The sequence below is a fragment of the Caulobacter hibisci genome, assembly GCF_016135805.1.
Lineage (GTDB): Bacteria > Pseudomonadota > Alphaproteobacteria > Caulobacterales > Caulobacteraceae > Caulobacter > Caulobacter hibisci.
In genome coordinates, this window is the sequence record NZ_JADWOX010000002.1 from 504,622 (window position 1) to 560,531 (window position 55,910).

57 protein-coding genes (2 of these 57 only partly in view) are annotated in these 55,910 nt (G+C 68.2%); 50 read left to right on the forward strand and 7 right to left on the reverse strand.

Going from position 1 to position 55,910, the window contains the following annotated elements; translation table 11 throughout:
• The 19 genes from nuoF to I4Q42_RS05560 all read left to right on the forward strand — a co-directional run.
• Positions 1-789, forward strand: the 3' portion of a protein-coding gene (gene nuoF, locus I4Q42_RS05470; RefSeq protein WP_198575043.1) for an NADH-quinone oxidoreductase subunit NuoF. It extends 531 nt beyond the left edge of the window; only the last 789 of its 1,320 coding nucleotides appear in the window; the start codon falls outside the window, past its left edge; it ends in the stop codon at positions 787-789.
• A gap of 5 nt (positions 790-794) precedes the next feature.
• Entirely contained in the window at positions 795-2,855 is a 2,061-nt protein-coding gene (gene nuoG / locus I4Q42_RS05475; RefSeq protein WP_198575044.1) for an NADH-quinone oxidoreductase subunit NuoG, read from the forward strand.
• Positions 2,856-2,858: 3 nt separating this feature from the next.
• Positions 2,859-3,923, forward strand: a complete 1,065-nt coding sequence (gene nuoH, locus I4Q42_RS05480) for an NADH-quinone oxidoreductase subunit NuoH (protein ID WP_198575045.1) — start codon at positions 2,859-2,861, stop codon at positions 3,921-3,923.
• The gene (locus I4Q42_RS05485) at positions 3,920-4,165 is read left to right on the forward strand and encodes a hypothetical protein (protein ID WP_198575046.1); all 246 of its coding nucleotides are present in this window, start codon (positions 3,920-3,922) and stop codon (positions 4,163-4,165) included. Before nuoH ends, I4Q42_RS05485 begins: the two co-directional genes overlap by 4 nt.
• Complete coding sequence (gene nuoI, locus I4Q42_RS05490; RefSeq protein WP_058346359.1) at positions 4,162-4,653, forward strand: NADH-quinone oxidoreductase subunit NuoI; 492 nt, start codon at positions 4,162-4,164, stop codon at positions 4,651-4,653. Before I4Q42_RS05485 ends, nuoI begins: the two co-directional genes overlap by 4 nt.
• Before the next feature lie 81 nt (positions 4,654-4,734).
• Positions 4,735-5,352, forward strand: coding sequence for an NADH-quinone oxidoreductase subunit J (locus I4Q42_RS05495; protein WP_198575047.1), 618 nt, complete (start codon positions 4,735-4,737; stop codon positions 5,350-5,352).
• Positions 5,349-5,654 (forward strand): NADH-quinone oxidoreductase subunit NuoK, encoded by a 306-nt coding sequence (gene nuoK / locus I4Q42_RS05500; RefSeq protein ID WP_198575048.1) that lies wholly within the window; start codon positions 5,349-5,351, stop codon positions 5,652-5,654. The genes I4Q42_RS05495 and nuoK overlap by 4 nt, the downstream gene beginning before the upstream one ends.
• A gap of 4 nt (positions 5,655-5,658) precedes the next feature.
• Positions 5,659-7,773, forward strand: a complete 2,115-nt coding sequence (nuoL, locus tag I4Q42_RS05505) for an NADH-quinone oxidoreductase subunit L (RefSeq protein ID WP_198575049.1) — start codon at positions 5,659-5,661, stop codon at positions 7,771-7,773.
• 10 nt (positions 7,774-7,783) lie between these two features.
• Positions 7,784-9,268, forward strand: coding sequence for an NADH-quinone oxidoreductase subunit M (locus tag I4Q42_RS05510; RefSeq protein ID WP_198575050.1), 1,485 nt, complete (start codon positions 7,784-7,786; stop codon positions 9,266-9,268).
• Positions 9,269-9,276: 8 nt separating this feature from the next.
• The gene (gene nuoN / locus I4Q42_RS05515; protein ID WP_198575051.1) at positions 9,277-10,716 is read left to right on the forward strand and encodes an NADH-quinone oxidoreductase subunit NuoN; all 1,440 of its coding nucleotides are present in this window, start codon (positions 9,277-9,279) and stop codon (positions 10,714-10,716) included.
• Between the two features lies 1 nt (position 10,717).
• Complete coding sequence (locus tag I4Q42_RS05520) at positions 10,718-11,470, forward strand: biotin--[acetyl-CoA-carboxylase] ligase (RefSeq protein WP_198575052.1); 753 nt, start codon at positions 10,718-10,720, stop codon at positions 11,468-11,470.
• The gene (locus I4Q42_RS05525) at positions 11,467-12,255 is read left to right on the forward strand and encodes a type III pantothenate kinase (protein WP_198575053.1); all 789 of its coding nucleotides are present in this window, start codon (positions 11,467-11,469) and stop codon (positions 12,253-12,255) included. Before I4Q42_RS05520 ends, I4Q42_RS05525 begins: the two co-directional genes overlap by 4 nt.
• On the forward strand, positions 12,252-13,931 hold the full coding sequence (locus I4Q42_RS05530) for a ribonuclease J (protein WP_198575054.1): 1,680 nt from the start codon (positions 12,252-12,254) through the stop codon (positions 13,929-13,931). The genes I4Q42_RS05525 and I4Q42_RS05530 overlap by 4 nt, the downstream gene beginning before the upstream one ends.
• A 1-nt stretch (position 13,932) precedes the next feature.
• A complete protein-coding gene (locus tag I4Q42_RS05535) occupies positions 13,933-14,670 on the forward strand; it encodes a rhomboid family intramembrane serine protease (protein WP_198575055.1) in 738 nt (245 codons plus the stop codon).
• A 73-nt stretch (positions 14,671-14,743) separates the two neighbouring features.
• Entirely contained in the window at positions 14,744-15,163 is a 420-nt protein-coding gene (mce, locus tag I4Q42_RS05540) for a methylmalonyl-CoA epimerase (protein ID WP_198575056.1), read from the forward strand.
• The gene (locus tag I4Q42_RS05545; RefSeq protein ID WP_198575057.1) at positions 15,163-15,423 is read left to right on the forward strand and encodes a DUF1467 family protein; all 261 of its coding nucleotides are present in this window, start codon (positions 15,163-15,165) and stop codon (positions 15,421-15,423) included. The genes mce and I4Q42_RS05545 overlap by 1 nt, the downstream gene beginning before the upstream one ends.
• Before the next feature lie 399 nt (positions 15,424-15,822).
• The gene (gene proS, locus I4Q42_RS05550) at positions 15,823-17,151 is read left to right on the forward strand and encodes a proline--tRNA ligase (protein ID WP_198575058.1); all 1,329 of its coding nucleotides are present in this window, start codon (positions 15,823-15,825) and stop codon (positions 17,149-17,151) included.
• Entirely contained in the window at positions 17,151-18,425 is a 1,275-nt protein-coding gene (locus I4Q42_RS05555) for a lipoprotein-releasing ABC transporter permease subunit (RefSeq protein ID WP_198575059.1), read from the forward strand. The genes proS and I4Q42_RS05555 overlap by 1 nt, the downstream gene beginning before the upstream one ends.
• On the forward strand, positions 18,418-19,104 hold the full coding sequence (locus I4Q42_RS05560; RefSeq protein WP_198575060.1) for an ABC transporter ATP-binding protein: 687 nt from the start codon (positions 18,418-18,420) through the stop codon (positions 19,102-19,104). The genes I4Q42_RS05555 and I4Q42_RS05560 overlap by 8 nt, the downstream gene beginning before the upstream one ends.
• A gap of 3 nt (positions 19,105-19,107) precedes the next feature.
• Here I4Q42_RS05560 and I4Q42_RS05565 read toward each other — a convergent pair whose 3' ends face one another.
• On the reverse strand, positions 19,108-20,064 hold the full coding sequence (locus I4Q42_RS05565; protein WP_198575061.1) for a nucleoside hydrolase: 957 nt from the start codon (positions 20,062-20,064) through the stop codon (positions 19,108-19,110).
• A 173-nt stretch (positions 20,065-20,237) separates the two neighbouring features.
• On the opposite strand from I4Q42_RS05565, the gene sidA reads away from it, so the two are divergent.
• From sidA to I4Q42_RS05580, 3 genes are all read left to right on the forward strand, one after another.
• Entirely contained in the window at positions 20,238-20,327 is a 90-nt protein-coding gene (gene sidA / locus I4Q42_RS05570; protein WP_058346375.1) for a cell division inhibitor SidA, read from the forward strand.
• 26 nt (positions 20,328-20,353) lie between these two features.
• The gene (dnaE, locus tag I4Q42_RS05575) at positions 20,354-23,785 is read left to right on the forward strand and encodes a DNA polymerase III subunit alpha (RefSeq protein WP_198575179.1); all 3,432 of its coding nucleotides are present in this window, start codon (positions 20,354-20,356) and stop codon (positions 23,783-23,785) included.
• Positions 23,786-24,177: 392 nt separating this feature from the next.
• On the forward strand, positions 24,178-24,528 hold the full coding sequence (locus tag I4Q42_RS05580) for a GFA family protein (RefSeq protein WP_198575062.1): 351 nt from the start codon (positions 24,178-24,180) through the stop codon (positions 24,526-24,528).
• A gap of 179 nt (positions 24,529-24,707) precedes the next feature.
• Here I4Q42_RS05580 and I4Q42_RS05585 read toward each other — a convergent pair whose 3' ends face one another.
• Entirely contained in the window at positions 24,708-25,457 is a 750-nt protein-coding gene (locus I4Q42_RS05585) for a LuxR C-terminal-related transcriptional regulator (protein WP_198575063.1), read from the reverse strand.
• 333 nt (positions 25,458-25,790) lie between these two features.
• Between I4Q42_RS05585 and rpsB the strand changes: the two genes are divergently transcribed.
• The 19 genes from rpsB to I4Q42_RS05680 all read left to right on the forward strand — a co-directional run bounded on the left by rpsB (position 25,791) and on the right by I4Q42_RS05680 (position 44,242).
• The gene (gene rpsB, locus I4Q42_RS05590) at positions 25,791-26,645 is read left to right on the forward strand and encodes a 30S ribosomal protein S2 (RefSeq protein WP_198575064.1); all 855 of its coding nucleotides are present in this window, start codon (positions 25,791-25,793) and stop codon (positions 26,643-26,645) included.
• Between the two features lie 104 nt (positions 26,646-26,749).
• On the forward strand, positions 26,750-27,688 hold the full coding sequence (gene tsf, locus I4Q42_RS05595) for a translation elongation factor Ts (protein WP_198575065.1): 939 nt from the start codon (positions 26,750-26,752) through the stop codon (positions 27,686-27,688).
• A gap of 186 nt (positions 27,689-27,874) precedes the next feature.
• Complete coding sequence (pyrH, locus tag I4Q42_RS05600; RefSeq protein ID WP_198575066.1) at positions 27,875-28,606, forward strand: UMP kinase; 732 nt, start codon at positions 27,875-27,877, stop codon at positions 28,604-28,606.
• Between the two features lie 26 nt (positions 28,607-28,632).
• Positions 28,633-29,199 carry a ribosome recycling factor gene (gene frr, locus I4Q42_RS05605; protein WP_198575067.1) on the forward strand — a complete coding sequence of 189 codons (567 nt, stop codon included), beginning with the start codon at positions 28,633-28,635 and terminating at the stop codon, positions 29,197-29,199.
• Positions 29,200-29,250: 51 nt separating this feature from the next.
• Positions 29,251-30,027: a polyprenyl diphosphate synthase gene (gene uppS, locus I4Q42_RS05610; RefSeq protein WP_198575068.1), complete on the forward strand. Its 777-nt coding sequence runs from the start codon at positions 29,251-29,253 to the stop codon at positions 30,025-30,027.
• Positions 29,987-30,832: a phosphatidate cytidylyltransferase gene (locus I4Q42_RS05615; RefSeq protein WP_198575180.1), complete on the forward strand. Its 846-nt coding sequence runs from the start codon at positions 29,987-29,989 to the stop codon at positions 30,830-30,832. The genes uppS and I4Q42_RS05615 overlap by 41 nt, the downstream gene beginning before the upstream one ends.
• The gene (dxr, locus tag I4Q42_RS05620; RefSeq protein ID WP_198575069.1) at positions 30,820-32,019 is read left to right on the forward strand and encodes a 1-deoxy-D-xylulose-5-phosphate reductoisomerase; all 1,200 of its coding nucleotides are present in this window, start codon (positions 30,820-30,822) and stop codon (positions 32,017-32,019) included. The genes I4Q42_RS05615 and dxr overlap by 13 nt, the downstream gene beginning before the upstream one ends.
• 25 nt (positions 32,020-32,044) lie before the next feature.
• A complete protein-coding gene (locus I4Q42_RS05625; RefSeq protein WP_198575070.1) occupies positions 32,045-33,241 on the forward strand; it encodes a M50 family metallopeptidase in 1,197 nt (398 codons plus the stop codon).
• Positions 33,242-33,258: 17 nt separating this feature from the next.
• Positions 33,259-35,616, forward strand: coding sequence for an outer membrane protein assembly factor BamA (gene bamA, locus I4Q42_RS05630; protein ID WP_198575071.1), 2,358 nt, complete (start codon positions 33,259-33,261; stop codon positions 35,614-35,616).
• Positions 35,617-35,638: 22 nt separating this feature from the next.
• Complete coding sequence (locus I4Q42_RS05635; protein ID WP_198575072.1) at positions 35,639-36,313, forward strand: OmpH family outer membrane protein; 675 nt, start codon at positions 35,639-35,641, stop codon at positions 36,311-36,313.
• A gap of 132 nt (positions 36,314-36,445) precedes the next feature.
• A complete protein-coding gene (lpxD, locus tag I4Q42_RS05640; RefSeq protein ID WP_198575073.1) occupies positions 36,446-37,471 on the forward strand; it encodes a UDP-3-O-(3-hydroxymyristoyl)glucosamine N-acyltransferase in 1,026 nt (341 codons plus the stop codon).
• A complete protein-coding gene (gene fabZ, locus I4Q42_RS05645) occupies positions 37,468-37,944 on the forward strand; it encodes a 3-hydroxyacyl-ACP dehydratase FabZ (protein WP_198575074.1) in 477 nt (158 codons plus the stop codon). Before lpxD ends, fabZ begins: the two co-directional genes overlap by 4 nt.
• The gene (gene lpxA / locus I4Q42_RS05650; protein WP_198575075.1) at positions 37,941-38,735 is read left to right on the forward strand and encodes an acyl-ACP--UDP-N-acetylglucosamine O-acyltransferase; all 795 of its coding nucleotides are present in this window, start codon (positions 37,941-37,943) and stop codon (positions 38,733-38,735) included. The genes fabZ and lpxA overlap by 4 nt, the downstream gene beginning before the upstream one ends.
• Positions 38,736-38,738: 3 nt before the next feature.
• On the forward strand, positions 38,739-39,572 hold the full coding sequence (gene lpxI, locus I4Q42_RS05655; RefSeq protein WP_198575076.1) for a UDP-2,3-diacylglucosamine diphosphatase: 834 nt from the start codon (positions 38,739-38,741) through the stop codon (positions 39,570-39,572).
• Positions 39,572-40,771, forward strand: a complete 1,200-nt coding sequence (gene lpxB / locus I4Q42_RS05660; protein ID WP_198575077.1) for a lipid-A-disaccharide synthase — start codon at positions 39,572-39,574, stop codon at positions 40,769-40,771. Before lpxI ends, lpxB begins: the two co-directional genes overlap by 1 nt.
• Before the next feature lie 69 nt (positions 40,772-40,840).
• On the forward strand, positions 40,841-42,529 hold the full coding sequence (fliK, locus tag I4Q42_RS26480) for a flagellar hook-length control protein FliK (protein ID WP_198575078.1): 1,689 nt from the start codon (positions 40,841-40,843) through the stop codon (positions 42,527-42,529).
• Positions 42,526-42,789: an EscU/YscU/HrcU family type III secretion system export apparatus switch protein gene (locus I4Q42_RS05670; protein ID WP_198575079.1), complete on the forward strand. Its 264-nt coding sequence runs from the start codon at positions 42,526-42,528 to the stop codon at positions 42,787-42,789. Before fliK ends, I4Q42_RS05670 begins: the two co-directional genes overlap by 4 nt.
• 93 nt (positions 42,790-42,882) lie before the next feature.
• Entirely contained in the window at positions 42,883-43,587 is a 705-nt protein-coding gene (locus tag I4Q42_RS05675) for a glutathione S-transferase N-terminal domain-containing protein (RefSeq protein ID WP_198575080.1), read from the forward strand.
• 82 nt (positions 43,588-43,669) lie between these two features.
• Positions 43,670-44,242 (forward strand): 2'-5' RNA ligase family protein, encoded by a 573-nt coding sequence (locus I4Q42_RS05680; protein ID WP_198575081.1) that lies wholly within the window; start codon positions 43,670-43,672, stop codon positions 44,240-44,242.
• A gap of 11 nt (positions 44,243-44,253) precedes the next feature.
• Here the strand turns inward: I4Q42_RS05680 and I4Q42_RS05685 are convergent, their stop codons facing one another.
• From I4Q42_RS05685 to I4Q42_RS05695, 3 genes are all read right to left on the reverse strand, one after another.
• A complete protein-coding gene (locus I4Q42_RS05685; protein WP_198575082.1) occupies positions 44,254-44,448 on the reverse strand; it encodes a hypothetical protein in 195 nt (64 codons plus the stop codon).
• Between the two features lie 81 nt (positions 44,449-44,529).
• Positions 44,530-44,970 (reverse strand): YbaN family protein, encoded by a 441-nt coding sequence (locus I4Q42_RS05690; protein WP_198575083.1) that lies wholly within the window; start codon positions 44,968-44,970, stop codon positions 44,530-44,532.
• Positions 44,948-45,547, reverse strand: a complete 600-nt coding sequence (locus I4Q42_RS05695) for a biliverdin-producing heme oxygenase (protein WP_198575084.1) — start codon at positions 45,545-45,547, stop codon at positions 44,948-44,950. Before I4Q42_RS05695 ends, I4Q42_RS05690 begins: the two co-directional genes overlap by 23 nt.
• Positions 45,548-45,676: 129 nt before the next feature.
• On the opposite strand from I4Q42_RS05695, the gene I4Q42_RS05700 reads away from it, so the two are divergent.
• From I4Q42_RS05700 to der, 9 genes are all read left to right on the forward strand, one after another.
• Positions 45,677-46,024, forward strand: coding sequence for an ArsC family reductase (locus I4Q42_RS05700; RefSeq protein WP_198575085.1), 348 nt, complete (start codon positions 45,677-45,679; stop codon positions 46,022-46,024).
• A 137-nt stretch (positions 46,025-46,161) separates the two neighbouring features.
• Positions 46,162-46,836 (forward strand): HAD hydrolase-like protein, encoded by a 675-nt coding sequence (locus I4Q42_RS05705; protein ID WP_332873024.1) that lies wholly within the window; start codon positions 46,162-46,164, stop codon positions 46,834-46,836.
• Between the two features lie 127 nt (positions 46,837-46,963).
• The gene (locus I4Q42_RS05710; protein ID WP_198575086.1) at positions 46,964-47,365 is read left to right on the forward strand and encodes a DUF6249 domain-containing protein; all 402 of its coding nucleotides are present in this window, start codon (positions 46,964-46,966) and stop codon (positions 47,363-47,365) included.
• A gap of 35 nt (positions 47,366-47,400) precedes the next feature.
• A complete protein-coding gene (locus tag I4Q42_RS05715) occupies positions 47,401-47,973 on the forward strand; it encodes an RNA polymerase sigma factor (protein ID WP_198575087.1) in 573 nt (190 codons plus the stop codon).
• Complete coding sequence (locus tag I4Q42_RS05720) at positions 47,966-48,346, forward strand: hypothetical protein (RefSeq protein ID WP_198575088.1); 381 nt, start codon at positions 47,966-47,968, stop codon at positions 48,344-48,346. Before I4Q42_RS05715 ends, I4Q42_RS05720 begins: the two co-directional genes overlap by 8 nt.
• A gap of 55 nt (positions 48,347-48,401) precedes the next feature.
• Positions 48,402-49,229 carry a 3-methyl-2-oxobutanoate hydroxymethyltransferase gene (gene panB / locus I4Q42_RS05725; protein WP_198575089.1) on the forward strand — a complete coding sequence of 276 codons (828 nt, stop codon included), beginning with the start codon at positions 48,402-48,404 and terminating at the stop codon, positions 49,227-49,229.
• Positions 49,230-49,554: 325 nt separating this feature from the next.
• Positions 49,555-50,304 (forward strand): tetratricopeptide repeat protein, encoded by a 750-nt coding sequence (locus I4Q42_RS05730; protein ID WP_198575090.1) that lies wholly within the window; start codon positions 49,555-49,557, stop codon positions 50,302-50,304.
• Positions 50,305-50,315: 11 nt separating this feature from the next.
• A complete protein-coding gene (locus I4Q42_RS05735; protein ID WP_408611053.1) occupies positions 50,316-51,728 on the forward strand; it encodes a PQQ-like beta-propeller repeat protein in 1,413 nt (470 codons plus the stop codon).
• 121 nt (positions 51,729-51,849) lie between these two features.
• Positions 51,850-53,664: a ribosome biogenesis GTPase Der gene (gene der, locus I4Q42_RS05740; RefSeq protein WP_198575092.1), complete on the forward strand. Its 1,815-nt coding sequence runs from the start codon at positions 51,850-51,852 to the stop codon at positions 53,662-53,664.
• An 18-nt stretch (positions 53,665-53,682) separates the two neighbouring features.
• On the opposite strand, the gene I4Q42_RS05745 is transcribed toward der, so the two are convergent.
• On the reverse strand, positions 53,683-55,191 hold the full coding sequence (locus tag I4Q42_RS05745) for a methyl-accepting chemotaxis protein (RefSeq protein ID WP_198575093.1): 1,509 nt from the start codon (positions 55,189-55,191) through the stop codon (positions 53,683-53,685).
• 267 nt (positions 55,192-55,458) lie between these two features.
• Positions 55,459-55,910 carry the 3' portion of an SDR family NAD(P)-dependent oxidoreductase gene (locus tag I4Q42_RS05750; protein WP_198575094.1) on the reverse strand. It continues 301 nt past the right edge of the window, so the window shows 452 of its 753 coding nt (coding positions 302-753); its start codon lies off the right edge, out of view; it ends in the stop codon at positions 55,459-55,461.

Below are 55,910 nucleotides of genomic sequence, written 5' to 3' on the forward strand. Positions count from 1 at the left end.
GAAGAGACGGCCCTGCTGGAAAGCCTGGAAGGCAAGAAGGGCCAGCCGCGCCTGAAGCCGCCGTTCCCGGCCGGCGCTGGTCTCTACGGCATGCCGACCACGGTCAACAACGTCGAGAGCATCGCCGTCGCCGGCACGATCCTGCGCCGCGGCGCCTCCTGGTTCGCCGGCTTCGGCCGTCCCAACAACGCCGGCACCAAGCTGTTCTGCGTCTCGGGCCACGTGAACCTACCCTGCAACGTCGAAGAAGCCATGAGCATCCCCTTCCGTCAGCTGATGGAAGACCACTGCGGCGGCATTCGCGGCGGCTGGGGCAACCTCAAGGCCGTCATCCCGGGCGGTTCGTCCGTGCCGATGATCCCGGCCGAGCAGTGCGAAGACCTGCCGATGGACTTCGACGCCCTGCGCAACCTGCGCTCTGGCCTCGGCACCGCGGCCGTCATCGTCATGGACAAGTCCACCGACCTGGTCCGGGCCATCGCCCGCCTGTCGTACTTCTACAAGCACGAGAGCTGCGGCCAGTGCACGCCGTGCCGCGAAGGCACCGGCTGGATGTGGCGGGTCATGGAACGCATGGCCACCGGCGAGGCCGATCCGAAAGAGATCGACACCCTGCTGGACGTCACGACCCAGGTCGAGGGTCACACCATCTGCGCCCTGGGCGACGCGGCCGCCTGGCCGATCCAGGGCCTGTTCCGTCACTTCCGCCACGAGGTGGAGGAGCGGATCGCATCCTATCGTAGCGGTCGCCTGCACGTGCAGGGCGCCAAGCTGATCGCGGCGGAGTAACAAGCATGGCTATCGCCAAGGTCAACGGCGTCGAGGTCGAGTTCGAACCCGGCATGACGGTTCTGCAGGTCGCGGAACTGGCTGGGGAAGAGATCCCGCGCTTCTGCTATCACGAGCGTCTGAGCATCGCCGGCAACTGCCGCATGTGCCTGGTTGAGGTGAAACCCGGTCCGCCGAAGCCGCAGGCGTCCTGCGCCCTGCCGGCCGCCGAGGGCCAGGAGATCTTCACCAAGACCCCGATGGTCAAGAAGGCCCGCGAAGGGGTGATGGAGTTCCTCCTCATCAACCACCCGCTGGACTGCCCGATCTGCGACCAGGGCGGCGAGTGCGACCTGCAGGACCAGGCCGTCGGCTACGGCCGCGACGAAAGCCGCTACGACGAGAACAAGCGCGCGGTCGAAGAGAAGGCCATGGGCCCGCTCATCAAGACCGTGATGACGCGCTGCATCCAGTGCACCCGCTGCGTGCGCTTCATCACCGAAGTCGCCGGCTCGCCGGAGATCGGCCTGATCTCGCGCGGTGAAGACGTCGAGATCACCACCTATCTCGGCGCCGCGGTGACCTCGGAGCTGTCGGCCAACGTCATCGACCTGTGCCCGGTCGGCGCCCTGACCTCCAAGCCCTACGCCTTCGAAGCCCGTCCGTGGGAGCTGAAGAAGACCGAGAGCATCGACGTCATGGACGCCCTGGGCTCGTCGATCCGCGTCGACGCCCGCGCCAACGCCGTGCTGCGCGTGCTGCCGCGCATCAACGAGGACGTCAACGAAGAGTGGATCAGCGACAAGACGCGCTACGCCGTCGACGGCCTGCAGCGCCAGCGCCTCGACCGCCCGTACGTCCGTGTCGATGGCAAGCTGAAGCCGGCCACCTGGAATGAGGCCTTCGCCGCCGTCGCCGCCAAGATCAAGGCGACCGCTCCGGAGCGCATCGGCGTCATCGCTGGCGACCTGCAGGACGCTGAAAGCCTGAAGGCCACCAAGGACCTCTTCACCGCCCTGGGCGTGAAGAACCTCGACGCCCGCCAGGACGGTTCGGCCCTGGGCGCTGGCCCGCGCGAAAGCTGGCTGTTCAACTCGACCATCGCCGGCATCGAAGACGCCGACGTGGTGCTGTTCGTCGGCGCCAATCCGCGCCTCGAGGCCCCGGTGCTCAACGCCCGCTTCCGCAAGCAGTGGATCGCCGGCAAGACCCGCTTCGGCGTCATCGGCGAGCAGGCCGACCTGACCTTCGGCTACGACTATCTCGGCGCCGGCGCCAAGACCCTGTCGGGCCTGGCCAAGGCCAAGGCCGACTTCGTCGCCGCCCTGAAGGCTGCCGAGCGGCCCGCCATCATCGTCGGCCAGGGCGCGCTGAGCCGCGCCGATGGCGCGGCGATCCTCAAGGCCGCTGCGGGCCTTGCCAAGACCTTCAACGTCGTGCGCGAAGGCTGGAACGGCTGGAACGTGCTGCACACCGCCGCCGCCCGCGTGGCCGGCCTCGACCTCGGCTTCGTGCCGGGCGAGGGCGCCCTGGCCGCCGGCGACATGCTGAAGCCGGGCGCGGTCGACGTGCTGTTCCTGCTCGGCGCCGACGAGTGCGAAACCGCCGCCAGCGACGCCTTCAAGATCTACCTTGGCACCCACGGCGACGCCGGCGCCCACAAGGCCGACGTCATCCTGCCGGGCGCGGCCTACACCGAGAAGAACGGCCTCTACGTCAACACCGAGGGCCGTGTTCAGATCGGCAAGCGCGCCGTGTTCCCGAAGGGCGAGGCCAAGGAAGACTGGTCGATCCTGCGGGCGCTCTCGGAAGTGCTCGGTCACAAGCTGCCCTATGACAGCCTGGACCAGCTGCGCGCCAAGCTGTTCGCCGACCACCCCACCTTCGGTCAGATCGACTTCGCGCCGGGCTCGGTCCCGACCGTGTTCGATCTCGCCACCGTCGGCGGGGAAGGGGAGGTCTCCGACGCTCCGTTCGAGAGCGCGGTTAAGGCCTTCCACCTGACCAATCCCATCGCGCGCGCCAGCGTGACCATGGCCGAGTGCGCGGCCAACGTCTCGGCCGCCTCCAAGATCGCCGCGGAGTAAGCCGTGACTGAGATCAATCCGCTTCTCTGGTTCGGCCTCACGCTCGGCGGCATCCTGCTGGTCGTGATCTGGGTTCTGCTGAGCCTGGCCTTCCTGCTGCTCGCCGACCGCAAGATCTGGGCCGGCGTCCAGATGCGCAAGGGCCCCAACGTCGTCGGGCCCTTCGGCCTGCTGCAGTCCTTCGCCGACTTCGGCAAGTTCGTGCTGAAGGAAATCATCATCCCGGCCGGCGCCGACAAGGTGATCTTCCTGCTGGCGCCGCTGATCAGCCTGGTCCTGGGCTTCATCGGCTGGGCCGTGGTGCCCTTCGCGCCGGGCTGGGTCGTCTCCAACCTGAACGTCGGCATCCTCTACCTGCTGGCGATGAGCTCGCTGGGCGTCTACGGCATCATCATGGGCGGCTGGGCTTCGAACTCGAAGTACCCGTTCCTGGGCGCGCTGCGTTCGGCGGCGCAGATGGTGTCGTACGAAGTCTCGATCGGCCTGATCATCATCACGGTGATCCTGCTGGCCGGTTCGATGAACCTTTCGACCATCGTCGAGCACCAGGCCGGCTGGATCTGGAACTGGAACGTCTTCGGCGGCGGCCTCAAGAACATCGTCCTGCTGCCGGTCATGGTGATCGCCATGGGCATGTTCTACATCTCGGCCCTGGCCGAGACGAACCGCCCGCCCTTCGACCTTCCGGAAGCTGAATCCGAACTCGTCGCCGGTTACCAGGTCGAGTATTCCTCGACCCCATACCTGCTGTTCATGGTCGCCGAGTATTCGAACATCGTTCTGATGTGCGCCATGATCAGCGTGCTGTTCTTCGGCGGCTGGAACCCCGGCTTCCCGATCGACTTCACGGCCGGCTGGCCGCCGTTCCTGGTCAACTTCCTGCTGGCCCTGGTGTTCTACGCGAAGATCGTCTTCTGGTTCTTCATGTTCGCCATGGCCAAGGCCATCGTGCCTCGCTACCGCTACGACCAACTGATGCGCCTGGGCTGGAAGGTCTTCCTGCCGATGTCGCTGGTGCTGGTCGCCCTTGTCGCCGGCTGGCGCGTCTTCTCGCCGGTGGCGGGATGAGGCGCGCCGCCGCCCTGGCCCTGACGGGGCTGGTCCTGGCATCGCTCGGCGCCTGCGCCTCGAGCGAGGTCTCGGACCGCTCCTATTCGCTGGGGCGAGGGATCGTGAACTACGACGAACTGCGCCGGGCCGGCGACAAGTGCAAGGCCGAGGGCGGGACGTTGCAAGCCAAGATGGACGGGGGAGATCCCGCCCAGCTTTCGAACTACACCTGCGTCATTCCGAAGGTTAAGCGGCCATGATGAGTCGTATCACCCAAGCCGTCAAAGGCGTCGCCCTGCTGGACTTCGCAGGCGCCTTCGGTCTGGCCATGAAGTATCTGGTCGCGCCGAAGAAGACCGTGATCTATCCGAACGAGCGCGGCCCCCAGTCGCCCCGTTTCCGCGGCGAGCACGCCCTGCGTCGCTATCCCAACGGGGAAGAGCGCTGCATCGCCTGCAAGCTGTGCGAGGCCATCTGCCCCGCCCAGGCGATCACCATCGAGGCCGAACCGCGCGAGGACGGCAGCCGCCGCACGACCCGGTACGACATCGACATGGTCAAGTGCATCTACTGCGGCCTGTGCCAGGAGGCCTGCCCGGTCGACGCCATCGTCGAAGGCCCGAACATCGAGTTCGCGGTCGAGACGCGCGAAGAGCTCTACTACGACAAGGAAAAGCTGCTCGACAACGGCGACCGTTGGGAGCGGCTGATCGCGAAGAATCTGGAGTTGGACGCTCCGTACCGCTAAACGGTCGGCGCGATTCTCAAGCTGGCGGTTCGCAATTCGCGGGTCGTCGTTATTTGAACTTTCAGGGGAGCACCCTGGCCAATGGCCTTGCAGGCGATAGCTTTCTATTTGCTGGCGTTCGTAACCGTAGCGGCGGGTCTCCTCGTCGTGTCGGCCAAGAACCCCGTGCACTCGGTGCTCTTCCTGATCACCGCCTTCTTCTCGGCCGCCGGCCTCTTCGTCCTCCTGGGCGCTGAGTTCCTGGCGATGCTGCTGATCGTCGTCTATGTGGGCGCGGTCGCGGTGCTGTTCCTCTTCGTGGTCATGATGCTCGACATCGACTTCGAGGCGCTTCGGGACGGTTTCGCCCAGTACCTGCCGATCGGCGGTCTGGTGGCCGGGGTGCTGACCATCGAGATGATCATGGTCGCCGTCAGCGTGGCCACGAACGGCAAGGCCAGCGCCAACGCGCTGCCCAACGCCTCGCCGGGCGGTTTCAGCAACACCGAGGCCATCGGCCGGGTGCTCTACACCGACTATGTCTTCTTCTTCCAGGCGGCGGGCCTGGTGCTGCTGGTCGCCATGATCGGCGCCATCGTCCTGACCTTGCGCCACAAGCCGGGCGTCAAGCGCCAGGACATCGGCAAGCAGGTCGCCCGTACGCCCAAGACCGGAATGGAACTCGTGCAGATCAAGCCGGGCGAAGGGATCAGCGAATGATCGGCCTTCCGCATTACCTCATCGTCGCCGCCATGCTGCTCACGATCGGTGTCTTCGGCATCTTCGTGAACCGCAAGAACATCATCGTCATCCTGATGTCGATCGAGCTCATCCTGCTGGCGGTGAACATCAACCTGGTGGCCTTCTCGGCCTACCTCCACGACGTGGCGGGCCAGATCTTCGCGATGTTCGTGCTGACCGTGGCCGCCGCCGAGGCGGCCGTGGGCCTGGCCATCCTGGTGACCTTCTTCCGTAACCGCGGCGACATCGCGGTCGACGACGCCAGCATGATGAAGGGCTGACCCAGTGCAATCGCTCGTCACCATCCTCGTCTTCGCCCCGCTGCTGGGCGCGATCATCGCCGGCCTGTTCGGCCGCCGGATCGGCAACGTCGCTTCGCAGTCGGTGACCACCGGCCTGCTGCTGCTGGCCTGCGGCCTGTCGTGGTTCACGTTCAGCCAGTGGACCTGGGGCCACATGGAGGCCTTCACGGTCACCCTGTTGCCGTTCATCCATATCGGCGACTTCATTGCCAACTGGTCGATCCGCATCGACGCCCTGTCGGCGACCATGCTGATCGTGGTCACGACCGTCTCGGCGCTCGTGCACGTCTATTCCTGGGGCTACATGGCCGAGGACGACAGCAAGCCGCGCTTCTTCGCGTACCTGTCGCTGTTCACCTTCGCCATGCTGTCGCTGGTCACCGCGGCCGACTTCATGCAGCTGTTCTTCGGCTGGGAAGGCGTGGGCCTGGCCTCGTACCTGCTGATCGGCTTCTGGTTCAAGAAGCCGACCGCCAGCGCCGCGGCCATCAAGGCCTTCGTGGTCAACCGCGTGGGCGACTTCGGCTTCGCCCTCGGCATCATGACCACCTACTGGGCCTTCGGCACCATCCAGTTCCACGAGCTGTTCCCGCAGATCGCGGCCGACGCCGGCCGCGCCTGGGAATTTGCCGGCCATAGCTGGCCGCTGGCCGACATCGCCTGCTTCCTGCTGTTCATCGGCGCCATGGGCAAGTCGGCGCAGTTCTTCCTGCACACCTGGCTGCCGGACGCCATGGAAGGCCCGACCCCGGTCTCGGCCCTGATCCACGCGGCCACCATGGTGACCGCCGGCGTCTACATGCTGTGCCTGCTGTCGCCGATGTTCGAATACGCCCCGGTGACCAAGAACATCGTCACGGTGATCGGCGCCATCACGGCCCTGTTCGCCGCCACGGTCGGCCTGACCCAGAACGACATCAAGCGCGTCATCGCCTACTCGACCTGTTCGCAGCTGGGCTACATGTTCTTCGCGGCCGGCGTCGGCGCCTATCAGGCGGCGATGTTCCACCTGTTCACCCACGCCTTCTTCAAGGCTCTGCTGTTCCTGGGCGCCGGTTCGGTGATCCACGGCATGCACCACGAGCAGGACATGCGGAAGTACGGCAATCTGGCCAAGCTGCTGCCGGTGACCTTCATCGCCATGACCATCGGCACGATCGCCATCACGGGTCTGGGCTTCCCGCCGCTGCACCTGGGCTTCGCCGGCTTCTACTCGAAGGACACCATCATCGAGGCGGCGTTCGCCGCGGGCGGTCACAACGGCTTCGCGCTGTTCGCCTGGGCGATCGGCGTCCTGGTGGCCGGCCTGACCTCGTTCTACTCCTGGCGCCTGGCCTTCTTCACCTTCAACGGCAAGGCTCGCTGGGGTCATGACGACCACGCCCATGATGCGCACGCTCACGACGCTCATGGTCATGCTGCTCATGGCCACGACGATCACGCGCACGCCGCCCACGGTCACGACGACCATGCCCACGGCGCGCACGACGATCACGGCCATGACGACCATGGTCACGGCCACGACCACAAGCCGCACGAAAGCCCCTGGGTGATGCTGCTGCCGCTGGTCGTGCTGTCGATCGGCGCGGTCGCCGCCGGCTTCGTGTTCACCGGCTACTTCGTGGGTCACCACCAGGAAGAGTTCTGGCGCGGCGCGATCTTCAACGCCCCCACCAACCACGTGCTGCACGAGGCCCACGAAGTGGCCGAGTGGGTGAAATGGAGCCCGCTGATCGCCTCGATCATCGGTCTGCTGATCGCGGTCTACGTCTACCTGATCAAGGGCAACGAGCGCCTCGGCCTCAAGCTCGCCGAGCGTAACGGCCCGCTGTACGTGTTCTTCTACAACAAGTGGTTCTTCGACGAACTGTACCAGGCCACCTTCGTGCGGGCCGCCAAGTTCCTCGGCGACCTGTTCTGGAAGGGCGGGGACCAGAAGATCATCGATCGCCTGGGTCCGGACGGCGTCAGCGCCGTCTCCTACGCCGTCGGCCGCAAGACGGGCAAAGCCCAGACCGGCTACGTCTACCACTATGCTTTCGTCATGCTGCTCGGCGTCGCCGGCCTGCTGACGTTCGCCCTTTACGCATTCCGTTGAGGACGGATCGATGACCGGCCTGCTCAGCCTTACGACCTTCGCTCCGCTCGTCGGCGTGGCCCTGATCCTGGGGGCGCGCGCCATCCAGGGCCCGGGTCCCAAGACCGACACCCTGTCCAAGTGGCTCGCCCTGGCGACCACCCTGGTCACCTTCGCCCTGGCGCTGGTGCTGACGCTCCAGTTCGACGCCAAGAATCCGGGCTTCCAGTTCGTGGAAGACATCGCCTGGTTCGGCGGCCTGCATTACCGCATGGGCATCGACGGCATCTCGGTGCTGCTGGTGCTGCTGACCGCCTTCCTGCTGCCGATCTGTATCGTGGCCAGCTGGAAGTCGGTGGAAAAGCGCGTCGTCGAATATCTGATCGCCTTCCTGGTCCTCGAGACCCTGGTGATCGGCGTGTTCTGCGCCCTGGACCTGGTGCTGTTCTACCTCTTCTTCGAAGGGGGCCTGGTGCCGATGTTCCTGATCATCGGCATCTGGGGCGGCAAGCGCCGGATCTACGCGGCCTACAAGTTCTTCCTCTACACGCTGCTCGGCTCGGTGCTGATGCTGGCGGCCATCCTGGCCATGATCTCGATCGCCGGCACCTCGTCGATCCCCGAGCTCATGACCTACAAGTTCGCGCCGTGGCTCCAGACCTGGCTGTGGCTGGCCTTCTTCGCCTCGTTCGCGGTGAAGATGCCGATGTGGCCGGTGCACACCTGGCTGCCTGACGCCCACGTGGAAGCCCCGACGGCGGGTTCGGTCATTCTGGCCGGCATCCTGCTGAAGATGGGCGGCTACGGCTTCATGCGCTTCAGCATCCCGATGTTCCCGAACGCTTCGGAGATGTTCCAGCCGCTGGTGTTCGCCCTGTCGGGCATCGCCATCGTATACACCTCGCTGGTCGCCTTCCGTCAGACCGACATCAAGAAGCTGATCGCCTATTCGTCGGTCGCCCACATGGGCTTCGTGACCATGGGCATCTTCTCGGGCAACGCCGCCGGCGAGCAGGGCGCCCTGTTCCAGATGATCAGCCACGGGGTGATCTCTGGCGCGCTCTTCCTCTGCGTCGGCGTCGTCTACGACCGCATGCACACCCGCGAGATCGCCTTCTACGGCGGCCTGACCAACCGCATGCCGCACTACGCCTTCGTGTTCCTGCTCTTCACGATGGGCAATGTCGGCCTGCCGGGCACCTCGGGCTTCGTCGGCGAGATCCTGACCATGACCGGGGTCTACAAGGCCTCGACCTGGACGGCGATCGTGTCGGCCACTGGCGTGATCCTGTCGGCCATGTACGCCCTGACGCTGTACCGCCGGGTCATGTACGGGGAGATCACCAACCCGGAACTGAAGACGATCAAGGACCTCGACGCGCGGGAAATCCTGCTCTTCGTGCCGCTGATCATCATGACCCTGGTTCTCGGCATCTATCCTAATCTTGTGTTCAACCTGACCGCGTCGTCCATCGACGGGCTCGTCGGCGCCTGGCGCGCCGCCGTGGGCGGGTGAGGGATCCCATGACGTTCTCCGCCAACTTCTCCCTCGTCCTGCCTGAAGTCGTTCTCGCGATTTCGGCCCTGCTGCTGCTGGTCTGGGGCGCCTTCTCCAAGAAGACCTCGCCGGTCTTCACCGGCGCCTCGGTCCTGGCCCTGGTGGTCGCGGCCGCCTTCGCCATCCACGGTCCTCACGGCCACGCCTTCAACGGCGTCTATTCGTCCGACGCCGCCGCCACCTACGCCAAGGTCGCGATCTTCCTGTTCAGCGCCCTGGCCATCGTGCTGGGCGACCGCTGGCTGGCCGCCCGCGGCGACCAGAAGTTCGAGTTCCACGTCCTGGTGATCCTGTCGGCGCTGGGCATGGGGATCACGGCCTCGGCCGGCGACCTCATCAGCCTCTATATCGGCGTCGAGCTGCAATCCCTTGCCCTGTACGTCCTGGCGGCCTTCCGCCGCGACGACGCCAAGGCTTCGGAAGCCGGCCTGAAGTACTTCGTGCTGGGCGCCCTGTCGTCGGGCATCCTGCTGTACGGCGCCTCGCTGATCTACGGCTTCGCCGGCTCGACCCGCTTCGCCGACATCGCCGCGGCCTCGCACGGCGCTCATGGCCTGGGCCTGCTGTTCGGCCTGATCTTCGTGATCTGCGGCCTGGCGTTCAAGGTTTCGGCCGCGCCGTTCCACATGTGGACGCCGGACGTCTACGAAGGCGCCCCGACCCCGGTCGTCGGCTTCTTCGCCGCCGCGCCGAAGCTGGCCGCCATGATGATGTTCGCCCGCGTGCTGGGCGACGCCTTCCCGGACGCCGTCGCCCAATGGCGCCAGGTGCTGGTCATCGCGGCCCTGCTGTCGGTGTTCGTCGGCGCCTTCGCGGGCCTGGCCCAGACCAACCTCAAGCGCCTGTGGGCCTACAGCTCGATCGCCAATGTCGGCTACGCCCTGCTGGGCGTCGCCACCGGCGGCGAGGTCGGCCTGCACTCGATGCTGGTCTTCATGGTGCTTTACATGGTCGACGTGACCGGCTTCTTCGCCTGCCTGCAGGCGCTGAGCCGCGACGGCAAGCCGCTGGAGACCATCGAGGACATGGCGGGCCTGGTGAAGGAACGTCCGGGCGTCGCCCTGGCCATGACCGCGTTCTCGCTGTCGGCCCTGGGCCTGCCGCCATTCTCGGGCTTCTGGGCCAAGTTCTACGTCTTCAAGGCCGCCATGGGCTCGGGCGACGTGGTGCTGCAATGGGCCGCCGTCATCGGTCTGGTCGGCAGCGTCGTGGCCGCCTTCTACTACCTGCGCCTGATCAAGAGCATGTGGTTCGACGCGCCGGCCGGCGTGGTGGACAAGCCGCAACCGACCGCTCGCGCGATCGGCTTCGCCGCGGCCCTGTTCTCGTTCCCGATCGTCCTGATCGCCCTGGTCTGGCTCGACCCGGCCGCTAAGGCGGCCGCGGCGGCCTTTGGCCACGCGTGACGTGACGGGCGCGTCCGTCGAGGGGCCGCCCGTCGTCGTTCTCGACGAGATCGACTCGACCAACGCCGAGGCTCGCCGCCGCGCGGAAGCGGGGCAGGCGGGCCCGGTCTGGATCGTCGGCCTGCGGCAGACCGCGGGCCGCGGTCGCCGGGGCCGCGCCTGGGAAACTGGCGACGGCAACCTGGCCGCCACGCTCCTCCTGACCACCGACAAGCCGCCGGCCGAGGCCGCCCAGGTCTCGTTCGTCGCCGCCCTGGCGGTGGCCGACCTGCTGTGCGCCTATGTCGCCGAGCGGCTGGTCAGCCTGAAATGGCCCAACGACCCGATGGTCGGCGGGCTGAAGATCAGCGGCATCCTCGTCGAATCCGGCAAGAGCGCGACGGGCGGCCTGTGGCTGGCCGTCGGCGTCGGCGTAAATCTGGCCCGCAAGCCGATCGACAGCGAGCGCCCGGCCACGGCCCTGCCGACCTGGCGGGCCGAGCCGCCGCCGTCGCCTGTCGAGGCGATCGAGATCCTGGCCGCATCCTTCGCCCGCTGGCTCGACGTCTGGACGCGCCTGGGCTTTCCCGCCATCGCCAACGCCTGGACCGCCAAGGCCCACGGCCTGGGCGAGCCTTGCACCGCGCGGCTCTCGACCGAGACGATCGAAGGGATCGCCGAGGGCCTCGACCACGATGGCGCCTTGCGCCTGCGCCTGGCCGACGGCCAACTGCGCCGGATCACCGCCGGCGACGTCTTCTTCGGAGCTTCGTGATGCTGCTGGCCATCGAACAGGGCAACACCAACACCATGTTCGCCATCCACGACGGGCAGTCGTGGATCGCCCAGTGGCGCGCCGCCACCGAGAGCACCCGCACCGCCGACGAATACGTGGTCTGGCTGTCGCAGCTGATGTCGATGCAGGGCCTGGGCTTCCGGGCCCTGGACGCCTGCATCATCTCCAGCGTCGTGCCGCAATCGCTGTTCAACCTGCGCAACCTGTCGCGCCGCTATCTGAACGTCGAGCCGCTGGTCATCGGCGAGAACGCCAAGCTCGGCGTCGATGTGCGCATCGACAAGCCCAGCGAGGCCGGCGCCGACCGCCTGGTCAACGCCGTCGGCGCGCACATGGCCTACAAGGGGCCGCTGGTCGTCATCGACAGCGGCACGGCCACGACCTTCGACGTCGTTGGCGCTGATGGCGCCTTCGAGGGCGGCATCATAGCCCCCGGCATCAATCTTTCCATGCAGGCCCTGCACGAAGCGGCCGCCAAGCTGCCCCGCATCGCCATCCAGCGTCCCTCGCGCAACCGGGTCGTGGGCACCGACACCGTAAGCGCCATGCAATCGGGCGTGTTCTGGGGCTATATCTCACTCATCGAAGGGCTGGTCTCGCGCATCAAGGCCGAGCGCGGCGAGCCCCTGACCGTGGTCGCCACCGGCGGCGTCGCCTCGCTGTTCGAGGGCGCCACCGACAGCATCGACCACTTCGACCCTGATCTGACCATCCGTGGTCTCCTCGAAATTCATCGCCGCAACACCCAATTAGAGACCGAATGACAAAGCACCCCCAAGACGAACTCGTTTTCCTGCCCCTGGGCGGGTCGAACGAGATCGGCATGAACTTCAATCTGTACGGCTTCGGGCCGGCGCACGATCGCAAGTGGATCGTCGTCGACCTGGGCGTGACCTTCGGCGACCAGACCACGCCGGGCGTCGAGATCATCCTGCCCGATCCGGAATATATCGTCCCCTATGCCAAGGACATTCTGGGCATCGTCCTGACCCACGCCCACGAGGATCACCTGGGCGCCGTGGCCTGGCTTTGGCCGCAGCTGAAGGCGCCCGTCTACGCGACGCCGTTCACCGCCTTCCTGCTGCGCGAGAAGCTGCGCGACGCCAACCTGCTGGACGAGGTCAAGATCCACGAAGTGCCGCTGAGCGGCAGCTTCGACCTGGGGCCGTTCCACCTGGAAATGGTCACCCTGACCCACTCGATCCCCGAGCCGAACGGCCTGGCGATCAAGACCCCGCTGGGCACCATCCTGCACACCGGCGACTGGAAGATCGATCCCGATCCCCAGCTGGGCGCGGCCACCGACATCGACGCCCTGCGCCGCCTCGGCGACGAGGGCGTGCTGGCCATGGTCTGCGACAGCACCAACGTCTTCGTCGAGGGCACGGCCGGCTCGGAAGCCGACGTCCGCATCGAGATGAACAAGCTGATCGCGAGCCTCTCGGGCAAGATCGCCGTGGCCTGCTTCGCCTCGAACGTGGCGCGCATGGACACCGTGATCCGCGCCGCCCAGGCCGCCGGCCGCAAGGTCTGCCTGGCCGGCCGCTCGATGCACCGCATGGCCGCCGCCGCCCGCTCGGTCGGTCTGCTGGACGGCCTGGAGCCGTTCGTCACCGACGATCAGGCCAAGCACATGCCTGAGAACGAGATCCTCTATCTCTGCACCGGCAGCCAGGGCGAGGCGAGGGCGGCCCTGGCCCGCATCGCCGAGGGCAACCACCCGCATGTGAAGCTCTCCTCGGGCGACCACGTGGTGTTCAGCTCGCGGGTCATCCCGGGCAACGAGATCCCGATCCGCAACCTGCAGAACAAGCTGGCCGACCGCGGCGTGCGCCTGCACACCGAGCGCGACACCCCCGGCATCCACGTCTCGGGCCACCCGTGCCGCGACGAGCTCAAGCAGATGTACCAGTGGGCCCGGCCGCAGATCGCCGTGCCGACTCACGGCGAGCGCCGCCACCTGCTCGAGCACGCCGCCTTCGCCAAGGACCTGCAGGTCCCGCACGCCGTTTCGCCCCGTAACGGCGACATGGTACGCTTGGCCCCCGGCCACCCGGAGATCATCGACGAGGTGCCGGCCGGTCGCCTGTACGTCGACGGCGGCGTCGTGACGCCTGAGAACGGCGAGGCCCTGCGCGAGCGTCGCCACGCGGCGTTCAACGGCGTGCTGGCCGTGTCGATCGTGCTCGACGGGCGCAACAAGGTGGTCTCGGGCCCGCAGGTCCGCGGCCTTGGCCTGGCCGGCGACGAGGAATATCCCCTCGACGAGGCGCTGGACGACTTGGCGGAAGAGGCCGAAGAGGCCTTCAAGCGCCTGTCGGGCGACGATCGCGAGATCGACGAGACCATCGAGAACGCCATCTCGCGCGCCGTGAAGAAGGCCGCCTTCCGCATCTGGGAACGCAAGCCGGTCGTCGAGACGACCGTCCTGCGGCTCTAGCATGACCACGCCAGAGGATCCGATCCCGGTCGAAGCGCCGCGTGAGCGGCTTTTCGGCCGGAGTCCGGCCATCCTCTGGTCCGAGGCCTGGCCGGTGATCGTCATGCTGATGGCGATCTGGCTCGCCATGCTGGTCCAGTCGGCGGGCGAGCTGCTCGGCGCGGGCGAGACGATCTTCGTGCTCGGCGGCCTCTGGAAGCCGGGGGTCTACCAGGGTCTGTGGTGGACCCCGCTGACCCACATGTTCGTGCACATGAGCTGGGGCCAGGAGTGGGGCTGGCTGCACGTCGTCTTCAACAGCGGCGGACTGGTCGCCCTCGGGCCGGCGATCGCCCAGCGGTTCGGCCGAGACGCGCTGGGCGGGCTGCTGTTCCTCGTCTTCTACCTCGTCTGCGGCTTGGCCGGGGCGGGGGCGTTCCTGCTGCTGGGCGCCGACCAGGTGCTGGTCGTCGGGGCCTCCGGAGCGATCTTCGGCCTCTGGGGCGCGCTCGCGCGGCTCAGTGGACCGGGAGAGGCGAAGCTCGCACCGATCTTCGCTCCGTCCGTGCTGCGCCAGGTGGGCTCGGCCGTGATTTCCAACCTCGTCGTCCTGGGAGCCGCCTTCGGCTACGGCGCGGTGTCGGGGGGAGCGGGCGGCATCGCCTGGCAGGCCCACCTGGGCGGTTTCCTGGCCGGTTTCCTGCTGATCCAGGTCATGCCCGCCCGCTTCCATTGGCTGAAGGTCGCGCGCCCCGCGTGAAGGCCCCGCTTGACTGCCGTACGCGGAGGCTGGGTTAGTTGGCGCAAGATCCAGCAGCCAGGACCCACGCACCATGATCGGCAGGCTCAACCACGTCGGCGTCGCCACCCCCTCCATCGACGAGTCGGTGAAGATGTACCGCGAACTGCTCGGCGCCACCTCGGTGACCGACAAGTGGGCCATGCCCGAGCAGGGGGTCTGGGTGTGCTTCGTCAACCTGCCTAACAGCCAGATCGAGCTGATCGAGCCCTATGGCGAGAACTCGCCGATCCACGGCTTTCTCGCCAAGAACCCCAGGGGCGGCCAGCACCACATCTGCTTCGAGGTCGACGACATCCACGCGGCGCGTGATTCCCTGGTCGCCAAGGGCGCCACCGTGCTAGGCGAACCTCGGATCGGCGCCCATGGCACGCTGATCGTCTTCGTTCACCCCAAGGACATGGGCGGCCTGCTCGTGGAATTGATGGAAAGCCCCAAGGACGCGCATCACTGATGGGCCCGATCACCAGCATCGCGATCTTCCTGACCATCTGGTGGACGGTGCTGTTCGCGGTCCTGCCGCTCGGTACGCGCAGCTTTCACGAGATGGGAATCGAGCCGCCGCCGGGTGCGGATCCTGGCGCGCCGGTCAATCCGAACCTCAAGCGCAAGTTCCTGACCACCACGTGGATAGCGGCGGCGCTGTTCGCGGTGCTGTGGCTGGTGGTGAAGTTCCACCTGGTGACTCTGCCCGACCTGCCCTCGACCTACTGAAAAATTTGCAGAACGGGCCCGGGCGCCCAAGCCTTGGGCGAGGGCCGGCCTTCTGCCCGCAAAACGCCTATCGGTTGGGCGAAACAGGCCGACTTGCCAGCTTGGCGGCAATCGGATGCCCCAACAGCCGTTCGGCAGGCCTAGATTGTCATGACGAGGCCGGGTTCGGCCTTGCTCTGTGGCGTCTTCCCCGACGATGAACTTGATGGCCGCGCGAGTGAACCGCGCGGCCTTCTTTTCGTTATGGCTCCGTTCGAGGGCGTTAGGTGAAAGTGAGCGCGGTTTCGCGTCCGGACGTCCTCGACAACTCAAAATGCCATCTTTTCGCCGCGCGCGTTGCCAAGCTGAACGGCGACCGGCTATCTCAACGCCTCGAATTCCCCCGGAGACGTCTCTTCCATGCGCCTGTCGCGCTACTTCCTGCCCGTCCTGAAAGAAGCTCCCTCCGACGCCCAGATCGCCTCGCACCAGCTGATGCTGCGCGCTGGCATGATCCGGCAGGAAGCCGCCGGCATCTACGCTTGGCTGCCGCTGGGCCTGCGCGTGCTCAACAAGGTCGAGCAGATCGTCCGTGAGGAGATGGACCGGGCCGGCGCCATCGAGCTCTTGATGCCGACCCTGCAACTGGCCGACCTGTGGCGCGAGTCGGGGCGCTACGACGCCTACGGCCCGGAGATGCTGCGCATCACCGACCGCCATGAGCGCGAGCTGCTGTACGGGCCCACCAACGAGGAAATGGTCACCGAGATCTTCCGGGGCTCGGTGAAGTCCTACAAGGACCTGCCCAAGAACCTCTATCACGTGCAGTGGAAGTTCCGCGACGAGCGCCGCCCGCGCTTCGGCGTCATGCGCGGCCGCGAGTTCCTGATGAAGGACGCCTACAGCTTCGACCTCGACGCCGAGGGCGCGCGCAAGTCCTACAACCGCATGTTCGTGGCCTATCTGAACCTGTTCTCGCGGATGGGCCTGAAGGCCGTGCCGATGCGCGCGGACACCGGCCCGATCGGCGGCGACCTGAGCCACGAGTTCATCGTCCTGGCCGAGACCGGCGAAAGCGCCGTCTTCTGCCACAAGGACCTGGTCGAGATGGCCGCGCCCGGTCCCGACGTCGACTGGTACGGCGACCTGCAGCCGCTGGTCGACCAGCGCACCGCGCTCTACGCCGCGACCGAGGAAATGCACGACGAAGCCGCCTTCGACGCCATCCCCGAGGGCGACCGCCTGTCGGCCCGCGGCATCGAGGTCGGCCACATCTTCTCGTTCGGCACGAAGTATTCCGAGCCGATGAAGGCCTACGTCATGGGTCCCGACGGCAAGGAAGTGCCGGCCCAGATGGGCAGCTACGGCGTCGGCGTCTCGCGCCTGCTGGGCGCGATCATCGAGGCCAGCCACGACGAGGGCGGCATCATCTGGCCGGAAAGCGTCGCGCCCTACCACGTGGGCATCGTCAACATGCGCCAGGGCGACGCGGCCTGCGACGGCGTCTGCGACGGCGCCTACAAGGCCCTGCAGGCGGCCGGCGTCGACGTGCTCTATGACGACACCGACGCTCGCGGCGGCGCCAAGTTCGCCACCATGGACCTGATCGGCCTGCCTTGGCAGCTGATCGTCGGCCCCAAGGGCGTGGCCGAGGGCGTGGTCGAGCTGAAGAACCGCAAGACCGGCGAACGGGTCACCGAGCCGCTCGACGCGGCCGTGGCCCGCCTGACCGGCAAGGCCGCCGCCTGATGGCGCTCGGCGCGGGGCCTTTCGGGACCTGGGAGCGGACGGTCGCCTGGCGTTACCTGCGCACCAAGCGCAAGAACGGCGGCGTCGCCCTGATCTCGGTCATCTCGTTCAGCGCGGTGATGCTGGCGGTCTTCGCCCTGATCACCGTGATGAGCGTCATGAACGGCTTCCGCGCCGAGCTTCTCGGCCGGCTGCTCGGCTTCAACGGCCACATCTACGCCCAGGGGCCGCTCGTGAATGGCCCCGACCGCGAGGGCGTCATCGCCCGCATCAAGGCCGTGCCCGGCGTGATCCAGGCAGCGCCCCTGGTCGAGGCCCAGGCCATGGTCATCGGTCCCAACCAGGTGACCGGCGCCATCGTTCGCGGCGTCAATCCGGCCGATCTGCGCGGCATGAAGCTGATCTCGGCCAACATCAAGCAGGGCTCGCTCGACGGCTTCGGCGAGGGCGAGTACGGCGGCGACATGGTGCTGATCGGCGACCGCATGGCCCGCAATCTGGGCCTCTCGGTCGGCGACCCGATCACCCTGATCTCGCCCTCAGGCCCGGCCACCGCCTTCGGCACCTCGACCCGAGAAAAGGACTATGTCGTCGGCGGGATCTTCAGCGTCGGCATGAGCCAGTTCGACGAGTCCTACGTGATGATGCCGCTGGCCCAGGCGCAGCCGTTCTTCGGGCGCGACACGGCCATCGACTATGTCGAGGTCAAGCTCACCGACCCCGACAACGCCAAGCTGGCCAAGGCCACCATCGAGCAGGCAGTCGGCCCGGGCGCCTTCATCACCGACTGGATGGACAAGAACAGCAGCTACTTCAACGCCTTGCAGGTCGAGCGCAAGGTCATGCGGCTGATCCTGTTCTTCATCGTCGCCATCGCGACCCTGAACATCATCTCCGGCCTGGTCATGCTGGTGAAGAACAAGGGCCGCGACATCGCCATCCTGCGCACCATGGGGGCCAGCCAGTCGTCGATCCTGCGGATCTTCATCATGGCCGGCGCCTCGATCGGCCTGGCCGGCACCCTGACCGGCCTGCTCTTGGGCGTGCTGTTCTGCGCCAACATCACGGCGATCCAGAGCTTCGTCGAATGGGCCACCGGCACGTCGGTGTTCAGCGCCGACATCTATTTCCTGGCCCACATCCCGGCCAAGATCGACTGGGCCGAGGTGGGCGGCATCGTCGCCATCTCCACCCTGATGAGCATCCTGGCCACCCTGCCGCCGGCCCTGCGCGCCTCGCGCCTCGATCCGGTGGAGGCCCTTCGCTATGAATAGTCCCGTCCTGTCCCTGCGCGGCCTCGAGCGCACCTATGTCACCGAGGCGGGCAAGTTGACCGTGCTGCGCGGCGCCGACCTCGACGTCTATCCCGGCGAAGTGGTCGGCCTGATCGGCCCGTCGGGCTCGGGCAAGTCGTCGCTGCTGCACGCCGCCGGCCTGCTGGAGCGCCCCGACGCCGGTATCGTCGCCGTCGACGGCAAGGACTGCTCCAAGCTGTCCGAGCGCCAGCGCACCAAGGTGCGGCTGTCGACCGTCGGCTTCGTCTACCAGTTCCACCATCTGCTGCCGGAGTTCTCGGCCGCCGAGAACGTGGAGATGCCGCAGATGATCGCCGGCAAGGGCCGTGGCGAGGCGCGCGAGCGGGCCGTGGCTCTGCTCAGCCAGCTAGGCCTTTCCGCCCGCGTCGATCACCAGCCCGGCCAGATGTCGGGCGGCGAGCAGCAGCGCGTGGCCATCGCCCGCGCCCTGGCCAATTCGCCCAAGCTGCTGCTGGCCGACGAGCCGACCGGCAACCTGGATCCCGCGACCTCGGCCGCCACCTTCCAGGCGCTCTATGACCTGGCGCGCGGCCAGGGCGTCGCCGCCCTGATCGCCACCCACAACATGGAGCTGGCCCGATACATGGACCGGGTCTTCGCCCTGCGCGACGGCCACCTGGAGCCGCAGACCTTTTAGGGGCTAGAGCAGGGCGTCCCGCATCGCGTTGAAGAACCCCGCCTGGTCGATCTTCTTGATCACCCGGGCGTTGGGCTCGCGGCGCTTGAGGGCCGGGTCGGCGATCTCGATGTCCGGCAGGATCGAGTGCGAGACGCTGAGATAGCCGCGTGTCAGCTCGCCCTGGATCTCGACGTCGATGACGCAGCGCTCGGCGTCCAGCACCAGAGCCTCGTCCAGCATGGCCGCGCAGGTCAGGGCGTCGGGGTGCAGGCTGCCGTCCAGGCCCTCGGTGTCGCGGGCGAAGGCCAGCGAGGCCTCGTTGACCTTGGTGAAGAACCTGGCGCGCGGCGTGCCGATCGCGTCGAGTTCGGCCAGTTGCGCCGTGGTCAGCAGGCCGTCGCGCAGGGTCTGGGTCCAGGTCACCACGTGCAGGTCAAAGCCGGCGTTGACGACGATCTTGGCCGCCTCCGGGTCGACATAGAAATTGTATTCGGCCGCTGGGGTGACGTTGCCGACCCCGTTGTCAGTGCCGCCCATCACCCACAGGGCCTTGGCGGCCTGGGCGATGGCCGGCTCGCGCAGCACGGCCAGGGCGATGTTGGTCAGCGGCGCCTGGGCCAGCAGGGTGATCTCGCCGGGCGCTTCCATCACCCGCCGCACGATCTCGTCGGCCGCGTGGCCGGGGGAGGGGCGCTGGGCGGTCTTGGCGAAGGCCGCGTCGCTCATGCCGTCGGCGCCGAACACATAGGCCGCGTCCAGCGGGATGCGGCTGAACGGCTTGCCGGCCCCCAGATAGACCGGAACGCCGGCCGCCTCGCAGGCCTCCAGCGTGACCAGGGCGTTCTCGGCGTGCTGCTCGAAGCCGACATTGCCGTGGCTGATGGTGATGGCCTCGACGGTCACGCCCGGGCGGCGCAGGGCCAGCATCAGGGAGAAGACGTCGTCTCCGGCGGTGTCGGTGTCGATGATCAGGCGCATGGTCGGGCTTCTGCCGCTTTCGAGCCGTCATGGCCAGAGCGGCAAGGTTGAACCGCGTCCATCAGCCCCGCGCGACAAAAAAGCGCGCAACGCGCCTGTGGACTATTGTGATGGGAACAAAAGGGGAATAAAGAACAAAACAGCAACTGGTCAACGAGCTGTGGAGGGATGTTATGGTCCGGATCGCACGTGAGTCTTTGGCGCTTGTATCTGTCGCCGGCTTCGTCTGGATGATGTGTTCGGTCGCCCAGTTGGTGGCCTGAGTCGATAAAGCAGCGAGGTCATGGTCATGTCGGGTGTGGAAGGTCAGGGTTTCGTCCACCTCCGCGTCCGGTCAGCCTATTCGCTGCTGGAAGGGGCCATCAAGGCCGACAAGATCCCGAGCATGACGGCCGCCGGCGGCATGCCCGCGGTGGGGATCACCGACCGCGCCAACCTGTTTGGCGCTCTGGAATTTTCCGTCTACGCCAAGGACAACGGAGTTCAGCCGCTGATCGGCTGCGCCCTGCCGGTCAACGGCATCGGCGCCAAGCCGTCCGAGCGTTGGGCGCGCGAGCCGACGATCACCCTGCTGGTGCAGAATGAGAAGGGCTATCTGAACCTCTCGGAACTGTCGTCCCTGGCCTATCTGGAAAGCGGCGAACTGGCCGAGCCGGTGGTGCCCTGGGCCAAGGTGGTCGAGCATTCGGAAGGCCTGATCCTGCTGTCGGGCGGAACCGACGGTCCGGTGGACTCGCTGCTCGCCGCCGGCAAGACCGCCGAGGGCCATGCGGCCCTGGCGGAGATGCAGCGGGCGTTCGGCGACCGCTTCTATGTCGAGCTCCAGCGCCACGGCCTGCCCCAGCAGGCGGCGGCCGAGCCGGGGCTGGTCGATTGGGCCTATGACCACGACGCGCCGCTGGTGGCGACCAACGACTGCTACTACGCCAAGCCCGAGCTCTACGACGCCCACGACGCGCTGCTGTGCATCGCCGACGGCTCCTTCGTCGGCCAGGACGAGCGGCGGCGGGTGACGCCCGAGCACTGGTTCAAGCCGGCCGACGCGATGCGCAAGCTGTTCGCCGACCTGCCCGAAGCCTGCGACAACACCCTCGACATCGCCCGGCGCTGCGCCTTCATGGTCAAGAAGCGCGACCCGATCCTGCCCAGCTTCCCCACCGGCGACGGCCGCAACGAAGCCGAGGAACTGGCCCACCAGGCCCGCGAAGGCCTGCGCAAGCGGCTCGACGGCCTGACCCTGGCGATGGAAGAACACGTCTACTGGGAACGGCTCGACTTCGAGCTGGGCATCATCGTCAAGATGGGCTTCCCCGGCTACTTCCTGATCGTTTCCGACTTCATCAAGTGGGGCAAGGACCACGGCATTCCGGTCGGTCCGGGGCGGGGGTCGGGCGCCGGTTCGCTGGTCGCCTGGGTGCTGACCATCACCGATCTCGACCCGCTGCGCTTTGGCCTGCTGTTCGAGCGCTTCCTCAATCCCGAGCGGGTCTCGATGCCCGACTTCGACGTCGACTTCTGCCAGGAGCGGCGCGAAGAGGTCATCGCCTACGTCCAGGACAAGTACGGTCGCGACCGCGTGGCCCAGATCATCACCTTCGGTTCGTTGCAGGCGCGCGCCGTGCTGCGCGACGTCGGCCGGGTGATGCAGCTGCCGTTGGGCTTGGTCGATCGTCTCTGCAAGATGGTGCCCAACAACCCGGCTGCGCCGGTGACCCTGGCCCAGGCCATCGACATCGAGCCGCGCCTCAAGCAGGCCAAGAACGAAGACGCCAACGTCTCCAACTGCCTGGACGTGGCCCTGCAGCTGGAAGGCCTGTTCCGCAACGCCTCGACCCACGCCGCCGGCGTTGTGATCGGCGACCGGCCCCTGACCCAGCTTACGCCACTCTACAAGGATCCGCGCTCGGACTTTCCGGCCACCCAGTTCAACATGAAGTGGGTCGAGAGCGCCGGCCTGGTGAAGTTCGATTTCCTGGGCCTGAAGACCCTGACCGTGCTCGACCGCGCGGTGAAGCACCTGCGCAAGCGCGGCATGGAGGTCGATCTCGGCCGCCTGCCGTTCGACGACACCAAGAGCTACGAGCTGCTCGCCTCGGGCCAGACGGTCGGGGTGTTCCAGCTCGAAAGCCAGGGCATGCGCGACACCCTGCGCAAGATGCGCTGCGGCTCGATCGAGGAGATCACCGCGCTGATCTCGCTCTATCGCCCTGGCCCGATGGACAACATCGACACCTTCGTCGACTGCAAATTCGGCCGAAAGCCCGTCGACACCCTGCACCCGTCGCTGGAAGGCGTGCTGCGCGAGACCTATGGCGTCATCGTCTACCAGGAACAGGTGATGCAGATCGCCCAGATCCTGGCCGGCTACAGCCTGGGCGAGGCCGACCTGCTGCGTCGCGCCATGGGCAAGAAGAAGAAGGAGGAGATGGATCTCCAGAAGATCCGTTTCGTCTCCGGCGCCAAGGAAAAGGGCGTGCCCGAGGATCAGTCGGGCTCGATCTTCGAACTGGTGGCCAAGTTCGCCGGCTACGGCTTCAACAAGAGTCACGCGGCCGCCTACGCCCTGATCGCCTATCAGACGGCCTGGCTGAAGGCCAACACGCCGGTCGAGTTCCTCGCCGCGTCGATGAGCCTCGATATCTCCAACACCGACAAGCTGGCGGTCTTCCATCAGGACGCCCGTCGCTTCTCGATCACGGTGCGGGCTCCCGACGTCAATCGCTCGGGCGCCGACTTCGAGGTCGAGAACGGCGAGGTGCTCTACGCCCTCGGCGCAGTGCGCAACGTCGGTCTCGAAGCCATGAAGCACCTCGTCGCCGTGCGCGAGGAGGGCGGGCCGTTCCGCGACATCTTCGACTTCGTCGAGCGGGTCGATCCCAAGCAGGTCAATAAGCGCGCCATCGAAAACCTGGCCCGGGCCGGGGCCTTCGACTCGCTGCACAAGAACCGCGCCCAGGTGTTCGCCAACGCCGACGTGCTGATCGCCCACGGCCAGAGCATCGCCGCCGACCGTCAGGGCGGCCAGCACGCCCTGTTTGGCGGCGACGCCGCCGCCAGCCGGCCGCGCCTGAAGAAGGTCGAACCGTGGACCCAGGTCGATCTGCTCGACGAGGAACTGTCGGCTGTCGGCTTCTACCTGACCGGCCACCCGCTGGAGGACATGATCGGCATGCTGCGCCGCCGGCGCACGGTCATGCTGACCGAGGCCCTGGCCCAGGCCGAGGCCGGCGCCGAGGCCCTGCGGATGTGCGGCATCGTCCGTCGCCGCCAGGAGCGCGCCTCGCAGAGCGGCGAGCGCTTCGCCTTCGTCTCGCTGTCGGATCCGTCCGGCGAATATGAGGTGCTGTTCCCGCCGGAATCCCTGCGCAAGTGCCGAGACGTGCTGGAGCCGGGCAAGGGCGTGGTCATCAAGGTTCGGTCCAAGGCCCGCGACGGCGAGGTGCGGTTCTTCGGCGACGACGCCGAGCCGATCGAGAAGGCCATCGAGAACGTCGTCGCCGGCCTGCGCGTGCACCTGTCGCCCTCGGCCACCGAGATCGAGGCCCTCAAGCGCCGCATCGAGCCGGCCGCGGCCCAGAAGGGCGGCGAGATCAGCTTCGTGGCGGCGCTGGGCGGCGGTCGCGAGATCGAGCTGAAGCTGCCGGGCCGCTACACCCTCGACGCCTCGCTGCGCGGCGCTCTGAAGACAGCGCCGGGCGTGGCGCTGCTGGAAGACATCTAGCGGCGCGCCCCGTTCGGCTTGGGTGCGTCGATATGTGGGTCCGGGCCGAGAGGCTTGCGGTTTGGCGGGACGCGCAACGACCATGCGCCAGAGCGCGCCAGGGTCAGGTGTGTGCGGTTCGCCCGCGCGGGCGCGCCCTGGATGTGCGAAGCCTGGAGCCTGTTGCGGGGCCGCCGGGGCGAGGATCGATCGTCGACGCCGTTTGCAGTGGCGGCTTGCGGTGGCCCTTTGTCGTGAGCGTTTGCAATGTTCTGCCGGAGCGTCCTTGATCGCGGGCGACGCGACCGTCGATCATCAGGCTTTGTGCTCCGGCAAGGCGATCAGCGCGGATCCGTGCGGGCGTATGAGCAGGGAAGCTGGCGGCGCGCCGTCGCCAGCCAAGGGAGGACGACATGACCAAGCACGCCGGCGGCTGCCAATGCGGCAAGGTTCGCTTCGAGGTCGAGGCCGATCTGTCGCAGGTCATCACCTGCAACTGCTCGCGCTGCGGCAAGCTGGGCTCGGTGTTGGCCTTCGCGCCGATCGACCAGTTCAGCCTGCTGTCGGGCGATGACGTCCTGACCGAGTACCGCTTCAACACCGGCAAGATCCAGCACCTGTTCTGCGCCGACTGCGGCATCGAATCCTTTGCCCGCGGCGAGGCCCCGAACGGCGCGAAGATGGCGGCCATCAATGTCCGCTGCGTCGACGACGTCGATGTCTTCGCCCTCGAACCCCAGCAGGTCGACGGCAAGTCGTTCTGAGGACGGCGTGGCCGGCCGCGACCAAAGCTGACGCAAGTTGGCGAGACTGGCGGGGCGGACGGTTCGTCGCCGTGGTCGGTTGAGCGTCGGCGGCCGCCGGTGTCGCGCGTCGCCTCGCAAGGCCTTCGCGCCGCTCTTTCGAGCAGCGCGCCGCCAGGCCTCAAAAGACGCCGCCCCGCTCAGCGCGCCTTGAACCGCACCAAGGCCGGGATCGCCGGGACGCCGGCTTCCGAGGCGAAGTTGCGGTGGCGGTCGCTGTTGAAGCCGATCTCGTAGGCGCGTCCCGCCTGCACCGTACAGGCGAGGGTGAAGCTGCGACGGTCGGCGGACTGCTTCGGGGTCCGCTCGCAGTCCGGGTAGGTGGCCGGATCGCGGGCGATGAACGACCATCCCGCCTGCATCGGCTGGTCGAAGGTCACCGTCAGGGCCAGGCGGCCGGCCGGCGCGACCGTTCCGGGCGCGGGCGAGACGGCCGTTACGCGGGGCGGGGAGGGCGTCCCGGCCGGCGCGGCGGACGGCGCCGGGCGCTCGGCCAGGGCGAGGGCGGCATAGGCGCCGATCATGGCGGCCAGGGTGATCATCGCGAAGGCTCCGGCGAAGAGGGGCCAGCCGGCCCGGGAACGACGCCTGGCTTGACCCCGCCCACCGCCGCCGGCCAGTCCGATTTTCCTGTCCCCAGTTTCTTGGGGCTGCGCCTCGCGAGGCGACGCTTCCCCCGACAGCCCGTCGCCAGATGCTTCTCCAGCCACCAGCCGCGCCAGCTGGCGACTGCTGCCGACGCCGGTCTTGCGCCGCGCCTCGCGCAGGCGCTCGTTGATCGCGCCCTCGGTAGTCCCGAGCTCGGCCGCGGCGGTCTTGGCCGTATGGCCGCGCGCCAGCAGCAGCAGGACGCGGCGTTCGACGGCGGAGAGGGATGTAAGGTCGGGCACGGCAAGCCTGGCGAGTCGGTCGGGGAGAGGCGGACAGAGGCCGCACGCGCTAGCCTGTCCGCACTCAACAATCCTGGCGGGCGTTCGGCAAGGATCAGGCGTGGCGCGGCGTCGGGATCGGCCGTATGCGCCCAGGCTGGGCGACTTCCGCCCCGGCAAGCGCCGTATGGGGTTGCATTTGCGCGGCTTTGGCCGTATCTGCGCGCCATTCCACACGCGGACGTTCGGCAGCGCCGGGGAGACATCCCGACGTCGCCGTTCCGGTCCCGCCTCCAGAATGGTCTGGAGCGGGGGTGTCCGCGGAGGTTCAACCGGAAAAAGGATAAAGGCCCGATGGCTCTTCCCGAATTCTCCATGCGTCAGCTCCTGGAAGCCGGCGCCCACTTCGGCCACCAGACGCACCGCTGGAACCCGAAGATGGACCGCTACATCTTCGGTTCGCGCTCGAACATCCACATCATCGACCTGTCGCAGACCATCCCGCTGCTGCACCAGGCCTTGGTGAAGGTCCGTGAAGTCGCCGCCGCCGGCGGCCGCGTGCTGTTCGTCGGCACCAAGCGCCAGGCTTCGGATCCGGTCGCCACGGCCGCCAAGCGCTGCGCCCAATACTACGTGAACCACCGCTGGCTCGGCGGCACCCTGACCAACTGGCGCACCGTCTCGGGCTCGATCGCTCGTCTGCGCGAGCTGGAAGGCGTCCTGGGCGGCGAAGGCGCTGGCCGTTCCAAGAAGGAACTGCTGCAGCTGACCCGCGAGCGCGACAAGCTCGAGCTGTCGCTGGGCGGCATCAAGGACATGGGCGGCATCCCCGACATCATGTTCGTGATCGACACCAACAAGGAAGCGATCGCGATCCTCGAAGCCCGCAAGCTGAACATCCCGGTCGTCGCCATCCTCGACACCAACTGCGATCCGGACGGCATCACCTACCCGATCCCGGGTAACGACGACGCCGCCCGCGCCTTGCAACTGTACTGCGACCTGGTCGCCGACGCTGTCCTCGACGGCCTGGCCGCCGGTCAAGCCGCCTCGGGCGTCGACCTCGGCGCCTCGGTTGCTCCGATCGAGCCGACCCTGGCCCGCGAACTGACCCCGGAAGTCGCTCCTGAAGCGGCCGCCGAGGAAGTCGCCGCTCCGGAAGCCGCCGCTGAAGAAGCGCCGGCCGCCGACGAGCCGGCCGCCGGCTGATCCCTCGCCGGCCGCGCCCTTCGGGGCTGAGCGGCCGTCGCGTTACCGACATGCGACCGGGCTATCAAGCCCGGTCGCTAAACGTTTGAATCTGGAGATTTTCCATGGCTGAGATCACGGCTGCGCTGGTCAAGGAACTGCGCGAAAAGTCCGGCGTCGGCATGATGGACTGCAAGAAGGCCCTGTCCGAGAACAACGGCGACATCGAAGCGTCCATCGACTGGCTGCGCGCCAAGGGCCTGTCCAAGGCCGCCAAGAAGGCCGATCGCGCCGCCGCCGAAGGCCTGGTGGCCATCGCCGTCGCCGAAGCCGGCGCGGGTGAAACCGCCACGGCCGTCGAAGTGAACGCCGAAACCGACTTCGTGTCGCGCAACGACCTGTTCCAGGGCGCGGCTCGCCAGATCGCTCAGGCCGCCCTCGGCACCGACGGTTCGGTCGAAGCCATCGGCGCCGCCAAGCTGGCCGGCGGCGAGACCGCCCAGGAGCTTCTGACCAACCTGATCGCCACGATCGGCGAGAACATGATGGTCCGTCGCGCCGCCAAGTGGACGGTCGAGAACGGCGTCGTCGCCTCGTACATCCACAACGCCACCGCGCCCGACCTCGGCCGCATCGGCGTTCTGGTCGCCCTCGAGTCGACCGCCGACAAGGCCGCCCTGCGCGAACTGGGCCGCAAGATCGCCATGCACGTGGCCGCGACCGCTCCGCTGTCGCTGTCGCCGGACGATCTGGACCCTGCCGCCATCGAGCGCGAAAAGGCCGTGTTCACCGAGCAGGCTCTGGAGTCGGGCAAGCCGCCGGCGGTCATCGAAAAGATGATCGAAGGCCGCATCCGCAAGTTCCTGGAAGAAGTCGTGCTGCTGAAGCAAGCCTTCGTCATGAACCCGGACCAGACCGTCGAGCAGCTGGTCGCCGAGACCGCAAAGACCCTCGGCGCGCCGATCACCGTTAAGGGCTTCACCCGTCTCGCCCTGGGCGAAGGCGTGGAAAAGAAGCAGGACGACTTCGCCGCCGAAGTCGCCTCGATGACCGGCCAGGCCTAAGGACAAGGAAGGCGGCGGGCTGCGCTCGCTGCCTCCACTGTCATCAAAGCAAGGGCGCGGCGCGTTCGACGCGCGCCGCGCCCTTGTCACGCCTGGATGGGTCGCGCCGGGATGGCGCAAAACCAATCCCACTTTTGTGTAACGCACACTATGGTGCGTGCCGACGACTCAGGAAGAGCCCGGTTCATGTCCGATCCCACCCCCGCCAAGCCGTACCGTCGTCTTCTGCTCAAGGTGTCGGGCGAGGTGCTGATGGGCGACACGCCCTACGGGATCGACACCAACACCGTTCAATCCGTGGCCGCCGATATCGCCCAGATCGTCAAGTCGGGCGTCGAGCTCTGCCTGGTGATCGGCGGCGGCAACATCTTCCGCGGCATGGCCGGCGCGGCCAAGGGCATGGAACGCTCCAGCGCCGACTACATGGGCATGCTGGCCACCGTGATGAACGCCCTGGCCATGCAGGACGCCCTTGAGCGCATCGGCGTGCAGACCCGCGTGCAGTCGGCCATTCCGATGGCCACGGTCTGCGAGCCCTACATCCGCCGCCGCGCCCAGCGCCACCTCGAGAAGGGCCGCGTGGTGATCTTCGCCGCCGGCACCGGCAACCCGTTCTTCACCACCGACACCGCCGCCGCCCTGCGCGCCGCCGAGATGGGCTGCGACGCCCTGTTCAAGGGCACCAGCGTCGACGGCGTCTACACCGCCGATCCCAAGAAGGATCCGAGCGCCCAGCGCTACGACCGCCTGAGCTACATGGACGTGCTGGCCAAGGACCTGCGCGTCATGGACGCCTCGGCCGTGGCGCTGATGCGCGACAGCAACATTCCGATCGTGGTGTTTTCGATCAAAGGGCGGGGTAACCTGCTCAGCGTGCTGCGTGGCGAAGGCACGCACACTGTCGTCACCAACGCCTGATCCAAAGAAGCGAAGAGAGCCCCACCATGGCCGCCGCCGAAAAGCCCGTCCTTTCCCGTTACAAAGACCGCATGGACAAGTCCGTCTTATCCTTGAAAGACGACTTCGCCGGTCTGCGCACCGGTCGCGCCTCGTCGAACCTGCTCGATCAGATCATGGTCAACGCCTACGGTTCGATGGTGCAGCTGAACACCGTCGCCTCGGTCAGCGTGCCTGAACCGCGCCAGATCAACGTCAATATCTGGGACAAGGGCGTGGTCTCGTCCGTGGAAAAGGCCATCCGTAGCTCGGACCTCGGCCTGAACCCGGTGGTTGAAGGCAACAACCTGCGTATCCCGATCCCGCCGCTGACCGAAGAGCGCCGTAAGGACCTCTCCAAGATCGCGGGCAAGTACGCCGAAAGCCAGAAGGTGGCTGTGCGCAACATCCGCCGGGACGCCAACGACGACCTGAAGAAGGCGGAGAAGGCCAGCGTCATCAGCGAAGATGACCGCAAGAAAATGGAAACTGAGGTTCAGAAGTTCACCGACGAGGCGATCAAGCGCATCGACGAGGCCTTGAAAATCAAGGAACAAGAGATCATGCAGGTCTGATCGTCCTCTCTGGTGGACGCCTGGGGGACGAAAAGGGAAGGCTTAGAGCGCATGTCGCCGACGACCGGCCTGCAGACCAAGACCGCGCGCCCCGGGGGCGAGGCCGGCGCGGGTCTGCATGCAGCCATCATCATGGACGGCAACGGCCGGTGGGCCAAGCGCCGCGGCATGCCGCGCGCGCTGGGCCACCGGGCCGGCGTCAACGCGCTGAAGCGCACGGTCGAGGGCGCGCCTTCGGCCGGCGTCGGCGTGCTGACGGTGTTCGGCTTCTCGACCGAGAACTGGCGTCGTCCGGCCCAGGAGGTCTCCGAGCTGATGGGCCTGCTCAAGTCCTATGTCGAATCGGACCTCGAGCGGCTGAGCCGCGAAGGCGTCCGTGTGCGGATCGTCGGCCGGCGGACGGGGCTTTCGCCCGACGTGCTCGAGGTGATCGAGCGGGCCGAACGGCGTACCGCCAACAATGACAGCTTCCTGCTGCAGGTGGCCTTCAACTACGGCGGCCAGGCAGACATCGCCGACGCCGCGCGCCGCTTCGCCGAGCGAGTCGAGCGTGGCGAGGCCAAGGCGGCCGACCTGGACGAGCAGATGTTCGGCAGCCTGCTGTCGACCTCGGCCGCTCCGGCCCCCGACCTGATCGTGCGCACCAGCGGCGAGCATCGCATCTCGAACTTCCTGCTCTGGGAATGCGCCTACGCCGAACTCGTCTTCCAAGACGTGCTGTGGCCCGACTACGGCCCCGAGCACCTGGCGGCCGCCGTCGCGGAATATCGTAGCCGTGACCGGCGCTATGGAGGCATTGCGGCCGATGACGTCGCCGTCGCCGGCTAAACGCTTCAACTGGGGGAATCTTTGGACGCGCGTGGCTTCGGCCACCGTGCTCGTTCCCACGGTCGTGGCCGCCGTCTGGCTGGGCGGCTACTGGATCCTTGCGCTCGCCCTGGTCTGCGTCGGCCTTCTGGCGCGCGAGTGGGGCAAGATCAGCGCGCCCAAGGCGCCCAACGCGGTCGGCGCCGTGGTCGGCGTGTTCTGCGCCGTGGCGGTGATCGCCGCCTTCCTCAATCACTTCATCATCGCCTGGGCCGTGGTCCTGGTCGGCGCCTTCCTGGCCGGGCTGATCGCGCGCGGCGCGGTGGAACGCCGGGCCGACGCGGCTTACGGCGTCGTCTATATCGCGCCCGCCGTCATCGCCCTGGTCTGGGTGCGCGGCCTGCCGGACGGCCTGTGGTGGACCCTGTTGCTGTTCGTGGTCACCTGGTTCGCCGACATCTTCGCCTATGTGTTCGGCAGCCTGTTGAAGGGCCCCAAGCTGTGGCCCCGGATCTCGCCCAACAAGACCTGGTCGGGCTTCGTCGGCGGCCTCGTGGCGGCCACGCTGGGCGCGGTGGCGGTGTCGGAACTGGCCGACCTGCGCCTGATCTGGCCGGCGGCAGCGCTGATCGGCCTGCTGGGCGGCCTGGCCACCATGGCCGGCGATCTCTGGGAATCGATGCTCAAGCGCCGCTTCGGCGTGAAGGACAGCGGCGACCTGATCCCGGGTCACGGCGGCCTGCTGGATCGCGTCGATGGCCTGATGTTCGCCGCCATCGTCGTGGCCGCCGTGCGCCTGATCGACCACTGGGGATGGGCCCATTGACCATGTCCCGCAAGGTGGTGGTGCTGGGGTCCACCGGTTCGATCGGCGTTTCCACCCTCGACCTCTTCGAACAGTCCAAGGTCCCCGTCGAAATCCTGGCCCTGGCGGCCGGCCGTAACGTCGAGCGCCTGGCGCAGCAGGCCCTGCACTGGCGGCCAAAGCTGGCGGTGATCGAGGACGAGTCGCTGCTGGGCGAACTGCGCGAGCGCCTGGCCGGGTCCGGCGTCAAGGCCGCGGCTGGTCCGCAGGCCGTCATCGACGCCGCGGCCATGGGCGCGGACTGGGTGATGTCGGCCATCGTCGGCGCGGCCGGCCTGGCGCCCACTCTGGCGGCTGCGCGCACCGGCGCGGTCGTGGCCCTCGCCAACAAGGAAAGCCTTGTCTGCGCGGGTCCCGAGCTGCTGCGCATCGCCCGCGAGGCCGGCGGCACGGTGATTCCGGTCGATTCCGAGCACTCGGCAATCTTCCAGGTGTTGCAGCCGGCCTGCCTGGACCGCGTCGCCCGCCTGATCCTGACCGCCTCGGGCGGCCCGTTCCGCACCTGGACGCGCGAGCAGATGGCCGCCGCCACGCCCGAGCAGGCCATCGCCCATCCCAACTGGTCGATGGGCGCCAAGATTTCGGTCGATTCCGCCTCCATGATGAACAAGGGGCTGGAGATGATCGAAGCCTCCTATCTCTTCGACACTCCGGAAGAGCGCATCGGCGTCGTGATCCACCCGCAGTCCGTCATTCACAGCCTGGTGGAATACACCGACGGCTCGACCCTGGCGCAGCTGGGGCCGCCGGACATGCGCAGCCCGATCTCCTACGCCTATTCCTGGCCCGAGCGCCTGGCCTGGCCGGCCAAGCCCCTGGACCTGGGCGCCTATGGACAGCTGACTTTCGAGGATCCGGACCTCGCCCGATTCCCCTTGCTGGGTGTCGCCCGCGAGGCCCTGCGGCTGGCCGGCGGCGCGCCGACGGCGATGAACGCCGCCAACGAGGTGGCGGTCGCGGCTTTCCTTGACCGGCAGATCGGCTTTCTCGATATTGCCGCCTCGGTTGAGGGGACGCTCGAACGCATGAATGGGGTAGGGGACCTCGGCGTAACGGCCGGTGACGTTCTTGACACAGCCATGATGATCGACGGCTCCGCTCGCCGTATTGCGGCCGAGGTTGTCGCTCAAAAGCGTCGTCCGAACTGATTTCAGAGGAGATGGTTCCCGCCCTATGATCGGAATCCTGATCATGCTCGTGTCGATGGTTTTCGTGCTGTCCGTCGTGGTGACGGTGCACGAGCTCGGACACTTCTGGGCGGCGCGGGCCTGCGGCGTCGCGATCGACCGTTTTTCGATCGGTTTCGGACCGGCCCTGTTCTCCTGGCGCGACAAGAGCGGCGTCGAGTGGCGGATCGCCTCGATCCCGCTGGGCGGCTATGTGCGCTTCGCCGGCGACGAGAACGCCGCCAGCGTGCCCGACCAGAACGACCTTGAGGCCATGAAGCGCGAGATCGCCCAGCGCGAGGGCGCCGAGGCGGTCAAGAAGTACTTCCATTTCAAGCCGGTCTGGCAGCGGGCGATCATCGCCGCGGCCGGTCCCATGGCCAATTTCGTGCTGGCGATCCTGGTGTTCGCCGTGATGCTGGTCGTCATCGGCGACCTCAAGAGCCAGGTCATCGTCGATCGCGTCGAGGCCGGCAGCGCCGCTGCTGCCGCCGGGTTCAAGCCCGCCGACGTGATCGTCAGGATGGACGGCCGCAAGGTCGAGAGCTATCGCGACGTCCAGTCCTATGTCGGCCTGCGCGCCAAGCTGCCCATCGCCTTCACCGTTCAACGCGCCCAGCAGAGCGTCGAGCTGACCGCGGTGCCGACCCTCGTCGAGCAGAAGGACGAGATCGCCGGTCGCATGAAGGTCGGTCGCCTGGGCGTGGCGCTCAGCGGCCGCGCCTATCTGGAGAAGTCCTCGCCGTGGATGGCCGTGCCCAAGGCCACGATGCAGGTCTGGGACATGCTCAAGACCATCGGCTTCTATCTGGGTCGCCTGGTGACGGGCCAGATGCCCGCCGACCAGATTAGCGGCATCATCGGCATCGGCCACACGGCCGGCGCGGTCACCAAGGCCAGCGTCGAGAACGCGCCCAATGTGAAGACCCTGGTCGTGCGCGCCGTCGCCAGCCAGATGCTGCTGATCGCCAGCCTGTCGGTGAGCATCGGCTTCATGAACCTGTTGCCGATTCCCGTGCTCGATGGCGGCCACCTGCTGCTCTACGCCTACGAGGCCGTTTTCCGGCGTCCGTTGCGCGCGGACTTCCAGGCCGCCGGCTTCCGCGCGGGGCTTGCCTTGATCCTTGGTTTCATGCTGTTCGCGGCCTGGAACGACCTCAACCGCTACGACGTGTTCAAATTCATCGGCGGCCTGTTCACGTGAACCCCGGCCGCCCGTCCATGATTGGTCCCATGAGCAAAATTCGCGCCCACAGCGCCGCGTTCGCCACTGGCGTTGCGCTCCTCTTCGGCTCCACCGCAATGCTCGCGCCCGCTGCGGCGTTCGCCCAGGCCCAGACCTCGGGCGTGGTGCAGCGCATCGTCGTGCAGGGCAACGAGCGGATCGAAGCGGGCACGGTGCTGTCTTATCTGCCGATCCAGGCCGGCGAGACCGTGGACCCGGCGCGCCTCGACCTGGCGCTGAAGACCCTGGCGCGCACCGACCTGTTCGCCGACGTCTCGATCGAGCTTGTCGGTGGCGACTTGGTGGTCAAGGTCGTCGAGAACCCGATCATCAACCAAGTGGTGTTCGAGGGGAATTCGGCGCTCAAGGAAGACAAGCTGAAGGACGAGGTCCAGATCCGTCCGCGCGGCATCTTCACCCGCGCCAAGGTGCAGGCCGACGTCCAGCGCATCATCGAACTCTACCGCCGTTCGGGCCGCATCTCGGCGACCGTGACCCCCAAGGTCGTGGAACTGCCGCAGAAGCGCGTCGACCTGGTGTTCGAGATCAACGAAGGCCCCAAGAGCGGCGTCCTCGGCGTCAACTTCCTGGGCAACAAGGAATTCTCGGACGCCGAGCTGGGCGACGTCATCGTCACCAAGGAGTCGCACTGGTACAAGTTCCTGACCAGCAACGACAACTACGACCCCGACCGGATCGAGTACGACCGCGAGCAGCTGCGCAAGCACTACCGCAACCGCGGCTTCTTCGACTTCCGCGTCGTGGCCACCACGGCCGAGCTGGCCACCGACAAGAACGGCTTCGCGGTCACCTACACGATCGATGAAGGCCCCAAGTACAAGTTCGGCAAGGTCACCGTCGAAACCGAGCTGAAGAAGCTCGACGGCAACCTGCTGGCCCAGATCCTGCCGATCAAGACCGGCCAGATCTATGAAGACGAGCGTATCGAGCAGGCCACCGACGCCCTGACCTTCGCGGCGGGCGCGGCCGGCTTCGCCTTCGTGGACGTGCGTCCGCGCTACGTGCCCAACCGCGAGACCCAGACGGTCGACGTGGTGTTCTCGGTCCGTGAAGGCCCGCGCGTCTATGTCGATCGCATCGACATCGTCGGCAACACCCGCACGCTCGACTACGTCCTGCGCCGCGAGATGGAAGTCGCCGAGGGCGACGCCTACAACCGCGTCCTGGTCGACCGCTCGCGCAACAACATGCGCCGCCTTGGCTTCTTCAAGGACGTGAACATCGAGGAGCTGCCCAGCAGCGCCCCGGACCGTACGGCCCTGCGGGTCAAGGTCGAGGAGCAGCCGACGGGTGAACTGTCGTTCAGCGCCGGCTACAGCTCGGTCGACCAGCTGGTGCTGGACGTCGGCGTCACCGAGCGGAACTTCCGCGGTCGCGGCCAGAACCTGCGCGCCCGCGTCTCGGTCGGCTCGCTGCGTCAGCAGATCGACTTCGCCTTCACCGAGCCGCGCTTCCTGGGCCGCAACCTGGCCGCCGGCGTGAACCTCTATTCGTATCGCTATGACCTCAGCGAATACGCGGCCTACGACACCAAGTCGCTGGGCGGCGGCTTCACCATGGGCTTCGGCCTGACCCAGAACACCTCGATGAGCCTGCGCTACACCCTGCGCCAGGACGAGGTCGACGTGTCCGACAGCTACTGCGGCGACAGCAGCACCAACGTCATCTGCCTGCAACGCGGTTCCTACCTGACCTCGCTGATCGGCTACGGCGTGCGCCTCGACAAGCGGAACGATCCGCTGCGTCCGACCCGCGGCTTCTTCGCCGACCTGAACCAGGACCTGGCGGGCTTCGGCGGCGACGTGAACTACCTCAAGACCGAGGCCGACGGCGGCTGGTACTGGGGCTTCAACAAGGACTTCGTCCTGAGCGCCACCGGTTCGGCCGGCTACATCGAAGGTTGGGGCGGCGACAGCGTCCGCATCAACGACCGCTTCTACAAGGGCGGTTCGACCTTCCGCGGCTTCGAGACCGCCGGTATCGGCCCGCGCGACACCTCGACCGACAGCAGCGCCCTGGGCGCCAAGATGTACGCCATCGGCTCGCTGGAGCTGACCATCCCGACCTTCCTGCCCGAGCAGTACGGCATCAAGGCCGCCCTGTTCTCCGACTTCGGTACGGCCGGTCAGCTGGACGACGTGGATCGCCAGAACACCAAGGGCGTGTTCAACACCAACATCCGCGACAACCTGGGCCTGCGCGCCTCGGCTGGCGTCAGCATCGACTGGAAGTCGCCGATGGGTCCCATCCGGTTCGACATCAGCCAGATCCTGAAAAAGGAAGACTACGACCGGACGGAAACCTTCCGGTTCTCCACCTCCACCCGTTTCTAATCTCCACAAGGCTTCAGACAGCATGTCCTCCAAGTTCTTCGTCGCGGCCGCTTCGGGCCTCGCCGCGTTCGCCGTGGCCTCGGGCGCTTTCGCGCAAGCCGCCGCTCCGCTCGCCAAGGCTCCGGCCGCCCCGGCCGCTCCGCCGATCACCCACGGCGCGCCGATCGCCAGCCTGTGCGTGTTCTCGGCCGGCGCCGTGCGCGGCACGTCGGTCACCGGCAAGGCCCTCGACGGCCGCCTGAAGGCCCTGCAGACCACGGCCGAAGCGCCGCTGGCCGCCCGTGAAAAGGCCCTGCAGACCAAGATCGACGCCTTCAACGCCGCCGCCAAGACCCCGGCCGGCGACATCACGGCTCGCGAAAAGCAGAAGGCCGACCTGGAACTCGAGCAGAGCGCCCTGCAGCGCGACGCCGCCCAGATCCAGATGGAACTGGTCGCCACCGCCAACAACGCCCAGCAAACCTATCAAGGCGAGCTGCAGCCGGCCGTGATCGCCGCCTATCAGCAAAAGACCTGCGGCCTGCTGGTCGAGCGCAACGCCGTGGCCATCTTCAACCCGGCCATGGATATCACCCCGCAGATCGTCAGCCTGCTGGACGCCCGTGGCAAGGCCGCGAGCTTCCAGGCCCTGGAACGCACCAAGCTGACCCCGCAGCAGGCCGCCCAACTGGCCGCCGAACTGCAGCGGAACCAATAGTCGGAGCGCGCCCGTCCGGCTTCGCGCCGGGCGGGCGCCTTCCGTTACGGCATTGACTCGGGGCGGCTTTCAGCCGCCTACACTTCGTCCGTATCGGGCGATTCCCGGGACGGCCGTCGTCGAGAGGTTTCCATGCCGGACCCCCGCTTTTTCGAGACCCTGGGTCCGGTTTCCGTGTCCGATCTGGCCCTGGCCGGCGGCGCGGAGCTGACCGACCAGGCCCTGGCCGATCTCCTGATCGCCACCGTCGCGCCGCTGGACGCCGCCGGTCCCGACTCCATTTCCTTCCTGTCGGATCCCCGCCGCGCCAAGGGCCTTTCGGCCTGCAAGGCGGGCGCGATCTTCATGAAGCCCCAGCACCGCGAGTTCGCGCCGCAAGGCTGCGCCGTGCTGCTGACCCCTCATCCGCAGGCCGCCTGGGCCGCCGCCGCCGCGCGGTTGCACAGCCCCCGCCGCCATGAGCCCGGCTCGGCCGCCATCCACCCCTCCGCCGTGCTGGAGGCGGGCGTGCGCCTGTCGCCCGGCGCGGTGATCGGCCAGGACGTCCGTATCGGCCGCAACACCGTGATCGGCCCCGGCGCCGTCATCGGTCCGGGCGTCGCCATCGGCCGTGACTGCCTGATCGGCGCCAACGCCGTGGTCGGCTTCGCCCTGATCGGCGATCGGGTCAGCCTGCACGCCGGTTCGGTGGTCGGCGAGGCCGGTTTCGGCGCGGCCGGCGGCGCCACGGGCGTCGTCGACCTGCCGCAGCTGGGCCGCGTGGTCCTGCAGGACGGCGTCACCTTGGGCGCCAACAGCTGCATCGACCGCGGCGCCTTCGACGACACAACGGTGGGCGAGAACACCAAGATCGATAATCTGGTCCACGTGGCGCACAATGTGCAGCTGGGCCGCAACTGCGTGCTGGCGGCCTATACCGGCCTGTCGGGCACGACGGTCGTCGGAGACGGCGTCGCCTTCGGCGGCAAGGCCGGGGTCGCCGACCACTTGACGATCGGCGCCGGCGCCAGCATCGGGGCCTCGGCCTCGGTGTTCAAGGACGTGCCGGCCGGCGAGACATGGACAGGGTTTCCCGCGCGCCCCATCAAGCGATGGCTGCGGGAAACGGCATGGCTGTCGCGCAGCGCGCGCAGTCGGGGGATGAAAGACGAGGCATGAGCCAGACCGAAACCGCTGCCCCGCAGACCGACATCGACATCGCCGAGATCCTCGCCCGGATCCCGCACCGCTATCCGTTCCTGCTGGTGGATCGCGCGGAGGCCTATGTCCCGCACCAGTCGATCGTCGGCATCAAGTGCGTGACCGTCAACGAGCCCTTCTTCCAGGGCCACTTCCCGGGCAATCCGGTGATGCCCGGCGTGCTGATCATCGAAGCCCTGGCCCAGACGGGCGCGGTGCTGATGAGCAAGTCGCTGGAAGTCGACACCGAAGGCAAGACGATCTTCTTCATGTCGGTCGACAACGCCCGCTTCCGCAACCCCGTGCGCCCGGGCGACGTCCTGCGCATGGAGGTCGAGGTGGTGCGTGCGCGCTCGACCATCTTCAAGTTCAAGGGCGTGGCCAAGATCGGCGACAAGGTCGCCGCCGAGGTCGAGTTCGCCGCCATGGTCGTGGAGACCCCGACGAAATGACCAAGATCCATCCGTCCGCCATCGTCGACGCCGCTGCCAAGCTGGCTGACGACGTCGAAATCGGGCCGTTCTGCATCGTCGGCCCCGACGTGACCCTGGGCGCGCGGGTGCGCCTGCTGTCGCACGTGGTGGTCGATGGCGTCACCACCATCGGCGAGGACACCGTCGTCCACGCCTTCTCGGCCCTGGGCGGTCCGCCTCAGCACCTGGGCTACAAGGGCGAGCGCACCCAGCTGCTCATCGGTCCGCGCAACGTCATCCGCGAGCAGGTGACGATGAACACCGGCACGGCCTCGGGCCGTGGCGTGACCACGGTCGGCGCCGACGGCTTCTTCATGGCCGAGGCCCACGTGGCCCACGACTGCACGGTCGGTGACAACGTCGTGCTGGCCAAGGGCGCGACCCTGGGCGGCCATGTCGACGTCGGCAACTTCGTGTTCGTCGGCGGCTTGGCGGCCATCCACCAGTTCTCGCGCGTCGGCCGCTACAGCTTCATCGGCGGTCTGGCCGCCGTGACCAAGGACGTCATCCCCTACGGTTCGGTGTGGGGCAACCACGCCCACCTCGAGGGGCTGAACCTGGTCGGTCTCAAGCGCCGGGGCTTCTCGCGCGAGGCGATCAACGCCCTGCGCTCGGCCTACCGCATGATGTTCGCCGACGAAGGCACCTTCCAGGAGCGCCTGGACGACGCGGCCGAGACCTACGCCGCCATTCCCGAGGTGATGGAAATCATCGCCTTCATCCGCGCCGACGGCAACCGGCCGCTCTGCCTGCCCGAGCGCGAGGTCTAGGCCTTGCGCAAGCTCGGACTGATCGCCGGCGGCGGGGCCCTGCCGATCGAACTGGCCGCCCACTGCGAGCGGGCCGACCGTCCGTTCGCGGTCATGCGCCTGAAGGGCTTCGCCGACACCAGCCTGGAGCAGTACGCGGGCATCGAGGTCGGCCTGGCCGAGTTCGGCAAGGCCTTCAAGGCGCTGAAGGACGAGGGCTGCGAGGCCGTCTGCTTCGCGGGCACCGTCGATCGTCCCGACTTCTCGGCCCTGATCCCGGATTTCCGGGGCGTGAAGGTGCTGCCGGGCCTGATCAAGGCCGCGCGCGAGGGCGACGACGCGTTGCTGCGCCGCGTGCTGACCGAGTTCGAGAAGGAAGGCTTCGTCGTCGAGGGCGCCCACGAGGTACGCGGCGAGATGACCCTGCCGATCGGTCCGCTGGGCCGTCATGCGCCGCTCGAAGCCCATGGCCTCGATATCGACCGCGCCCTGACCGTCGCCCGCGCCATCGGCGCGCTCGACGTGGGGCAGGGGGCCGTGGTCTGCGATGGCCTGGTCCTGGCCGTGGAGGCCCAGGAGGGCACCGACGCCATGCTCCGCCGCGTGGCCGACCTGCCGCAGGCGATCCGCGGCCGTCCCGAGGCCCCCAAGGGCGTCCTGGCCAAGGCCCCCAAGCCGATCCAGGAGACCAAGGTCGACCTGCCCACCATCGGCGTCGCCACCATCCAGCGCGCCGCGCGCGCCGGCCTGGCCGGCGTGGTCGGCGAGACCGGCCGCCTGCTGATCGTCGACCGCGACCAGGTCATCGCCTGCGCCGACGACCTGGGCCTCTTCGTCTACGGCGTCGAGCCGCGCTGATGGCCCCCCAGACGCCCGGCGAGCAGCCTCTGACGGTCATGCTGGTGGCCGCCGAGGCCTCGGGCGACAATCTCGGCGCGGGCTTGGCGCGGGTCCTGCGCGCACGCCTAGGCGACCAGGTGCGCTTCGTCGGCATCGGCGGCGCCCACATGGCGGCCGAGGGCATCCAGAGCCCCTTCGACATCGCCCAGCTGTCGATCCTGGGCCTGTCGGAGGGCCTAAAGGCCTATCCGCGCGTCCTGCGCCGCCTCAAGGACGTCGAGGCCCTGGCGGCTCGCGAAAAGCCGGACGTGGCGGTGCTGATCGACTCCTGGGGCTTCAACATCCGCCTGGCCAAGCGCCTGCGGGCGCTGGATCCGGCCATGGCGCTGGTCAAGTACGTCGCCCCGCAGGTCTGGGCCACGCGCCCGGGGCGGGCCGCGATCCTGGCCAAGGCCGTCGACCTGCTGCTGGCCACCCAGCCGATGGACAAGCCGTTCTTCGACGCCGCCGGCCTGCCCAACGTCTTCGTCGGCAATCCGGCCCTGGCCCGCGATTTCAGCCGCGCCGACGCCGCCCGGGCGCGCGCCGCCATCGGCGCGGGACCTGACGAGCCGATCCTGGCCGTCCTGCCCGGCAGTCGGCCGTCCGAGATCGAGCGGGTGCTGCCGGCCTTCGAGGACGCCGTGCGCCTGCTGAAAGCCGAGCGCCCCGGCTTGCACGTCGTCGTCCCGGCCGCCTCGACCGTCGCCGCCGCCGTCAAGGCCCGCGTCGCCGGCTGGCCGTTCCGCGCTCACGTCATCGAGGACGACCAGGCCAAGGACGACGCCATGAAGGCCGCCACTGTGGCCCTGGCCTGTTCGGGCACGGTGACCATCGAGCTGGCCCTGGCCGGCGCGCCCATGGTCGTCGGCTACAAGATCGGCGCGTTGTCCTACGCCATCCTCAAGCGGTTGATGACGCCGCGCTGGGTGACCCTGTTCAATATCGCCGCCGACCGCGAGGTGGCCCCCGAACTGCTGCAGCACGACTGCACCGGCGAGCGCCTGGCCGCCGAACTGGCCAAGCGTCTCGACGACCCGGCCCTGCGCCAGCGCCAGGTCGCCGAGCAGTACGCCGCCCTCGACCGCCTGGGTCGGGGCCTGCCCGATCCGGCCGAGGCCGCCGCCCAGGCGTTGCTGGAGTTCCTGGCGACGCGCCGGGTGGTCCAGCGGGCTTAACAAGCCCTTTACGCCTGTGGATTAATCTGGCGTCCACCTTTCGCGCTCTGCGCGACCGTGGAGCCCGCCGTGTCGGTCCAATCGCTCGGAACCGTCGTCCCGACCCTCGCCGCGGTGCAGCCGACGGTGACGGTCGCGCCCGCCGGTCTGCAAGGCGGCCAGACCGGGCAGCCGGGCCTGCCGTCGGCGGCCTTGCTGGCCCAGCAGGTGATCGCCGAAACCACCGACGCCCTGGGTCGCATGGCCGGCGAGGCGAGCGCCCAGCCGGCGGCCGAGACCCCCGACACCGTCGACAGCCTGCTGAGGGGCGGGGCCACGGGCCAGGCGCGCGAAATCCTGCTTTCCAGCCCCTCCGTCCAGGCCAAGGCGGTGTCCGACCTCGTCGGCCGAGCCGCCCCGGCCCAGGGCGGCATGGCCCCGCTGCTGGCCGACCTCGAACGCGTCTCCCAGCTGCCCGACGCGCCGTCCGTGGTGCGCCAGGCCGCCGCCAACATGCTGGCCCTGCGCTCGCCGATCGACGGCGCGGTGACGGCCGGCGAGATCCGCCAGGCCTTCGGCCGCTCGGGTCTGTTCATGGAGCAGCGCCTGGCCGAGGAACCCGCGCCCGGCGCCGCGCCCCTGGCCGCCAAGGACCTCAAGGCCGCCATGCTGGTGTTGCGCGCCGCCGTCGCCAGCTGGAGCGCCCAGACAGGACCGGCTGGGCCGTCCAGCGCGCCGTCCGCGCCATCCCCATTACCATCCCAGGCGTCGAGCGCCGCGCCCGCCTTGCCGCCGCCGACGACGCCCCAGGCCTCTACCGCGCCGGCCCAGGCCTCCGCGACGTTGGCAGCGCCCATTCCGCCGGAAGACGGCGCGCCGGCGACCGTTGCGACCTCGACCGTCCCGTCGTCGCCATCCCCGCAGCCCGCCGAAGCCGTAGAGGCTGACGCGCCGCCCGCCGCCCCGCTGGCTCCGGCGCTCCCCGAAGACGCCGACAGCTCGCCGTTGGCCCGGTTCCTGGCCGCCGTCGCGCCGCGTCCGACCCCGCAGCAGCCGGTCCAACCCGCCGCCGCCCTGTTCGTCATGGCCCAGGAGGCGGCAGGCGGCTTCGACGCCCCGACCGCCCCGCGCCAGTTCCTGACGCCGGCCCCGACGGCTCAGCCGCAGGGCAAGGGCCCGCCGCCGCCGTTCGCCGGCGGCCCCGTCGTGGCTCAAGCCGCCACGGCCTCGACCCTGGCCCAGAACGCCGCGCCGGCCGTGGTCGCGCAGCAGCTTTCCAAGGGCGTCGACGCGGCCCTGGCGCGGCAGGAACTGCTGCAGGCCGCCTCTTTGCCCGACCGCGCCGACGCCGCGCGTCTCGCCACGCTTTCCGCCGAGGGTCGTCCCGTCGAGGACAAGACCGGCCCGCGCTGGGTGTTCGATGTGCCTTTCGCCACGCCCCAGGGCTCAGCCGTGGCCCAGTTCGAGATCAGCCGCGACGCCGGAGGCGGGGGCGCCGCCGGCGGCTCGGCTGAAGCCCGCACCTGGAAGGTGCGCTTCTCGCTCGACGTCGAGCCCATGGGCCGCATCGACGCCCAGCTGGCCCTGACCGGCGAGCGGGCCCGCGTGTCGCTGTGGGCCGAGCGCCCCGACTCCATGGCCCGTCTGCGCGGCGGCAAGGAGATACTGAACGCGGCCCTGCGCGAGGCGGCGCTCGAGCCCGAAGTGGCCTTCCACGCCAATCCCGCCCCTGCCGCCGCCCCGCCGGCCCCCGGCCGCTTCGTGGACCGCGCCACATGACCCGCGTTTCTGGTCCCCGCATCGCCGTCGCCCTGCGCTACGACGCGCCCGACGCCCCGCGCGTGGTCGCCAGCGGCCGCGGCTGGGTGGGCGACAAGATCGTCGAGACCGCCCGCGAGCACGGCGTGCCGCTGGAGGAGAACCCGGCCCTGGCCCAGGCCCTCTCGACCATACCGATGGAGGAGGAGATCCCCGAGGCGCTCTACGTCGCCGTCGCCGAGATCCTGGGCTTCATCCTGCGCTCGGCCGCCCGCGACTGACGCTGGGAAACTGAAACCAAGAAAGTTACAGCCGGGGTCTGGGGATCGCCCCGGCGGCGCCTATATCGACCGGGACCCTTTCCAGGAGCTCCCATGTCCGACCTCTCGGCCTTTCCGATCGCCAGCCGCTGGCCCGCCGCCCATCCCGACCGCATCCAGCTCTATTCGCTGCCCACGCCCAACGGCGTGAAGGTGTCGATCCTCCTGGAAGAGCTGGGCCTGCCGTACGAGCCGCACCTGATCGACATCGGCAAGAACGAGACCTGGACTCCGGAATTCCTCAGCCTCAACCCCAATGGCAAGATCCCGGCGATCATCGATCCCGACGGCCCGGGCGGAAAGCCGTTCGGCCTGTTCGAGAGCGGCGCGATCCTGGTCTATCTGGCCGAGAAGACCGGCAAGCTGCTGCCGACCGATCCGGCCGCCCGCTACGAGACCTTGCAGTGGGTGTTCTTCCAGATGGCCGCCGTCGGTCCGATGTTCGGCCAGCTAGGCTTCTTCCACAAGTTCGCCGGCCGCGAATACGAGGACAAGCGCCCGCTGGAGCGCTACCGCGCCGAAAGCCAGCGCCTGCTGGGCGTGCTGGAGACCCGCCTGGAAGGCCGCGACTGGATCATGGGCGACGACTACACCATAGCCGACATCGCCACCCTGGGCTGGGTGCGCAACCTCGTCGGCTTCTACGAGGCAGCCGATCTCGTCGACTACAAGAGCCTGAAGAACGTCCCGGCCTGGCTGGAGCGGGGCCTGGCCCGTCCGGCCGTACAGCGCGGCCTCAACAGCCCGGCGCGTCCCTAGTCGGTGTCGAGGGGCGGGCGGCGACAGCCGTCCGCTCCGGCGCCATAAGGCGAGCTGTCCTTCAACGGCCGCCGATTCCCTGATGTCGCTGTTTCCCGAACTCGATGGCCCGCCGTCCGACCGCCTGTTCTTCGGGATCTTCCCTGAGCCGGCCGTGGCCGAGACCATCGCCGGCCGGGCTCGCGACCTGCGCGGCCAGCTCGGTCTTTCGGGCGCGCCCCTGACGCCCGATCGCCTGCACGTCACCCTGCATCACATCGGCGACTATTCCGGCCTGCCGCGCGGCATCGTCGCCCAGGCCCTGGAAGCCGGCGCGGCGATCGCCCAGACGGCCGCCGCGTTCGGCGTGACCTTCGACAAGGCCGCCAGCTTCAACAACCGCGGCAACAATCCCTTCGTCCTGCAAGGCGGGGAGGGGCTTGCCGACCTGCACGGCTTCCAGAAGGCGCTGGGCCTGGCCATGGCCCGTGCGGGCCTGGGCAAGCAGGTTGCCAAGCAGTTCAACCCGCACGTGACCCTGCTCTACGACCGCTCCCTGGCGCCCGAGACGCCGGTCGCGCCGGTGTCGTGGACTGTCTCCGAAGTCGTGCTGATCCACAGCCTGCTGGGCCAGACCCGGCACATCGTGCTCGGGCGCTGGCCCCTGAAGGCGTAGGGGGGCCGACCTCACCGGTCCTGCACGTTGCCCGAATGGGTCGTGTTCTGGCGCAGGTTCCCGTGCCGGCCCTGTTCGGCCAGGTTGACGTCGGCGTTGCCGGGATCGGGCGACTGCAGGTCTTCGCGGCTGGCGTGGCCTTCGATGTCGGGCTTCTGGCCCTTGAAGGCGCGCTGCTCCGGCGGGATGGGCGGGGCTTTGGACATGGCTTCCTCCGGATGGTTGTCGGGAGAAAACCGTCGGGAGCCGCCGCCTGTTCCTAGCGTCAAGCTCGCTCCAAGCTCTGGTCAGACCGTCGGTGGCTCCGGGCGCGACACCACGAAGGCCGCGCAGGAGGCCATGATCACCCCCACCAGCAGGCCCAGCCACAGCTTGGGCCGCGCCGCCAGCAGGAACACCGCCATGCCGCCGGCCATGCCGAGGCACGCGGCGATCTTGGCCTTGCGAGGAATGGCCTTGTTGGCCCGCCAGGCCCGCACCGAAGGGCCGAATTTCGGATGGTTCAGCAGCCAGGCCTCGAGCCTGGGCGACGACTTGCCGAAGCATCCGGCGGCCAGGATCAGGAACACCGTCGTCGGCAACAGCGGCAGGAACGCGCCGACGATCCCCAGCGCCGTGAAGGCGAAGCCGGCGATGAGGTAGCCGATCCGCACCCCGCGAGACGCAGCCGGTGCGCCGGCGGCGTCGATTTCGGCGCTGGGCAGCTCAGCGGAAGGCGGCGTCGACATAGGCCTGCACCCGGGAAAAGGCGGCTTTGGCGCCGGCGATGGCGCGGGCTTCGCCGGCCGTGTCGAGATCGGCCGCGTCCAGGGCGGCGGTGAACTGGCGCCAGTGGGCGGCGCGGCCGTCCGGATGGCCGGCCAGGTGGCGCGCCCCCAGGGTCTCGTCCAAACCGAGCTTGGCGGCCGCCTTGAACAGGAACGCCGCGCCCAGGTTCGAGCCCTCGGCGACGTAGAGCCAGCCCAGGGCTGTGGCCAGGTCCGGCGCCTGGTCGGCCGCGAAGGCCGGCGGCGGCAGATCGGTCAGGGCGGGCAGGCCCAGGTCCGCGCGGTCCGCCTCGATCGCCGCCAGGCGCCGGCGGCCCTCCAGGTCGGGCAGGCGCGCGGCCAGTTCGGAGCGCTGATACAGGGCGTCGATGTCGCGATGGAAGCGCAGCTGCACCTCCAGGAAGCGGCCGTAGCGCTCGCGGCTCTCGAATGGCCGGCCGGCCATGATGGTCTTGTCGAGCCGCTCGTGGGTGTCCGTCGTTCCGGCCTTGAGGCGCTTGGCGCGGGTTTCGGCGTCGGCGAGAGCGAGTTCGGTCATGGGGCGACTGTCGTCCTCCAGCGATTGAGACGCAACTGCTCTCGGTCAAATCCGTCCGCGCCGCGAACGAAAATGCTAATCCAAGGCGGACGGCCCCGACTCGCGGGCGGATTTTCTGGAGCACGGCCGGTGGCGGTGACGATCTACGGCATCAAGGCCTGCGACACGATGAAGAAGGCCCGCACCTGGCTCGACGAGCACGGCGTGGCCCATGACTTCCATGACTACAAGGTCGCCGGCGTCGACCGCGCCAGCGTCGAGCGCTGGGTGGCGCAGCTGGGCTGGGAGACGGTGCTGAACCGGTCGGGCACGACCTTCCGCAAGCTGCCCGACGCCGACAAGGCCGGCATCGACGCGGCCAAGGCCGTCGACCTGATGCTGGCCCAGCCGTCGATGATCAAGCGGCCGATCCTCGAGCGCGACGGCAAGCTGCTGGCGGGCTTCAAGCCGGAGGCCTACGGCGCCTTTCTCGCCTGAAGCGCGAAACGCCGCTTGCACGAAAGACGCGAGTTGGCGAACTTTGGGGCGACAGCCGCGGCCAACAGCGGCTAAGTTTTAGGGAAATGGCCGGCCGACTGGCGACAGGCGGCCGACAATAGGATGACTAAGTGGGCGTGACTTCGGGGCTTCCCTACGATCTGGCGATCTTCGATTTCGACGGCACGCTGGCCGACAGCGGCGCCGTGGTGCTGAAACTCGTCAATCCGATGGCCAGGATGTACGGCTTCAAGTGCGTCACCGACGAGGAAGTCGAGATGCTCCGTGGTCGTCCCAACCGCGAGATCATCAAGTATCTGGGCGTTTCGCCCTGGAAGATCCCGCTGATCGCCGCCCACGGCAAGAAGCTGATGGCCGCCGAGATCGGCGCGATCACCCTGTTCCCGGGCGTTCCGGACATGCTCAAGGCCCTGGCGGCCGGCGGCGTGCGCCTGGCCGTGGTCAGCTCCAACAGCGAAGCCACGATCCGCACCGTGCTGGGTCCCGATCTCGCCGGGCTGATCGACCACTATGGCTGCGGCGCCTCTCTGTTCGGCAAGGCCAAGAAGTTCCTCAAGGTGATCAAGACCGCCGGCGTCACGCCGGGCCGGGTGATCTCGATCGGCGACGAGACCCGCGACATCGACGCGGCCAACGCCCTGGGCCTGGCTTCGGGCGCCGTGACCTGGGGCTACGCCACGCGCCAGCTGCTGGTCGACCACACCCCGACCGTGCTGCTCGACGCGGTCGACGACATCGTCTCGCGCCTGACGGCGCAGCCCGAGGTCCAGGCCGCCGCCGTCCCGGCATGAAGGCCTTTGCGGGCCTTACGAAAGTTTCATCTCGCCGGGCGCCTCCAAACGGCGCCGCTGAAGTCTCTTCCCTGTAAGAGACGAAAGCGACAGGCTCTCGTCCAAATCATTCCAAGGGGAACGAGTCATGGACAACCTTGAGATCCTGATACCTCTGGCGCCGTTCATCATGGTCGTCTGCATCGTCTGCATTCCGCTGTGGCTGAAGAGCCGTGAGCGCCGGGAAATGCAGGCCACCGTGCGCGCCGCCATCGAGAAGGGCCAGGCGCTGCCGCCCGAGCTGATCGAGGCGATGAGCAAGGAAGTGAAACCGCCGAAGGAATCCTCGGCCCTGCGCGACATCCGCGTCGGCGTCATCCTGATCGCCGTGGGCGCGGGTCTGGCCGTGCTGGGCTTGATGCTCGGTCACGTCGAGGACGAGGCTTTGCACCCGATTCTCGGCATCGCGGCCATTCCGGCCCTGATCGGCGTCGCCTACGTCATCCTGAGCTTCTTCAACCCCAACAAGGGCGTGCGGCCTCAGGTCTGAGGCCGGACTTCCGGGGGAAGAGGGGACCTTCCATCATGGGTGTTCTACGCCCGCCCACCACAGGTCACGACGTCGAGTTGGCGGCGCTTGCCGCCACCGGCGATCGCGCGGCCTTCGGCGAGCTCGTGCGACGGCACGGCTCGGCCGTGCGCGGCCTGCTGCGCCGTCTTGGCGCCGACTCGGCCACCGCCGACGACGTCGCCCAGGACGCGTTCCTGGTCGGCTTCGAGCAGATCGCCGACTATCGCGGCGAGGGGGCCTTCGGCGGCTGGATCAAGAAGACGGCCGCGCGGCTCTATCTGCGCAAGGTCAAGCGCGACTCGCGCCTGATCTTTTCGGACACCGCGCCCGAGGAGCAGCCGCCGCCGCTCGGCGACACGCCGGGCGACCGGCTGGACCTCGACGAGGCGCTGAAGGGGCTGTCACGCGGCGAGCGGCTGTGCGTTTCGCTGTGCTACGGCGCCGACTGGTCGCACGCCGAGGCGGCCGAGGCCTTGAATATCCCGATCGGGACGGTCAAATCCCATGTCAAACGTGGTCTCGATAAACTCAGGGCCAGGCTGGCCCCGCCCACGGACGGTTCAGCACGGAGGGAAGGGCATGGTTGATCGCGACTTCGACGCCCAGCTTTCGAGGCTGTTCGCCGCCCCGCCGTCGTTTCCCGACGCCGAAGCCTTCCGCGGCCGCGTCGAGCGGCGTCTGGATCGCGGGTGGGCGATGCGGCGGATCCTGATCGGCGCGACCGGCGCCGTCGCCGGTCTCGTGGCCGTCGGGCAACTGATCACCAGCCGCTTCGCCGCCGACCTGCAGCACGCCTCCGAACGGGGCGTGACCAGCATGGACCTGGGCGTCGACAAGCTGCTGGACAGGGTCAACCAGGTCGTCGCCACCCCGGCCAGCGTCGAAACCCTGTGGCTTGGCGCGGCGCTTGCGGCTATCGCTCTGGCCTTCGCCGTCACCCGACTGGTCGAAGAGTTCTGATCCGGAGCATCGCCCCCGCCTTGCTCCGGTCCTTGAAATAGAGCCGGAGCGAGTCTTGTCCGCCCAACGCCAGGAGACGGTCCGCCGTCTCGCCGCCCCCGACATCGCCGCCCGCAAGGGCGGCGTTCCGATCGTCTGCCTGACCGCCTACACCGCCCCGGTGGCCGCCGCCCTCGACGACGCCTGCGACGTGCTGCTGGTCGGCGACTCGCTGGGCATGGTCGTCCACGGCCTGCCCAACACCGTCGGCGTGACGATGGAGATGATGATCCTGCACGGCCAGGCGGTGATGCGCGGCGCCAAGAAGGCCATGGTCGTCATCGACATGCCCTTCGGCTCCTACGAGGGCGCGCCTGAAGAGGCCTACGCCAACGCCGTGCGGATCATGAAGGAGACCGGGGCCCAGGCCGTGAAGGTCGAAAGCGGCCCCACCGTGCCCGACACCATCCGCTACCTTGTCGATCGCGGCGTGCCGGTGATGGGCCATGTGGGCCTGCGCCCGCAGGCGGTGCTGGTCGACGGCGGCTTCAAGGCCAAGGGCCGTGACGAGGAAGGCCGCCAGAAGATCCTGGCCGAGGCCCGCGCCACCGCCGAGGCCGGCGCCTTCGCCGTCGTGGTCGAGGGCGTGGCCGAATCCCTGGCCCGCGAGATCACCGACGCCATCGCCCCGCCGACCATCGGCATCGGCGCCTCGGCCGGCTGCGATGGCCAGGTGCTGGTCAGCGACGACATGCTGGGCCTGTTCGACTGGACCCCCAAGTTCGTCCGCCGCTACGCCGACCTGAAGGGCCAGATCGAAAAGGCCGCCGCCGACTACGCCCGCGACGTCCAGGACCGCAGCTTCCCCGGCGCGGCCGAGACGTACTACGCCAAGAAGGATTGATGTTTGTGTTCCCTCTCCCCCTGCGGGAGAGGGTGGCCTCCCGGAGGGAGGTCGGGTGAGGGGTCTCTCAAAACGATCCGCCGCGACGGCGGTCGGCCTTGGTGAAGCGTATGATGTTTGAGAAACCCCTCATCCGTCGGCTTCGCCGCCACCTTCTCCCGCAAGGGGAGAAGGACAAAGTTCTCGCCGTTGCGGCTTGCGCGGACACGCTATAGGTTCGCCGCCTGCGTCGAGGCCCTGGCCTCGGCGGCCTTAGTTTCAACCTCGCGTCGCGTTTCATGACCGACGCCCCGGCGCCTTCCGCGCCCGTACCGGAGCCTCGTTCGTGGTCGATGTGTTTGACGAGGTCGAAGAGCAGCTTCGCTCCGACCGCTACAAGACCCTCGCGCTGAAGTCGCTGCCCGTCGTGGGCGCGATCGCCGCGGTGGCGGTCCTGGGCGTCGGCGGCTGGTGGGGCTGGACCACCTACGAGAACAACCGCGTCGCCAAGGCGTCCGAAGCCGTCCAGGCCACCCTCGAATCCTACGAGAAGGAAGGCCCGACCAAGGCCTTCGCCCAGTTCGAAAAGCTGTCGAAGGAAGGCAACGCCGGCTACCGCGCCCTGGCCCTGATGCAGATGGGCGGCATCCGCCTCGACGAGCGCAAGACCGCCGAAGCGGTGCGCTATTTCGACGAAGCGGCCAAGATTGCTCCCGATCCTGTCATGGGTGACATAGCCCGCCTCAAATCCGCCTTCGCGCTCATGGACACGGCTCCGTATCAGGAGATCGAGTCGAGGCTGACCCCGTTGACCGGCGAGAAGAGCCCTTACCGCGTGCAAGCCAAGGAAGCCCTGGCTTTCGCCAAGCTGCAGGCGGGCAAGAGCGCCGACGCGCGTGGCGACTTCGTCGTCCTGTCCCTGCTCTCGGACGCCTCCGACGAGACCCGGCAGCGGGCTCAGGCGGCGATCCAGATGATCGACTCCGGCTCGGCCAAGGCCCTGCCGGCCGCCGTCAAGGCGGCGGCCGCCCTGCCGCCGCCCGTCCAACTCGCGCCCGGCCAATTGCCGCCGGGCCTGCAACCCCAAGCTCGATGAGCCGCCGACCCATGACTTTGAAGCGCTCCCTGCTGCTCGCCGCGATGATGTCGGCCGCAGTGTCGGTGACCGGTTGCTCGACGGTGTCGAAGCTCAATCCATTCGGCAAGGACGACAAGAACAAGAGCCAGGCCACGCAAGGCCAGCGGATCTCGGTCATCGCCTTCGACCAGAAGGTCGAGGCCGCCGAGGGCCTGAAGGGCGTCGACTTCTTCCTGCCCGAGGCCCAGCCCAAGGCCGACTGGCGCCTGCCGGGCGGCAGCCCCGAGCAGTCGGTCGAGCACGTGGCCGGCGCCAAGGACTTCGAGATCGCCTGGCGCAAGGGCTTCGGCCAGAAGGCCAACCGCACCTTCCACATCACCGCCACCCCGGTTTCGGCCGACGGCAAGATCTTCGTGATGGACGGCGAGGCCAAGATCTCGGCCGTCGACGCCGCCAGCGGCGAGACCCTGTGGCGCAAGGACCTGCGTCCCGCCGCCCAGCCGGGCAAGGGCAAGTTCCTGGGCCTGTTCAAGGACAAGGGCGACACCGAAGGCTTCGGCGGCGGCGTGGCCTATGCCGACGGCAAGCTCTACGTCTCGTCGGGCTTCCGCTTCGTGGCCCAGCTCGACGCGGCCACCGGGAAGGAAAACTGGCGCCAGCCGACCAGCACGCCGGTCCACGCCGCCCCGACCGTGGCCGACGGCCGCGTGTTCGTGGTCTCGACCGACAATGAACTGCTGACCTTCTCGGCCGCCGACGGCGTCCCGGGCTGGACCTATCAGGCCCTGATCGAGCCCGCGCGCATCCTGGCCGCCTCCAGCCCCGCGGTCAGCGGCGACACCGTCGTCGCCGGCTTCGCCTCGGGCGAACTGGTGGCCCTGCGCGCCGGCAACGGCAACGACCTGTGGAGCGAGGCCCTCAGCCGCGCCAGCCGCACCAACGCCCTGTCGGAAATCCGCGACATCGCCGGTCGTCCGGTGATCTACAAGGGCGACGTCTACGCCGTCAGCCACTCGGGCGTGTTCGCCGCCACCGACCTGCGCACGGGCCAGGCCCGCTGGAGCCTGCCGGTGACCGCCATCACCACGCCCTGGCCCGTCGGCGACGTGGTCTATGTGGTCGACAAGGCCGGCCAGGTGATCTGCGTCTCGCGCGACGCCGGCCAAGTCTATTGGATCCGCGACCTCAACGAGACCGACAAGCTCTCCAAGAAGCAGAAGAAGAAGCTGGCCAAGCACCCGCGCATCTGGTCCAGCCCGATCCTGGCTTCTGGCCGCCTGATCACGGTGTCGAGCTATGGCGAGGCCGTGGCCCTGAACGCCAAGACCGGCGCCACCGAAAAGACCCTGAAGATCGGCGCGCCGGTCCTGCTGTCGCCGATCTCGGTGGGCGACAAGGTCTATCTGGTGACCGACGAAGCCCAGCTGATCGCGATCCGCTGACCTAAACCGGGCTCCCTTCGGAGCCCGGCGCAACAGAAACCGTCCCGGGCCCGGGCTGGCGGAAACGCCGGCCCGGGCTTGTTGCTTTGCCGGGACAAGAAAAATCGACTACTGACCGCCTATGCCTTTGAAACTCGCCATCGTCGGCCGCCCCAATGTGGGCAAGTCCACGCTGTTCAACCGTCTGGCCGGCAAGAAGCTGGCCCTGGTCGACGACCAGCCGGGGGTCACCCGTGACCGCCGCTTCGCCCACGGCCGCCTCGGCGACCTCGATCTCGAACTGATCGACACCGCCGGCTTCGAGGACGTCACCGACGAAAGCCTCGAGGCGCGCATGCGCGCCCAGACCGAGCTGGCCATCGAAGAGGCCGACGTCGCCCTGTTCGTGTTCGACGCCCGCGAGGGCCTGACGCCGCTCGACAAGATCTTCGCCGAGATGCTGCGCCGCCGGAACAAGCCGGTCGTGGTCGCGGCCAACAAGTCCGAAGGCAAGCAGGCCGAGGCCGGCGCCGCCGAGGCTCACCGCCTGGGCCTGGGCGACCCGATCCCGATCAGCGGCGAGCACGGCGAGGGCATGGCCGACCTCTATGCGGCGCTGCTGGCGGTGACGCCCGCGGAGCTGCAGGAAGAGTTCGAGGACTATGACGACGACACCAAGCCGATCAAGATCGCCATCATCGGCCGTCCGAACGCCGGCAAGTCGACCCTGGTCAACCGCCTGATCGGCGAGCAGCGCCTGCTGACCGGCCCCGAGGCCGGCATCACCCGCGACTCGATCTCGGTCGACTGGACCTGGGACGGCCGCAAGATCCGCCTCGTCGATACCGCCGGCCTGCGCAAGAAGGCCAAGGTCAACGAGAAGCTAGAGAAGCTGTCGACCCAGGACACCATCCGCTCGCTGACCTTCGCCGAGGTCGTGCTGCTGGTGATGGACGCCACCCACCCCTTCGAGACCCAGGACCTGCAGATCGCCGACCTGGCCGAGCGGGAAGGGCGCTGCGTCGTCTTCATCCTGGCCAAGTGGGACCTCGTCGAGGATCCGGGCGCGACGCTGAAGGGCTTCGTCGAGCACGCCGAGCGCATGCTGCCCCAGCTGCGCGGCGCGCCGGTCGTGGCGCTGTCGGGCGAGACCGGCAAGGGCGTCGAGCGCCTGATGCCGGCCGTCATCAAGACGCACCGCGACTGGTCGACCAAGGTCAAGACCCGCGACCTGAACGACTGGCTGCAGCTGGCCATGCAGCGGCACCCGCCGCCCTCGGTCGGCGGCAAGCGCGTCAAGCCGAAGTACATGGCCCAGACCAAGGCCCGTCCGCCGACATTCGTGCTGTTCTCCAGCCGCGCCGACCAGATGCCGGATCACTACCGGCGCTATCTCGTGAACAGCCTGCGGGAGAGCTTCGACCTGCCGGGCGTGCCGCTGCGCATCACCATCAAGTCGGGCGCCAACCCCTATGCCGAGCCCGAGCAGGGGCATGTCGTGAAGGGCAAGCGGGCCTTCGAGAAGAAGGAAGCCGAGAAGGCGCGCCTGAAGGCCTCGCGCAACACGGTCAAGAAGTCGGCCCAACGGGCGGCGATCCTGGCCGAAGCCCAGGCCGACGCCAACAAGGCCGAAGCCAAGGCAGAAGCCAGCAAGGCCGACTCGAGCGCGGCCGAGGCGAGCAAGGCGGTTGCGACCAAGGCCGCCGCCCGCAAGGCGACCGCCGCCAAAGCCGATGCCGGCAAGGTCGACGCGCCCAAGGCCGATCCTGGCAAGGCCGCCGTCAAGTCGGTGAAGCCGCAGGGCCCCAAGGCCCAGAAGCGGGTCTCGACCACCCCGAGCTACAAGGTCGGGGCCAAGTCGGCCGGCGGCAAGGCCGGCGGTCCGCGCCGTCCGGTGGCCGGCTCGCGCGTGGTCCGCGGCAACAAGATCCCCGGCGGTAAGCCCAAGGGCCGCTAGTTCAAGGTTGGGAGGAGCTTAGAACTCCTCCCACTCCTGGCTCACCGCCACGGCGGCCGAACCCGAACCGGGGCGGAACGACTGGGCGATGCGGCTCTGGGCGGCAGCGACCGGGTTGGACGTCGGCCGGGCGACCGGAGCGGAACGCGGCGCCGGCTGGGCCGTCGCCGCGCCGGTGTCGAACCGCGAGACCAGCTCCGACAGAGCCGAGGCCTCGTTGCGCAGGCTGGCGGCGGCGGCGGTGGCTTCTTCGACCATGGCGGCGTTGCGCTGGGTCACCTGGTCCATCTGGTTGATGGCGGTGTTGACCTGGTTGAGGCCGCCGGCCTGTTCGTGGGCCGACTGGGCGATCTCGGAAATCAGGGTGTCGATCTCGGCGATGCGGCCGACGATGCCGTTCAGCGACTGTCCGGTGTCGCCCACCAGCTTGGCGCCGCGTTCGACCTGGGCGCTGCTGTTGGCGATCAGGGTCTTGATCTCCTTGGCCGCCTCGGCCGAGCGCTGGGCCAGGGCCCGCACTTCCTGGGCGACGACCGCGAAGCCGCGACCAGCCTCGCCCGCGCGGGCGGCCTCAACGCCGGCGTTCAGGGCCAGCAGGTTGGTCTGGAAGGCGATCTCGTCGATCACCCCGATGATCTGGCCGATCTTGCCCGAGCTCTGCTCGATCTCGCCCATGGCGGCGATGGCGTCGCGCATGATCTCGCCCGAGCGGGTGACTTCCTGGCGGGTCGTCGAGGCCGCGGTCGAGGCCGACTTGGCGCCGTCGGCGCTGCGGCGGACGGTGGCGGTGATCTCGTCGAGGGCGGCGGCCGTCTCTTCCAGGCTGGCGGCCTGCTGCTCGGTGCGCTTGGAAAGGTCTTCCGAGGCTAGGGTGATCTCGTTGGAGCCGTTGCGCACGCCGCTGGCCGAGCTGGCGATCGAGTCCATGGCCTGGCGCATGGCTTCCAGGGCGGTGTTGTAGTCGCTCTTGATCGAGGCGAAGCGGCCCTCGAAGGCGGCGGTGATCTCGGCGGTCAGGTCGCCGGCGGCCATGCGCCGAAGGTTGTCGGCCAGGGTCAGCACCACGGCGCCCTGTTCGGCCTCGGTGCGACGCAGGGCGTCGTTGGCCAGGCGCTCGTGCTCGGCCTGGGTGATGTCGGTGCAGAACTTGATGACCTTGCAGGGCTTGCCCGCGGCGTCGAACACCGGGTTGTAGGCGCCCTGGATCCAGATCTCGACCCCGCCCTTGCCCTGGCGCTGGAACTTGCCGGCGAAGAACTCGCCGCGGCCCAGGTTCAGCCAGAACTGCTTGTACTCGTTGGTCCGGGCGAAGTCCGGATCGGCGAACATGCTGTGATGGCGGCCGCGGATCTCGTCCAGCGAATAGCCCACCGTCTTCAGGAAGTTGGTGTTGGCGGTCAGGATCGTGCCGTCCAGCTCGAACTCGATGACGGCCTGCGAGCGATGGATCGCCGCGACGGTGGCCTCGAGTTCGGCGAGGCGGGCGTCGGTGGTCTCGCGACCCTTGTTGAACAGCGTGAACGGCATCGGATCAGGCCCCGGCGACAGCATCTTATGGCTGCGCTACACCTTAAGGGTGTGCCTTGATCGTTAGCCGAGACTTAAAAAACGACGTGTTCCGTAACGGCACAGCGCGTCGAATTGTCGCGAATAGGCGTTTTCGTCCGAAGAGTCGTGATGACGACGCAGCGGTGACGAAATTATCCGCAATATCCGTGCTTTCAAAAAGGGTGTCGACGCGCTGATTCTATAGTTCAGAGCGTGAAACTACACCTGACTATGCCTGGACGGGGCTCAGCCGAGGCTGGCGGATTCCTGGCCTCGATCCTTGAAGCGGACCACGCCCTTGGGCGGCTCGCGCTCGGGGCGAGCAAGGTCGATGATGAAGGGCGCGATTTCGGCCGGATCCTGCACCGTCGCCTGGTCTTCGCCCGGGAAGGCCAGGGCCCGCATCTTGGTGCGCATGGCGCCGGGGTCGACGCAGAGCGCCCGCACGGCGGTGTTCTCCATCTCGTCGGCATAGCAGTCGACGATGGCCTCCAGCCCGGCCTTGGACGCGGCATAGGCGCCCCAGAAGGCCCGATGGCTCTTGGCGACGCTGCTGGTCAGGAAGATGGCCCGGCCGGCGTCGGAGGCGCGCAGCAGCGGGTCCATGGCCCGGATCAGCCGCCAGTTGGCCGTCAGGTTGGTCGACAGGATCATGTCCCAGCCCTTGGGCTCCAAGTGGCCCACCGGCGTCAGCGGGC

Coding starts and splice junctions, on each gene's coding strand:
- I4Q42_RS05580 (WP_198575062.1), top strand. CDS start 24,178: ATGACCAAGCACGCCGGCGGCTGCCAATGCGGCAAGGTTCGCTTCGAG.
- dxr (WP_198575069.1), top strand. CDS start 30,820: ATGGGCCCATTGACCATGTCCCGCAAGGTGGTGGTGCTGGGGTCCACC.
- I4Q42_RS05735 (WP_408611053.1), top strand. CDS start 50,316: ATGACTTTGAAGCGCTCCCTGCTGCTCGCCGCGATGATGTCGGCCGCA.
- I4Q42_RS05670 (WP_198575079.1), top strand. CDS start 42,526: ATGACCCGCGTTTCTGGTCCCCGCATCGCCGTCGCCCTGCGCTACGAC.
- lpxD (WP_198575073.1), top strand. CDS start 36,446: ATGCCGGACCCCCGCTTTTTCGAGACCCTGGGTCCGGTTTCCGTGTCC.
- lpxB (WP_198575077.1), top strand. CDS start 39,572: ATGGCCCCCCAGACGCCCGGCGAGCAGCCTCTGACGGTCATGCTGGTG.
- I4Q42_RS05720 (WP_198575088.1), top strand. CDS start 47,966: ATGGTTGATCGCGACTTCGACGCCCAGCTTTCGAGGCTGTTCGCCGCC.
- I4Q42_RS05530 (WP_198575054.1), top strand. CDS start 12,252: ATGACAAAGCACCCCCAAGACGAACTCGTTTTCCTGCCCCTGGGCGGG.
- I4Q42_RS05545 (WP_198575057.1), top strand. CDS start 15,163: ATGGGCCCGATCACCAGCATCGCGATCTTCCTGACCATCTGGTGGACG.
- der (WP_198575092.1), top strand. CDS start 51,850: ATGCCTTTGAAACTCGCCATCGTCGGCCGCCCCAATGTGGGCAAGTCC.
- I4Q42_RS05485 (WP_198575046.1), top strand. CDS start 3,920: ATGAGGCGCGCCGCCGCCCTGGCCCTGACGGGGCTGGTCCTGGCATCG.
- I4Q42_RS05535 (WP_198575055.1), top strand. CDS start 13,933: ATGACCACGCCAGAGGATCCGATCCCGGTCGAAGCGCCGCGTGAGCGG.
- nuoN (WP_198575051.1), top strand. CDS start 9,277: ATGACGTTCTCCGCCAACTTCTCCCTCGTCCTGCCTGAAGTCGTTCTC.
- uppS (WP_198575068.1), top strand. CDS start 29,251: ATGTCGCCGACGACCGGCCTGCAGACCAAGACCGCGCGCCCCGGGGGC.
- I4Q42_RS05675 (WP_198575080.1), top strand. CDS start 42,883: ATGTCCGACCTCTCGGCCTTTCCGATCGCCAGCCGCTGGCCCGCCGCC.
- I4Q42_RS05715 (WP_198575087.1), top strand. CDS start 47,401: ATGGGTGTTCTACGCCCGCCCACCACAGGTCACGACGTCGAGTTGGCG.
- I4Q42_RS05555 (WP_198575059.1), top strand. CDS start 17,151: ATGGCGCTCGGCGCGGGGCCTTTCGGGACCTGGGAGCGGACGGTCGCC.
- tsf (WP_198575065.1), top strand. CDS start 26,750: ATGGCTGAGATCACGGCTGCGCTGGTCAAGGAACTGCGCGAAAAGTCC.
- I4Q42_RS05565 (WP_198575061.1), bottom strand. CDS start 20,064: ATGCGCCTGATCATCGACACCGACACCGCCGGAGACGACGTCTTCTCC.
- I4Q42_RS05710 (WP_198575086.1), top strand. CDS start 46,964: ATGGACAACCTTGAGATCCTGATACCTCTGGCGCCGTTCATCATGGTC.
- I4Q42_RS05510 (WP_198575050.1), top strand. CDS start 7,784: ATGACCGGCCTGCTCAGCCTTACGACCTTCGCTCCGCTCGTCGGCGTG.
- I4Q42_RS05690 (WP_198575083.1), bottom strand. CDS start 44,970: ATGTCGACGCCGCCTTCCGCTGAGCTGCCCAGCGCCGAAATCGACGCC.
- I4Q42_RS05680 (WP_198575081.1), top strand. CDS start 43,670: ATGTCGCTGTTTCCCGAACTCGATGGCCCGCCGTCCGACCGCCTGTTC.
- bamA (WP_198575071.1), top strand. CDS start 33,259: ATGATTGGTCCCATGAGCAAAATTCGCGCCCACAGCGCCGCGTTCGCC.
- sidA (WP_058346375.1), top strand. CDS start 20,238: ATGGTCCGGATCGCACGTGAGTCTTTGGCGCTTGTATCTGTCGCCGGC.
- pyrH (WP_198575066.1), top strand. CDS start 27,875: ATGTCCGATCCCACCCCCGCCAAGCCGTACCGTCGTCTTCTGCTCAAG.
- lpxA (WP_198575075.1), top strand. CDS start 37,941: ATGACCAAGATCCATCCGTCCGCCATCGTCGACGCCGCTGCCAAGCTG.
- I4Q42_RS05560 (WP_198575060.1), top strand. CDS start 18,418: ATGAATAGTCCCGTCCTGTCCCTGCGCGGCCTCGAGCGCACCTATGTC.
- I4Q42_RS05495 (WP_198575047.1), top strand. CDS start 4,735: ATGGCCTTGCAGGCGATAGCTTTCTATTTGCTGGCGTTCGTAACCGTA.
- I4Q42_RS05625 (WP_198575070.1), top strand. CDS start 32,045: ATGATCGGAATCCTGATCATGCTCGTGTCGATGGTTTTCGTGCTGTCC.
- nuoK (WP_198575048.1), top strand. CDS start 5,349: ATGATCGGCCTTCCGCATTACCTCATCGTCGCCGCCATGCTGCTCACG.
- proS (WP_198575058.1), top strand. CDS start 15,823: ATGCGCCTGTCGCGCTACTTCCTGCCCGTCCTGAAAGAAGCTCCCTCC.
- mce (WP_198575056.1), top strand. CDS start 14,744: ATGATCGGCAGGCTCAACCACGTCGGCGTCGCCACCCCCTCCATCGAC.
- I4Q42_RS05615 (WP_198575180.1), top strand. CDS start 29,987: ATGGAGGCATTGCGGCCGATGACGTCGCCGTCGCCGGCTAAACGCTTC.
- nuoI (WP_058346359.1), top strand. CDS start 4,162: ATGATGAGTCGTATCACCCAAGCCGTCAAAGGCGTCGCCCTGCTGGAC.
- I4Q42_RS05745 (WP_198575093.1), bottom strand. CDS start 55,191: ATGCCGTTCACGCTGTTCAACAAGGGTCGCGAGACCACCGACGCCCGC.
- I4Q42_RS05685 (WP_198575082.1), bottom strand. CDS start 44,448: ATGTCCAAAGCCCCGCCCATCCCGCCGGAGCAGCGCGCCTTCAAGGGC.
- nuoG (WP_198575044.1), top strand. CDS start 795: ATGGCTATCGCCAAGGTCAACGGCGTCGAGGTCGAGTTCGAACCCGGC.
- I4Q42_RS05635 (WP_198575072.1), top strand. CDS start 35,639: ATGTCCTCCAAGTTCTTCGTCGCGGCCGCTTCGGGCCTCGCCGCGTTC.
- fabZ (WP_198575074.1), top strand. CDS start 37,468: ATGAGCCAGACCGAAACCGCTGCCCCGCAGACCGACATCGACATCGCC.
- frr (WP_198575067.1), top strand. CDS start 28,633: ATGGCCGCCGCCGAAAAGCCCGTCCTTTCCCGTTACAAAGACCGCATG.
- dnaE (WP_198575179.1), top strand. CDS start 20,354: ATGTCGGGTGTGGAAGGTCAGGGTTTCGTCCACCTCCGCGTCCGGTCA.
- rpsB (WP_198575064.1), top strand. CDS start 25,791: ATGGCTCTTCCCGAATTCTCCATGCGTCAGCTCCTGGAAGCCGGCGCC.
- I4Q42_RS05695 (WP_198575084.1), bottom strand. CDS start 45,547: ATGACCGAACTCGCTCTCGCCGACGCCGAAACCCGCGCCAAGCGCCTC.